This window comes from Priestia sp. RMT2NF4 (genome assembly GCF_047872835.1).
Lineage (GTDB): Bacteria > Bacillota > Bacilli > Bacillales > Bacillaceae_H > Priestia > Priestia zanthoxyli.
The window spans coordinates 1-57,671 of the sequence record NZ_JBLQZO010000009.1; the positions used below are offsets into that span (position 1 = coordinate 1).

General features: G+C 33.1%; 50 protein-coding genes and 2 pseudogenes (1 of these 52 running past the window's edge). 30 read left to right on the plus strand and 22 right to left on the minus strand.

Annotated features, from left to right (window positions below; genetic code table 11):
- From ACMX9J_RS24195 to ACMX9J_RS24210, 4 genes and pseudogenes are all read left to right on the plus strand, one after another.
- Window positions 1-308 (plus strand): OsmC family protein (locus ACMX9J_RS24195; protein ID WP_416226281.1); only part of this gene is annotated, 308 nt, incomplete at its 5' end.
- 149 nt (window positions 309-457) lie between these two features.
- The gene (locus ACMX9J_RS24200) at window positions 458-1,663 is read left to right on the plus strand and encodes an MFS transporter (RefSeq protein ID WP_146274230.1); all 1,206 of its coding nucleotides are present in this window, start codon (window positions 458-460) and stop codon (window positions 1,661-1,663) included.
- Between the two features lie 132 nt (window positions 1,664-1,795).
- Window positions 1,796-2,045 (plus strand): annotated as a pseudogene (locus ACMX9J_RS24205) (MFS transporter); the annotation flags it as partial.
- 39 nt (window positions 2,046-2,084) lie between these two features.
- Window positions 2,085-2,546 carry a GreA/GreB family elongation factor gene (locus ACMX9J_RS24210; protein ID WP_053487153.1) on the plus strand — a complete coding sequence of 154 codons (462 nt, stop codon included), beginning with the start codon at window positions 2,085-2,087 and terminating at the stop codon, window positions 2,544-2,546.
- Between the two features lie 81 nt (window positions 2,547-2,627).
- Here the strand turns inward: ACMX9J_RS24210 and ACMX9J_RS24215 are convergent, their stop codons facing one another.
- Window positions 2,628-3,521 carry a DMT family transporter gene (locus ACMX9J_RS24215; RefSeq protein ID WP_146274228.1) on the minus strand — a complete coding sequence of 298 codons (894 nt, stop codon included), beginning with the start codon at window positions 3,519-3,521 and terminating at the stop codon, window positions 2,628-2,630.
- A 266-nt stretch (window positions 3,522-3,787) separates the two neighbouring features.
- Between ACMX9J_RS24215 and ACMX9J_RS24220 the strand changes: the two genes are divergently transcribed.
- The gene (locus ACMX9J_RS24220) at window positions 3,788-4,255 is read left to right on the plus strand and encodes a MarR family winged helix-turn-helix transcriptional regulator (RefSeq protein ID WP_377534200.1); all 468 of its coding nucleotides are present in this window, start codon (window positions 3,788-3,790) and stop codon (window positions 4,253-4,255) included.
- 517 nt (window positions 4,256-4,772) lie between these two features.
- Window positions 4,773-5,528: a GTP cyclohydrolase II gene (locus ACMX9J_RS24225; RefSeq protein WP_416226282.1), complete on the plus strand. Its 756-nt coding sequence runs from the start codon at window positions 4,773-4,775 to the stop codon at window positions 5,526-5,528.
- Window positions 5,529-5,657: 129 nt separating this feature from the next.
- On the opposite strand, the gene ACMX9J_RS24230 is transcribed toward ACMX9J_RS24225, so the two are convergent.
- Together ACMX9J_RS24230 and ACMX9J_RS24235 are read right to left on the minus strand one after the other, a co-directional pair.
- Entirely contained in the window at window positions 5,658-5,798 is a 141-nt protein-coding gene (locus ACMX9J_RS24230; RefSeq protein WP_179879539.1) for a hypothetical protein, read from the minus strand.
- A 412-nt stretch (window positions 5,799-6,210) separates the two neighbouring features.
- Window positions 6,211-6,729: a hypothetical protein gene (locus ACMX9J_RS24235; protein ID WP_289522856.1), complete on the minus strand. Its 519-nt coding sequence runs from the start codon at window positions 6,727-6,729 to the stop codon at window positions 6,211-6,213.
- 920 nt (window positions 6,730-7,649) lie between these two features.
- On the opposite strand from ACMX9J_RS24235, the gene ACMX9J_RS24240 reads away from it, so the two are divergent.
- The 6 genes from ACMX9J_RS24240 to ACMX9J_RS24265 all read left to right on the plus strand — a co-directional run bounded on the left by ACMX9J_RS24240 (window position 7,650) and on the right by ACMX9J_RS24265 (window position 12,184).
- Entirely contained in the window at window positions 7,650-8,558 is a 909-nt protein-coding gene (locus tag ACMX9J_RS24240; protein ID WP_116078979.1) for a DMT family transporter, read from the plus strand.
- Between the two features lie 68 nt (window positions 8,559-8,626).
- Window positions 8,627-9,142: a hypothetical protein gene (locus ACMX9J_RS24245; RefSeq protein WP_416226283.1), complete on the plus strand. Its 516-nt coding sequence runs from the start codon at window positions 8,627-8,629 to the stop codon at window positions 9,140-9,142.
- Window positions 9,143-9,176: 34 nt separating this feature from the next.
- Entirely contained in the window at window positions 9,177-10,049 is an 873-nt protein-coding gene (locus tag ACMX9J_RS24250; RefSeq protein ID WP_416226284.1) for an N-acyl homoserine lactonase family protein, read from the plus strand.
- A 148-nt stretch (window positions 10,050-10,197) separates the two neighbouring features.
- The gene (locus tag ACMX9J_RS24255) at window positions 10,198-11,109 is read left to right on the plus strand and encodes an LLM class oxidoreductase (RefSeq protein ID WP_416226360.1); all 912 of its coding nucleotides are present in this window, start codon (window positions 10,198-10,200) and stop codon (window positions 11,107-11,109) included.
- A 223-nt stretch (window positions 11,110-11,332) separates the two neighbouring features.
- Complete coding sequence (locus ACMX9J_RS24260) at window positions 11,333-11,650, plus strand: metalloregulator ArsR/SmtB family transcription factor (RefSeq protein WP_328126668.1); 318 nt, start codon at window positions 11,333-11,335, stop codon at window positions 11,648-11,650.
- A 387-nt stretch (window positions 11,651-12,037) separates the two neighbouring features.
- Window positions 12,038-12,184 carry a hypothetical protein gene (locus ACMX9J_RS24265; protein WP_416226285.1) on the plus strand — a complete coding sequence of 49 codons (147 nt, stop codon included), beginning with the start codon at window positions 12,038-12,040 and terminating at the stop codon, window positions 12,182-12,184.
- Between the two features lie 188 nt (window positions 12,185-12,372).
- On the opposite strand, the gene ACMX9J_RS24270 is transcribed toward ACMX9J_RS24265, so the two are convergent.
- From ACMX9J_RS24270 to ACMX9J_RS24295, 6 genes are all read right to left on the minus strand, one after another.
- The gene (locus ACMX9J_RS24270) at window positions 12,373-13,215 is read right to left on the minus strand and encodes an alpha/beta fold hydrolase (protein ID WP_416226286.1); all 843 of its coding nucleotides are present in this window, start codon (window positions 13,213-13,215) and stop codon (window positions 12,373-12,375) included.
- A 21-nt stretch (window positions 13,216-13,236) separates the two neighbouring features.
- The gene (locus ACMX9J_RS24275) at window positions 13,237-14,238 is read right to left on the minus strand and encodes an NADP-dependent oxidoreductase (protein WP_416226287.1); all 1,002 of its coding nucleotides are present in this window, start codon (window positions 14,236-14,238) and stop codon (window positions 13,237-13,239) included.
- A 66-nt stretch (window positions 14,239-14,304) separates the two neighbouring features.
- The gene (locus ACMX9J_RS24280; RefSeq protein WP_209151915.1) at window positions 14,305-15,369 is read right to left on the minus strand and encodes an alkene reductase; all 1,065 of its coding nucleotides are present in this window, start codon (window positions 15,367-15,369) and stop codon (window positions 14,305-14,307) included.
- A 64-nt stretch (window positions 15,370-15,433) separates the two neighbouring features.
- A complete protein-coding gene (locus tag ACMX9J_RS24285; protein ID WP_252285425.1) occupies window positions 15,434-16,180 on the minus strand; it encodes an SDR family NAD(P)-dependent oxidoreductase in 747 nt (248 codons plus the stop codon).
- A 133-nt stretch (window positions 16,181-16,313) separates the two neighbouring features.
- Window positions 16,314-17,162, minus strand: a complete 849-nt coding sequence (locus ACMX9J_RS24290) for an alpha/beta fold hydrolase (RefSeq protein WP_416226288.1) — start codon at window positions 17,160-17,162, stop codon at window positions 16,314-16,316.
- Window positions 17,163-17,273: 111 nt separating this feature from the next.
- Complete coding sequence (locus ACMX9J_RS24295) at window positions 17,274-17,849, minus strand: TetR/AcrR family transcriptional regulator (protein WP_416226289.1); 576 nt, start codon at window positions 17,847-17,849, stop codon at window positions 17,274-17,276.
- A gap of 888 nt (window positions 17,850-18,737) precedes the next feature.
- Between ACMX9J_RS24295 and ACMX9J_RS24300 the strand changes: the two genes are divergently transcribed.
- Window positions 18,738-18,926: an IDEAL domain-containing protein gene (locus ACMX9J_RS24300; protein WP_028410110.1), complete on the plus strand. Its 189-nt coding sequence runs from the start codon at window positions 18,738-18,740 to the stop codon at window positions 18,924-18,926.
- Between the two features lie 185 nt (window positions 18,927-19,111).
- Here ACMX9J_RS24300 and ACMX9J_RS24305 read toward each other — a convergent pair whose 3' ends face one another.
- From ACMX9J_RS24305 to ACMX9J_RS24315, 3 genes are all read right to left on the minus strand, one after another.
- The gene (locus tag ACMX9J_RS24305; RefSeq protein WP_416226290.1) at window positions 19,112-19,411 is read right to left on the minus strand and encodes a DUF2653 family protein; all 300 of its coding nucleotides are present in this window, start codon (window positions 19,409-19,411) and stop codon (window positions 19,112-19,114) included.
- A gap of 13 nt (window positions 19,412-19,424) precedes the next feature.
- Complete coding sequence (locus ACMX9J_RS24310) at window positions 19,425-19,877, minus strand: hypothetical protein (protein WP_416226291.1); 453 nt, start codon at window positions 19,875-19,877, stop codon at window positions 19,425-19,427.
- A gap of 510 nt (window positions 19,878-20,387) precedes the next feature.
- Entirely contained in the window at window positions 20,388-21,821 is a 1,434-nt protein-coding gene (locus tag ACMX9J_RS24315; RefSeq protein ID WP_071277287.1) for an amino acid permease, read from the minus strand.
- A gap of 637 nt (window positions 21,822-22,458) precedes the next feature.
- Between ACMX9J_RS24315 and hutP the strand changes: the two genes are divergently transcribed.
- The 6 genes from hutP to ACMX9J_RS24345 all read left to right on the plus strand — a co-directional run bounded on the left by hutP (window position 22,459) and on the right by ACMX9J_RS24345 (window position 30,338).
- Window positions 22,459-22,923, plus strand: coding sequence for a hut operon transcriptional regulator HutP (gene hutP, locus ACMX9J_RS24320; protein WP_028408945.1), 465 nt, complete (start codon window positions 22,459-22,461; stop codon window positions 22,921-22,923).
- Window positions 22,924-23,236: 313 nt separating this feature from the next.
- On the plus strand, window positions 23,237-24,748 hold the full coding sequence (gene hutH / locus ACMX9J_RS24325; RefSeq protein WP_416226292.1) for a histidine ammonia-lyase: 1,512 nt from the start codon (window positions 23,237-23,239) through the stop codon (window positions 24,746-24,748).
- Between the two features lie 217 nt (window positions 24,749-24,965).
- Complete coding sequence (gene hutU, locus ACMX9J_RS24330) at window positions 24,966-26,624, plus strand: urocanate hydratase (protein WP_071277285.1); 1,659 nt, start codon at window positions 24,966-24,968, stop codon at window positions 26,622-26,624.
- 19 nt (window positions 26,625-26,643) lie between these two features.
- Window positions 26,644-27,939 (plus strand): imidazolonepropionase, encoded by a 1,296-nt coding sequence (gene hutI, locus ACMX9J_RS24335; RefSeq protein WP_269872006.1) that lies wholly within the window; start codon window positions 26,644-26,646, stop codon window positions 27,937-27,939.
- A complete protein-coding gene (locus ACMX9J_RS24340; RefSeq protein ID WP_416226293.1) occupies window positions 27,914-28,897 on the plus strand; it encodes an agmatinase family protein in 984 nt (327 codons plus the stop codon). Before hutI ends, ACMX9J_RS24340 begins: the two co-directional genes overlap by 26 nt.
- A 109-nt stretch (window positions 28,898-29,006) precedes the next feature.
- Window positions 29,007-30,338, plus strand: a complete 1,332-nt coding sequence (locus tag ACMX9J_RS24345) for an MFS transporter (RefSeq protein WP_416226294.1) — start codon at window positions 29,007-29,009, stop codon at window positions 30,336-30,338.
- Between the two features lie 695 nt (window positions 30,339-31,033).
- On the opposite strand, the gene ACMX9J_RS24350 is transcribed toward ACMX9J_RS24345, so the two are convergent.
- A complete protein-coding gene (locus ACMX9J_RS24350) occupies window positions 31,034-31,345 on the minus strand; it encodes a hypothetical protein (RefSeq protein ID WP_099331450.1) in 312 nt (103 codons plus the stop codon).
- A 327-nt stretch (window positions 31,346-31,672) separates the two neighbouring features.
- Between ACMX9J_RS24350 and ACMX9J_RS24355 the strand changes: the two genes are divergently transcribed.
- The 3 genes from ACMX9J_RS24355 (at window position 31,673) to ACMX9J_RS24365 (ending at window position 34,105) form a co-directional block, all read left to right on the plus strand.
- A complete protein-coding gene (locus ACMX9J_RS24355; protein WP_416226295.1) occupies window positions 31,673-32,767 on the plus strand; it encodes a YsnF/AvaK domain-containing protein in 1,095 nt (364 codons plus the stop codon).
- Window positions 32,768-33,098: 331 nt separating this feature from the next.
- Window positions 33,099-33,269, plus strand: coding sequence for a hypothetical protein (locus ACMX9J_RS24360; RefSeq protein ID WP_167387340.1), 171 nt, complete (start codon window positions 33,099-33,101; stop codon window positions 33,267-33,269).
- Between the two features lie 290 nt (window positions 33,270-33,559).
- Window positions 33,560-34,105, plus strand: a complete 546-nt coding sequence (locus ACMX9J_RS24365) for a hypothetical protein (protein WP_416226296.1) — start codon at window positions 33,560-33,562, stop codon at window positions 34,103-34,105.
- On the opposite strand, the pseudogene ACMX9J_RS24370 reads toward ACMX9J_RS24365, so the two are convergent.
- The 3 genes and pseudogenes from ACMX9J_RS24370 to dcm all read right to left on the minus strand — a co-directional run.
- Window positions 34,086-34,442: pseudogene (locus ACMX9J_RS24370) on the minus strand (DNA cytosine methyltransferase); the annotation flags it as partial. The gene ACMX9J_RS24365 and the pseudogene ACMX9J_RS24370 overlap by 20 nt on opposite strands.
- A gap of 239 nt (window positions 34,443-34,681) precedes the next feature.
- Window positions 34,682-36,130 (minus strand): Sau3AI family type II restriction endonuclease, encoded by a 1,449-nt coding sequence (locus ACMX9J_RS24375; protein WP_416226297.1) that lies wholly within the window; start codon window positions 36,128-36,130, stop codon window positions 34,682-34,684.
- 268 nt (window positions 36,131-36,398) lie between these two features.
- Window positions 36,399-37,658 carry a DNA (cytosine-5-)-methyltransferase gene (gene dcm / locus ACMX9J_RS24380; RefSeq protein ID WP_416226298.1) on the minus strand — a complete coding sequence of 420 codons (1,260 nt, stop codon included), beginning with the start codon at window positions 37,656-37,658 and terminating at the stop codon, window positions 36,399-36,401.
- A 993-nt stretch (window positions 37,659-38,651) separates the two neighbouring features.
- Between dcm and ACMX9J_RS24385 the strand changes: the two genes are divergently transcribed.
- Both ACMX9J_RS24385 and ACMX9J_RS24390 read left to right on the plus strand, forming a co-directional pair.
- Window positions 38,652-39,776, plus strand: a complete 1,125-nt coding sequence (locus ACMX9J_RS24385; RefSeq protein WP_416226299.1) for an FRG domain-containing protein — start codon at window positions 38,652-38,654, stop codon at window positions 39,774-39,776.
- Window positions 39,769-42,051 (plus strand): AIPR family protein, encoded by a 2,283-nt coding sequence (locus ACMX9J_RS24390; protein WP_416226300.1) that lies wholly within the window; start codon window positions 39,769-39,771, stop codon window positions 42,049-42,051. The genes ACMX9J_RS24385 and ACMX9J_RS24390 overlap by 8 nt, the downstream gene beginning before the upstream one ends.
- Before the next feature lie 451 nt (window positions 42,052-42,502).
- Here ACMX9J_RS24390 and ACMX9J_RS24395 read toward each other — a convergent pair whose 3' ends face one another.
- Window positions 42,503-44,344 carry a KAP family P-loop NTPase fold protein gene (locus ACMX9J_RS24395; protein WP_416226301.1) on the minus strand — a complete coding sequence of 614 codons (1,842 nt, stop codon included), beginning with the start codon at window positions 44,342-44,344 and terminating at the stop codon, window positions 42,503-42,505.
- 733 nt (window positions 44,345-45,077) lie between these two features.
- Here ACMX9J_RS24395 and ACMX9J_RS24400 point away from each other — a divergent pair.
- The 5 genes from ACMX9J_RS24400 to ACMX9J_RS24420 all read left to right on the plus strand — a co-directional run bounded on the left by ACMX9J_RS24400 (window position 45,078) and on the right by ACMX9J_RS24420 (window position 51,310).
- Window positions 45,078-46,445, plus strand: a complete 1,368-nt coding sequence (locus tag ACMX9J_RS24400) for a DUF6946 family protein (protein ID WP_416226302.1) — start codon at window positions 45,078-45,080, stop codon at window positions 46,443-46,445.
- A gap of 48 nt (window positions 46,446-46,493) precedes the next feature.
- Complete coding sequence (locus ACMX9J_RS24405) at window positions 46,494-47,345, plus strand: hypothetical protein (RefSeq protein ID WP_416226303.1); 852 nt, start codon at window positions 46,494-46,496, stop codon at window positions 47,343-47,345.
- On the plus strand, window positions 47,345-48,835 hold the full coding sequence (locus tag ACMX9J_RS24410; protein ID WP_416226304.1) for a hypothetical protein: 1,491 nt from the start codon (window positions 47,345-47,347) through the stop codon (window positions 48,833-48,835). Before ACMX9J_RS24405 ends, ACMX9J_RS24410 begins: the two co-directional genes overlap by 1 nt.
- Window positions 48,836-49,070: 235 nt before the next feature.
- Window positions 49,071-50,852: a zinc-ribbon domain-containing protein gene (locus tag ACMX9J_RS24415; RefSeq protein WP_416226305.1), complete on the plus strand. Its 1,782-nt coding sequence runs from the start codon at window positions 49,071-49,073 to the stop codon at window positions 50,850-50,852.
- 236 nt (window positions 50,853-51,088) lie between these two features.
- Window positions 51,089-51,310 (plus strand): hypothetical protein, encoded by a 222-nt coding sequence (locus tag ACMX9J_RS24420; protein WP_416226306.1) that lies wholly within the window; start codon window positions 51,089-51,091, stop codon window positions 51,308-51,310.
- A gap of 1,596 nt (window positions 51,311-52,906) precedes the next feature.
- On the opposite strand, the gene ACMX9J_RS24425 is transcribed toward ACMX9J_RS24420, so the two are convergent.
- The gene (locus tag ACMX9J_RS24425; protein WP_416226361.1) at window positions 52,907-53,209 is read right to left on the minus strand and encodes a VanZ family protein; all 303 of its coding nucleotides are present in this window, start codon (window positions 53,207-53,209) and stop codon (window positions 52,907-52,909) included.
- Between the two features lie 111 nt (window positions 53,210-53,320).
- Entirely contained in the window at window positions 53,321-54,469 is a 1,149-nt protein-coding gene (locus tag ACMX9J_RS24430; RefSeq protein ID WP_416226307.1) for a tyrosine-type recombinase/integrase, read from the minus strand.
- A 479-nt stretch (window positions 54,470-54,948) separates the two neighbouring features.
- On the opposite strand from ACMX9J_RS24430, the gene ACMX9J_RS24435 reads away from it, so the two are divergent.
- Window positions 54,949-55,920 (plus strand): helix-turn-helix domain-containing protein, encoded by a 972-nt coding sequence (locus ACMX9J_RS24435; RefSeq protein ID WP_416226308.1) that lies wholly within the window; start codon window positions 54,949-54,951, stop codon window positions 55,918-55,920.
- Window positions 55,921-56,189: 269 nt separating this feature from the next.
- Here ACMX9J_RS24435 and ACMX9J_RS24440 read toward each other — a convergent pair whose 3' ends face one another.
- The 3 genes in view from ACMX9J_RS24440 to ACMX9J_RS24450 are tightly spaced (at most 31 nt apart) and all read right to left on the minus strand, a layout consistent with a single transcriptional unit that may run on beyond the window.
- The gene (locus ACMX9J_RS24440) at window positions 56,190-56,456 is read right to left on the minus strand and encodes a hypothetical protein (RefSeq protein ID WP_416226309.1); all 267 of its coding nucleotides are present in this window, start codon (window positions 56,454-56,456) and stop codon (window positions 56,190-56,192) included.
- A gap of 31 nt (window positions 56,457-56,487) precedes the next feature.
- On the minus strand, window positions 56,488-57,231 hold the full coding sequence (locus tag ACMX9J_RS24445) for an ABC transporter permease (protein WP_328259390.1): 744 nt from the start codon (window positions 57,229-57,231) through the stop codon (window positions 56,488-56,490).
- A gap of 13 nt (window positions 57,232-57,244) precedes the next feature.
- Window positions 57,245-57,671, minus strand: the 3' portion of a protein-coding gene (locus ACMX9J_RS24450) for an ABC transporter permease (RefSeq protein WP_416226310.1). It continues 332 nt past the right edge of the window; the window shows 427 of its 759 coding nt (coding positions 333-759); the start codon falls outside the window, past its right edge; the stop codon is at window positions 57,245-57,247.

Consider the following 57,671-nt stretch of genomic DNA (forward strand, 5'->3'; position numbering starts at 1 on the left):
CTGAACTTTTATTAAGTGCATTGGGTGGTTGTTTATCACTTGCATTTGTTGCAACAGCTAGTTTAATGGGTATTAAGATCAATTCACTAGAAGTTAACGTTTCAGGACAATTAGATTTAAATGTAATGTTGGGCTTAAAAGAAGGAAATCCAGGTTTTAACGAAGTTGATGTTCAATTCACAGTAGATAGTGACGCAGACGATAAACAACTTGAAGAGTTAGTTTCAAAAGCAATGGAAATTTCGCCTGTGAAAAATTCACTAGAAAGAAATGTTCAAGTAAATTCAACTTTCAAACGTAATAAATAAAAGGCTTTATGACAGGTCCGATCTTACTTTACCTTGTATAACTAACTTTAAAAAGAACGTAGATATTACGCGACATGTTCCATGCGTAATATCTACGTTCTCATACGTTGCAGGTAGAATTGAAAACGCGAGAGGAGGAAAGAACCATTATGTCTGAAGTTAACACAACTATTAATAGATGGAGGGCTCTATTTTGGATTGCATTGGCTGAACTATTTGCCCTCAGTTTATGGTTTAGCGCTTCAGCCGTTCTTCCCCAATTAGAACGTCAATGGGGAATGAGTGCAACAGAAGGGTCATGGATGACCACATCCGTACAGGTTGGATTCATTATTGGAGCCATTTGTTTTGCTTTTTTAGGTTTGGCAGACCGTTATAACCCAAGAAAAATATTTGCTATTGCCTGTATATTCGGAGCTGTCATCAATAGTTTATTTACTTTAAGCACTGGAATGGTAATGGGATTAAGTTTACGTTTTCTAACAGGAATTACTATGGCAGGGGTTTATCCTACTGCCGTGAAACTACTCTCTACTTGGTTTCAAGATAGACGAGGATTTGGTATTGGAATTCTAATTGCAGCTCTGACATTAGGTTCTTCATTGCCACATCTTTTTAATTTATTTATTCCGAATGTCAGCTGGAAGATATTAATGCTGGTCAGCTCTTTATTAGCATTGGTCGCAGCTGGTATTATGCATTGGGGTCTTCCGGATGCTCCGGAGTCTAAAAAAGAAGTAGCTACTGTGTCGATGAATACACTCAAATATATCTTAAAAGATCGACCTGTAATGTTAGCTAACTATGGCTATTTCGGTCATATGTGGGAATTGTATGCTATGTGGACATGGCTTCCATATTTCTTAACAGCCAGCTTTAAAGCATCCTTAGAGGGCACAGCTTTACAAGAGGCCAGTACATTGTTCGCATTTTTAACAATTGGAATTTCGGGGGCTATAGGTTCGATAATAGGTGGATTATATGCTGATAAAATTGGAAAAGCACGACTTTCTATGATTGCCATGATTGTTAGTGCCGTATCTTCTATATGTATCGGACTTACCTTTGGTCTTTCTATATGGATTACCGTTATTGTAGCAATCATTTGGGGGATATCAGTTGTTGCAGATTCGGCACAATTTTCAGCAATGGTTGCAGATTTCGCAAAATCAGAATGTGTAGGAACTGCCTTGACATTTCAAATGGCTATAGGTTTTCTTATTACGGTCTTTTCTATTTATTTGATTCCGGTCTTTGAAGATATCGTAGGGTGGAAATGGGCATTCTCAATCCTTGCGATCGGTCCTGTTCTAGGAGTTTTGGCAATGATTTCACTTATCCGTTATAAACATTGAACGATGTACTCATTTTGTATTTTAAAATAGTAATGGCATGCATTTTTCGTTTTAAAGAGAACTTGACGGGTTCTCTTTTCTTTTTTAACCTGTTTAATCTTTGTTCTTTAATTAAAGCAATCCTTGAATCGAATAGGAACAGCTTTGCTTTCACCACTTATTTTTAACACCATTCTTGTTATTATTCCACTGCATAAGTGCAGAAGTTTCATGGGAATTATGGAGCTTGTAAATAAGGTCGAACCAGCTGTTGGACTAACAGTATCAGGCTTAATCTTAAAACTTTAACATGCAATAGATTTTCCGGATTTCACTACCGTTACTGATTATCGCATTAGTGTTTGGTGCATTCTTTATGCAAAATGTAACAGAACCAACAAAGCTGAGAAAAGTGGTTTCAGTAAAGGAGGGGGAATTATTGATGGACAAGAAATTACTTACGGAAGATGGTTATAATGCGTTGAAGAAAGAATTACTTTATTTAAAGGAAAAAAGATGGAAAGAAGTTAGTGAAAAAGTTCAAGAGAGCAGAAATTTTTGTGATTTTAATGAAGATCCTGAGTATCAGACTTCAGTAGATGAATTTGCTACACTTAAAAAGAAAATAAATGATTTGGAATACATTATAAAGCAAGCAAAAATAATTAAAAATGCAAATATACGAGAAGTAGGGATTGGATCTATTGTCACTGTTAAAGAAATGACAGAAAAATATGAAATGCATCTTAAACTTGTTAGTCCCGCAGAATCATATCTATCTGAAAACTATATATCCTATGAGTCTCCAATCGGCAAAAGTCTAATTGGTCACAAATTAAATGATAATGTAATAGTCATGACCCCTTCTGGGATGATGCATTTATTAATCACTGAAATACAATGATTATGGAGGTTGAAAACTAGAGAGTCAATAGCCTGTATGCTGTTGACTCTTTAGTTATTCTATTCTTCATAAAGAAACTTTTTATTTTGCTACTTGTTGTGATGCATCAGATGTTTTTTGTTTGGTATTAGATACTAAAAATATACTCATTAATATTACACCTAATCCTATATAAGTACTCAAAGTAGTTTGTTCATGTAAAAACAAAACGCCCCAGATTATACCGAATATTGGTACCAATAAGGTCACGCTAACGGTTTTAGTTGGCCCTATATTCTTTATGAGATAAAAATAGAGGAGATAAGCAACACTTGTAGAGAATATTGCTAGTCCCAAAACTGAAACAGTCACAGTTATACTTGGTAACTGGTTAGGAATATCAATTATTGCAAAAGGCAATAAAACAATACTTGCTCCCAATTGCTGTCCAATAGCTAAATCAAAAGACTTCATATTTTGAAAAGCAATTTTGCTATATATTCCCCCTATCCCATAAAATAAAGCTGCTAAAAAGATGGCTCCTATTGATAATATAGCCTTTACGTTTAAGTGAATAGGGCTCCAACCGACCAAAATCCCTACTCCTACACAACCAATAATAATACCGAAAAGACTACGCATATTTTTACCTTCTTTAAGCCATAAAATAGATATGATTACTGAAAACAAAGGAGTTGTAGAATTAATAATAGCAGCAAGTGAAGCAGATAGGTTTAATTCAGCGTAAGCAATTAAAACAAACGGAATGGCTGCATTAATTGCACCTAAAACAATTAACTCTTTCCATTTATGTTTGATTTCTATCTTTTGTTTTAGTAAGCGTGCAAAAATGATTAGTGAGATCGCTGCAATAAATACACGGCTTTCAATAAGAAATAAAGGACCTAATGAAGGTGAGGCTATTTTCATAAATAAAAATGATGCACCAAAAAGGCTAGCTAGCAATATTAAGATACTAAAGTGTTTGAGAGACATACCTTTACCTTATCCTTCCTAAATAAAAAATCAAACCCATAGTTTATGCATATAATTTTCTATTTTTTATTTTTGTAATTATCTTACAAATATTATCTAATCTATAGTTTAGCACCTAAACTATTATACGTCAATTTCAATATGTGTCCTTAAAATGACTCGATGTTAATGCGTAAAAATATTGATATGTTGTTCATGTTTAAATAAAAATAAATAGGTATGGTATACTGAGGAGTAAATAACTAAAGTGATATTGGGTGAAATGTATGAAGACAAGAGAAGAAGTTTTTAATGAACTAATAGAATCTATTTATGAAGTCTCTCGTAGTACGAGTGCATATGAAAGCATACCCAGAAAATATGGAACAGAAGATGAATTGTATATGGTTGAGGCACATACCATTAATTTAATTGGAGAAAAAAGTAAGGTTAGTCCTTCTTATCTTGCAAAGCTTACTAACAAAACTAAAGGTGCTATTTCTCAAATGGTGGATAAATTATTAAAAAAAGGTTTGGTTATAAAGTATAAAAATCCAACTAATAATCGAGAAGTCATCATAGAGTTATCGGATAAAGGAAAACAAGCTTATAAATATCACAAAGAACTTGATCAAATAGAATATGGAAGAATGTTGAGTAGACTCAATCAGTTTTCAACAGAAGATCTTATAAACTTTACGAAAATTGCTTCTGAAATAAACGACCATGTGAAAAACTTAATTCAAAATAAATAACTATTAAATATAGATGATTATCCCTTACAAATTGTATTAACTATAATAGGATATTTATTTGAAAGTAACTAAAAAGAACCCATTTTGAAAAAATCAAAATGGGTTCTTTATTCTTTTTTAAGCTCCGTTTAATATAATGTTTCGATTGCCTCACGTGTAAACGGAATTAATTCTTCTGTTCGTCCATCTCTGATTTTGTTTACCTAGTCAGGGTCAGCCAATAATGCGCGACCCACTGCTATCAAATCGAATTCTTCATTTTCTAATCTCTCCATTAAATCGCCCATCTTGTTGGCTTTGTCATTAGCCTCTTCCCCAGTAGCAAAGAAATCCATGAAATCAGCGCCATCAAGACCGACAGATCCAACATAAACTAAAGAGCCAATCGAACATTTTCGATTGGTTTAATCTGAAATTTTATATCTATGATACTCAATTAAAAAGAATGATACGTTTATCCAGTTTTAATAAAATACCTCTAATTAGACAAAATAAAAACAAAAGGAGGAATTTTAAGATGGCAGAGATTAAATTTGATTCCAAAGTTCTTTCTATCTTAGAAGATAAAATTCAACTAATTAAAACCATAGAGGGTGCTATTTATTTAGTTGGACCAATTCGGCTCCCTGTTAATTTGTATGGAGAAACCGTGGAATTTAAATGGTATTGCTGGCTAAATTGCGAAGAAGTAACAGAAGATTTTGAAAGAATTTTCAACAAATTATCCTCTGTTAATTTAGCTGAATTTCAACAATCCAGTGTCCTCGCCTATGGCGACTTTGAATATAACGATGATGCGATTATTCGCATGCATTCAATTTGCCATACAGGAGATATATTTGGGAGTAGAAGATGTGATTGTGGATTTCAACTAAAACAATCGATGAAAATGATTGTTGAACATGGCACCGGCGCTTTATTTTATTTAGCCAATCATGAAGGAAGAGGCATTGGTTTATTCAGTAAAGCCATGGCTTATATCCTTCAGGAGAATGGTTATGACACCGTTGAAGCAAATCAATCGCTTGGTTTTGTTGATGATTCAAGAAATTACAGTGATGCTATACATGTTTTAAAAGTATTAAGAAGTAAACCCGTTACACTAATTACCAACAACCCTAAAAAACTAGAAGCTTTAAACAACTCTGGTTTACCTGTATCAGGAAGAGAACCGTTATGGGGAGATGTATCAGAGTATAATGAAAAATACCTTAAGACAAAAATAAATCGTTCTGGGCACATCAGAGATGAGGGGACCTGTTGTAATGACTAACCATGAATTCTACATAGACTTAGCCTTTCAAAATACATAGGCAATGATCGGAATGAAGAAAAGTCGTTATTTATAGATGTTTTAGTAAAAAGAGAAGGTCAAAACCTTCTCTTTTTTATGTAGTTGTATCTACTCATTTGCAGGATCTGAAGTATACGATTTTTCATGATGCCACTGCTTCTTATCACGTTCTCCTTTAGACGTTGGGACACCTTTGGATCTCTCGTCCATTTCATGAAAAAGATAAGCCACTAGGCCAACCCCAAGCATATAAAAACCCAACACCTCTTGCAGTCCCACGGCTCTGCCAAGGGCCCTTTTTCCGGAGTATGCAGCTTTTTATACATTGTGGATTTATCAACGTTTTCTCAGTAGGTGGATGAGAAACTAATGTATAAGAAGTGCACCTTTTATACATATGCTATTCCCTTAAAATATAGTATTTTTGGTAAAAATATGTTATTATGAGTCTGCACATGCATTTTATAGTAAAAAGCCACCTGTCCTGCAAATACTGGGTGGCTTTTTATTTTGTTAACGATAATAATTAATTTAACATCTTGTAATAGTTTTGAATATATCATCCGTAAAAGTATACATTTTTAGTTAACATAAAACATTTTCTCGGTAGAAGCATGATAAAAAGTCCTAAAAAAGGACTTTACATACTAATTACACTCTGTTAGAAATTACACCAGTATACAGTATCCATTGATGATGAGATATCCTTTACCTCATGAAATTCAATTAACATATCTTTCAACCTACTCCCAGTACGTGAGTTACTATCAACATCGTAAAATTGATAAACGTTTACTTGATATATTCCATTTTGAATCGAAATACGATAATTTGAACAATTTTGATCAGGAACCTTTCTATGATTAAATTGAGCAGCCATTGTTAAACAGTCATAATCCACTAAATACAATTCTTTATTAGTTACACGTATATAGCCTTGTGCTTTTCGATAACTCCCCTTTACTTTGTTCTCTTGGTTTACAGTAACCTTAACTTTCCAAGAATGTTCTATTCCATTTACAGACATTTGAAACACCATAATATTCGCATTCTTTGTTTCTTCTCCAAAATGTTTTAGTAGTTGGTTAAGCGACCAATCCTCATCTACAAATGACATATATGTATCTGCATTGGCGATACCGATAAAAGTTGTATCTCCAGATTTCATTTTATATTTCATACTCTATCTTTCCCTTCTCCATTAAAACCCTCTTTTATTAACCGTTATTCTTAGCAATTAAACCTTTTATTTTCTATTTTTGCAATTGCAGGTACTGTTTGTAAAGTACTCTACCAATAATTCATTCTATTCCTTTTATGATTTTAATTTAAAGAAGAGTAGTTGTAGAAAAAGCATGATTCTTGGTGATTTCCTCTGTTTTAGAATGCATATCGTATACGAAATTAGTTAACATAATCACTCTTTCCGGAACCAAGCAAGCAAAAGAACCCTTGCGGCAGTAGGGTTCAGCTAAGGATTCTTTTGCTTGAGTATGCATCTTTTTATACATCGTTGATATGACTACGTTCTTTGGGTAGTTGAAAGAAACGAGAATGTATAAAAAGAGCTCCTTTTATACATATGCCATAACCTCTGCAAAATAGTATCAAATAAATTGAAAGAGAAGTATATAAAAAACTGTACATTCGTTATTCAACAATATAATGAAATGTAACTCTAATGATTTAGCTACTGTCATTACAATCTTTAATAAAAATGTATTGACATTAGATATAGTCCAAGGTATCATATCGTTAATCGACGAAATAACGATATGTAAATGTGATGCGTTATTTTTAACGATAGCATATCTACATTTTGTTTCATTGGAGGGAGGATGCACTTATAGACAGAAGTAAATATGGTTTTCTTATTAAGAATAGTTTTAAAAAATGTATTGACATTGTGCATTGTTCGGTATAATATATCGTTAATTAACGATTTTACAATCTTTTATTTTTTTGAATCTATATATCGCTTTTTAGCGAAATAACGATATCTATATTTTTTTACACCTATATATCGTTAATTAACTATATAACGATATATTATACCTTATTTCAAAATAAATAAGTTACACAGAGAAAGAGAGTGATTTAGTGAACATCAAAGATTTACTTGTAGGAATACTATTTACAGTTTTATATGCATCAGGAGCTGTTGTAATGAAATTTGGTATTCATTCAGCTCCGCCATTAACACTATCAACTATTCGTTTTATCATTGCGGGGCTCTTATTGCTTCTTTACCTTTACGGATTCCAAAAAGGCAAATATCGAATGCCCAATAGAAAAGAATTTAAGGTTTTATTTTGGTTAGGTTTATTAAACACCTCCATATTTCTAGGATTCGGGTTAGTGGCTCTTAGAACGGTATCATCAGGAATATTTAATCTTTTCATACCTATAAATCCATTTCTCTTTGCATTACTTGCTCTAGTATTCATGGGGCAATCTATTCGTCTTAGAGAATGGGGAGGAATGGTTGTATCATTTATCGGTCTAATCGTAGCTACTTATCCATCCTTGGCAGGAAGTCATTCGTCGATAGGCGGTATCTTATTAATTATTTTTGCAATGATTGCGATGGCTGTAGGGAGTCTTATTTACAAAAAAGTAGATCTACAGCTGCCTACCATAGTAGTTAACACCTGGCAAGTGATGATTGGGGGAGTAATCTTACTTATCCCAACGCTCATTTTAGATTCTGGAGAGCCTATCACTATCGATTTTCATTTTATAGGCTACTTACTTTGGTCTGTCTTTGCTCTTTCAATTTTCAATGTAAACCTTTGGTTTTATTTACTAAAAAAAGATGCGCTCAAAGCAAACAATTGGTTACTTCTTAACCCTGTCGCTGGCTATATTCTGGCTGCAATCTTTTTAGGAGAACCAATTACGCTTTATGCAGTGATTGGGACAGTCGTTGTGCTATTAGGATTATATATTTCAGGAAGTTTTCGTGCAAAACCATCTACAAATGTTACTGCAAACATAAAAGAAACATAACTCACAGGTAGTATGTGCAGTAAATCAAATTTTAATTGAAAATGATCCCTTTGAAAGGAGGTGACAACGTGAAATTGGAAAATGAAGTTGAAACTCTCTATCAAAAGATGGTTTCAGGCCAACCTTTAGATATTAACCATAAAATGATTCAACTGGTCGATAAAGAGAAGTCAGCAATCTATTTTGCTTCTCTTCAACAGGATTTTAATGATATTAAACGTGTGATTCAAGCAGTAAGTGGAAGCTTACTTCTTATGCAATTAGGTGTTAAACAAGATGTAAGTATGACCTTATCATCAGCCAAAGAGTCGTTAGTCCAAACTACTGATCGAATTAAAGATTTAGTCGTTCCTCATGGACTAAAAATACACTTTGATCACTTGATGTATAGCGTTCAGGCCCTTAATAAAATGTTTGCTAAGCATTCTTTAGGTGAAGACATTTATTTTATGAATGACAAACAATTAGAAGACATTCAGCGTACGTTAGACTTAGCAAATTCATATTTGAAAAAATCATCTACTTTCTCAATGGGATTAGGGATGATATCTCTAGAAACAAGTTGTTTCTGTGGTTTACATTAATCAACAATAACATTTAAAGGAGTTTAAATTAAACATGAAAAATTATTCTATCTGGGTATTAGAGTATTCTCGCGTAGTTGACTATCATAAAAGTGGTGTAGTTTATGGAGCACACAATGAAGGATATGTAAGACTACCTTACAGTTATGTAGTTATAAAAGGAAATGGCCATAATATTATGGTTGATGTGGGATATAACCATAAAGAGTATGGAAAGGTTCTAGGAGAGAGATTTAACGTAGTTGATTGGCAAAGCCCTTCAGTAGTTTTAAAAGAAGTTGGCCTAACACCTGAAGATATTGATACAGTTATTATCACTCACGCTCACTTTGACCACTTTGGTAACGTAGAAGATTTCCCAAATGCAACTTTTTATATGCAAGAAAAAGAGTTGTCTAAATTTATCTGGGCAATGTCATTACCACATCAATTCCAGTTCTTGATGTCAGGAGTCGATCCTTCAGATCTTCTACGAGGCGTACAACTTGCAAAAGAAGGACGCATGAAACTTTTAGATGGGGACGTTGAAGAATTCCTACCAGGAATCGATATATTTGCTGCTTTTGATACTCACACTTACGGTTCTCAGTTTGTTCGAGTAAAACAAGGTGGTTCCGAGGAAGATAGTTGGGTTCTAGCTGGAGATAATGCTTACCAATTTGAAAATATTGAAGGGAAAAACCAAGATGGTGTTCTTCTTCCTGTTGGATTGGCTACAGGAAGTCAAACAGAAATGATATTCTCACTAGATAAAATGCTGAAGTTGGTAGGGCGAGATTCAAAACGCGTTATTCCAATTCATGAACAAGGAATCACGGAAAGATTCCCATCTCGTACTTCTGACAAAGATCTATTTATTGTAGAAGTTGATTTAGCAGATGGTGAAGTATCAAAAGTACAAAAGTAAAATAACTTCATAACATTTATTCAAATGGAACCATGGGATTTATTGATCGTAAGAACATCCCATGGTTTTACTTTTATTCTTTTATATATTGGAGTTGATACAATTGTCTATAAATAACCAATTCAAACAACACCGTGGTTATAATCAAATGTTTAAGGAAAATGAATTAACACTCGGTCTTTTATTCCCCTTAGAATCTTATCAAGGTGATATCCCACAAATGGATATAGCCGAACAGATGAATTTAGCTAAAAAGGCAGAGCATTTTAAGTTTTCCTCCCTGTTCGTTAGAGATGTACCTTTTCATGATCGCTGGTTTGGAGATGTAGGCCAAATGTATGATCCATTTGTTTTTCTAGGTTATTTAGCAGCTCATACGGAAAAGATAGCATTAGGTACATCAAGTATATTATTGACATTACGTCATCCTTTACACGTTGCAAAGGCAGCAGCTTCTGTTGATAAGTTATCAGGAGAACGCCTTGTGCTTGGAATAGCGACAGGGGATAGATCCATTGAGTTTCCAGCGTTTAAAGTAGATCCTCTTGAGAAAGCAGAACGCTTCCAAGAGTCTGTTATGATTATGAGAAAAGTTTGGAGAGAACAGTTTCCTCGTATTGATTCACCAAGGGTCCATATGACTGAAGGAGATTTGCTTCCTAAACCTACATTTAATAATATTCCCTTATTAGTAACTGGACACTCTTCTCAGTCAGTTGAATGGATTGCAGAACATGGTGATGGATGGATTTATTACCCTAGAAGCGTAAATCAACAATTAGATCGAATACAGACATGGCGTTCTTCCACGAATGAATTTAAACCATTCGTACAATCTTTGTACGTTGATTTAACCGAAGATCCTAACCAAGAGCCTACTCCTATACATTTAGGATTTCGTATTGGACGTAATAGACTTATTGAATATATTCATCATTTAAAACTTACTGGTGTTAACCATATTATTATCGTTCTAAAAAATTCGAGAAGACCAGCTTCTGAAGTTATTCAAGAGTTAGGTGAAGAAGTCGTTCCCTTTTTTCCTTCGTTAACCATGTAATTGACTTAACCTATAAAGGGGTTTACCAAAATCTAAATAGAAATCCTCTGTCTATTTGTACTATATGCTAATGATCCTTATTAAGATATAGAAGAAATATAGAGAGTTTATGTTGAATCAATGCCTTTTCCATTTATAAATTAGAGCCTCCTAAAACACTATCACACAATAGATTAGAGTTATCTCATGAAGGCTGTTTGACATTTCGTGAAAGGACGATATAATGAACAGTATGAAACCAGTTGAAATTTTTAAAGCATTAGGTAGTGAAACCAGACTGCAAATATTAGATTGGTTAAAAGAACCTGAGAAACATTTTACGCCGCAACCCGCAGAAGTGAGTGACTTTCAAAAATCAGGGGTGTGTGTAACGCAGTTCCATAAGAAACTAGATGTGACACAATCCACGGCTTCTCAGCATCTTTCCATTCTACATCGTGCTGGACTTGTGACAGCAAAACGTCACGGGAGATGGACATATTATAAAAGAAATGAAGAAGCTTTCCAACAGCTAAAAGAGATGATTGGAAAGGACATATAGAAATATGCTGAACCTCCTGTTTATTTTTAAGGAGTTCAGTTTTGTTTCACTAGAATTATGGCAATAACAAATGAAAGCAGCATTCCATGTTATATTGTGGAGCGCTGCTTTTTTAACGTTAAAAGAGCTATTGATTAAACAAGATTAAAATAATTTAAAGAAAAACCTTGACTTTATTCCTTTAACGTTTTGAAACAGAATCAAATACACCGTCCGTAAAAGTATACATTTTTAGATAGGCTGCCGTAGCAGTATCAGCACTAAATTTAGAATGTAATAAATGATCTTTTTCTTCAAATAATGATTCTAACAAACACTCTAAACTATTCGTTAATCGGTAAGATTCACGTATTATCAGCTCTTTGAGTTGTTGTGGAGGAAAATATAATGAATAAACAAGAATTTGAATTGGCCATTAAACAACTCCCCAATATAAGATATGAATATTTTATCAAAAAGTTGCTGACCATGAAGAAATTTGGGGTTTATATAACTATCGTTGAAAAGCACAGGGTATCCATGGTAATATTTTGATTCCTTTCTTTCCAAAAAAATTTCAGCAAAAAATATGAATGTATATTTGCTAAAATAATTCAATATTTTTTGCCAGGATCGTTGTTTTAATTATGGAGATGGATGCTCATCCTCCACTTTGAGTTATAATTGATAAACGAAGACTAATATTCATGCTTTCAAAAGGATAGTCTGTATTTTAATGTTCATTAACTTAAAAATGTTAGTACAATTTCGACAAACTCTTTTGGATATTGAAATAAAGAACCATGTCCTGCATGATTAAATATTATTATCTTACTATTAGGAATTCTATTTGATAAGTCATATGAATTTTCTGTTGGAACCATGCGATCATTATCTCCGTTTATTATTAATGTTGGCTGAACAATTTTGGATAGATCTGCAGGCTTCTCTTTACCCCATTTAGTGATTGCATCTAATTGTTTTCTATAAGCTTTTAAACTAATTGTTTTATCTCGATGTTTTTTCCTTTTTTTTATTTGAGTTAGAAATTCCTTAGCCTTTTTCTTACCATTATCTGTGGTTGGAAAAAACAGATAGGTCTTGATGTCTTTAAAAGTCAAGGCAGCACGGACAAGGTCAAGATTAGTAATACGGCTGACATTAGAAATCCCTTTTCCTCCTCGAGGTCCCGTACCAACTAATACCACCTTTCTTACCAAGTTTGGTTCTTTTGAAATTAATTCTTGCGCAATCATTCCGCCCATAGACAAAGCAATCAAATCAACCTTTAAAAACCCTAATAGTTTTATAAATGTGATAGCATCATCTGCCATTTGAGGGATGTTGTTTGGTACTTGACCATTGGATAGTCCGACCCCTATGTTATCAAATGCGATGACCCAATGACTTTTAGCAAGACCATCGATAACCCTTGGATCCCAATTATCAAGATTAGCTGATAAATGTGTCAATAAAATAATAGGGGTTCCTTTTTTTTCTCCTAATTCTCTATACGCATACCTTTTACCATTCTGTTGCTGAATGAATAAGTTAGGTGCGTCAATATAAGAATAATAAATCGACATTGCTAATCCTCCTACTTACCTTCAAAATTTAATAACCACTTTTCCTTTTGGATGACCATTTGCAACTAAGTTTAGTGCTTCGTTAATGTTATCAATTGTAAAATTAGTAGGATCGATAGCTGGAACAATATTGTTTTCTTCAATAATGTTCGTAATTTTTTCTAACTGCTTTCCATCAGCTCTTACGAAAAGAAATCGATATTGAACAGCCTGTTTTTTTGCTTTCCTATCAAATTTAGCACCAACTAGTCCAAAAAGGATTTGTTTCCATTTGGGAAAACCTCGATCTATTGCAAACTGCTTATTTGGTCCTGTACGAAGACTTAGTAAGCGACCACCTGATTTGATAATGGACAATTCTCTGTCAAATTCATCTGCACCGAGTGTATCAATAACAAAATCAACTTTGTCTAGTATTTCCCAATAATTTTCCTTCGTGTAATCGATATATTGATCCGCACCAGCATTCAACGTCCTCTCTTTAGCAGAAGGACTCCCAGAAACAATGACCTTCAATCCCATTTCTTTAGCAATTGGAACAGCCATTTGGCCAAAGCTTCCGGATCCTCCTGGAATGAACACTGTTTGATCTTTTTTCGCTTCTAACTCTTCTGTTAACCCTTGAAATGCCGTCAAACCAGTTAGAGGTGCAGCAGCTCCAGTGACATAATCTAAATTTTTCGGCAAATGCCAGATGGCTGCTGCATCAACTGCAACATACTCTGCAAATGCTCCAATCTTCTCGATAGGGAGTCTCGTATAAATAGAATCTCCTACCTTGAATTCATGTACATTTTCACCAACTTTTTCAACTATTCCAGTTAGTTCATTTCCTAATGTAAGAGGCATTTCATAATCTTGAATTAGTTTTACGCTTCCTGTAATATTTAATATTTCAAGTGGATTTATGGCAGCAACTTTTACCTTTACTAATACTTCGTTATCTTTAATACTCGGTATAGGAATATCAACGACTTGTGCTTCAATTTTTTTTGAGTATTTTTGTATTTGAGCAGCTTTCATACTCTTCCTCTCCTTTTTAAAAAGAAACCACCAACTCTTACATTGATGGTTTCAATTTTTATTATTTCATTCATTCATTGTAGGATAGTCTGTGTACCCTTCTTCACCCTTATTAATATAAAATGTTTGTGGATTTGGATCATTTAATGGCATATTGTTTTTTAGTTTTTCTACTAAATCAGGATTAGCTAATGCTAACACTCCTACTGAGGATAAATCAGCTAAACCATTATCAATGTCCAAGCTAATTTGATCTACTGGTCTTGATGGTCTATTAACAATTAAAGTATTTCCCCATATTCCTCTAATGTCTTTTAATAAATGTTCTCTATTAACGTGCATAATATGGAGGTAAGCCAAATTTAGTTTATTTAACTCCCCTACTAAATATCGATATAATTCTTCTCCTTGTTGTCCTTCGTTTACTCCACCAAGAAGATTCATCGGCGAAATTCTAAATCCTGTTTTATCAGCACCAATCTCATCAACTACTGCTTTTGCCACTTCTATTGCGAATCTGGCACGTTTTTTTATGGATCCACCAAATTCATCTGAACGAACATTGGAATTTTCACCTAAGAATTGGTGAATCAAATATCCATTAGCTCCGTGAATTTCAACTCCATCCGCACCAGCTTCGATAGCATTTAATGCAGCTTTTCTAAAGGCATTGATTGTTTCCATAATTTCTATTTCTGTTAACTCCCTTGGCTCTGGTACCTCTTGCATCCCTGTAGCAGTAAAGATATCTTCACCTGGTGCAATTGCAGAAGGTGCTACTGCTTGATAATGAGTTGGTAAATTATCAGGATGAGATATCCTTCCAACATGCATTAACTGAAGAAAAATTCGTCCATTTGCATCGTGAACAGCATCTATTACCTTTTTCCATCCATCGACTTGTTCTTTTGTGCTAATTCCAGGAGTATTCATATACCCTTGCCCTTCTGGAGAAGGAAATACACCTTCACTAATCAATAATCCCATGGAAGCACGTTGTGAATAATATTTTGGAGTTAATTCTCCAGGTACCCCATTCTCCGTAGCGCGACTTCTAGTCATTGGAGCCATTACCAGTCTATTCTTTAATTTCAATCCTTTTAGTTGATATTGATCAAATAATTTATTCATACTAGTCCTCCATAGTAATAAATAATGTATATTAGAATGATTATTCTAATTATAATATAAAAAATTATAATCCTCTTAGTATAGGGTAAATACCATCAAGCAAATTAAATTCATATTTTTCATTAACAATTCCAATGACTTTATCACTTTCGTACAAGGTTATCATAAATTCTGCCATTTCTTTAGCACTATGGTAGTTACTTACCCCTGCTTTGTAATCAAATTCTGTCACATTAAGAGATTTATTAATAAATTCTGTTTCTGTTACTGCTGGAGCTAAAACTTTCACACTAATTTTATTATTTATCAATTCATTAGCTAGCCCTTCAGTAAACGCACTAACATAATACTTGGTAGCTGAATAAACAACACTCCCTAAAGCAACCATATAACCCATTGCAGAGGAAACATTAATTAATTGAGCTCCCTCATAGTCAGCATAATCTTTAGCATACAAAGTAGATAAGATAGTTAACGATTCAATATTAACTTTTAACATATTTTCTATTTTATCCAAATTTTCTTGAATTACTTGTGAAGAGTCACCTAAACCAGCATTATTAATCCATGTTTCAATCTCATAGGACTTTAAGCTATTATACAAATCGTAAGCTTGTTTTGGATTAGATAAGTCGCTTACTGTTAGCACCACATCTAAATCTTTATATAATTCGTTTATTAAAGATTTTAGACTTTCTAATCTGTCTTTTCTTCTAGCAACTAAAATAAGATTTTTCCCTTTTTTTGCAAAAGCAAGTGCTGATTCGTACCCTATACCTGAACTTGCACCAGTAATAACCGTATATTTCATACTCTTACATCTCCATTTTTTTATTTAATAATAAAACTTATTTTCTTAGTGTAATCTGTTGTTTTTATCCATGTTTTAAAATGGTTCTTATAATTTGCTCATATAACTTCTCTTATTAATCGTTATATTATTTTTATAAAGATGTTGAACTCAGGAATGAGTTAACATTTTCGGCGAATAATTCAGGAAATTGAAATAGGTGTCCGTGACCAGAATCAGGATAGATAATGAGTTGTGCTTTTGGTAAGTGTTCAGTTAGTATATAACTATTTTTGGTCGGAACCATAACATCATTAATACCATTCGTTACAAGTACAGGATGTTTGATGTTTTGTAACCATTCATAATCATGATCAGATTTTTGTTCAGCCCATTTTGCAATGGCTTGTAATTGTGCCTCTTTTACTTGTTCTGAACTGTTTATTTTTTTCTGTTTAAAAATTCTTTGTAGTGAAGCCATTCCTGCAGATTTACTTGTTTCGGTTTTTTCGTAGAAAAAGAACATAAAATCATTTATTCCATCTTCTTCTGTTCCACCGTGACGATTCATTCTTTCAAAAATCTCTGGATTTGGATTAATACCAGATTTAGGAGAAGTACCTGCCAAAATAATTTTTCTTACTAAATTACCTTCTTGTAAAGCTAGCTCTTGTGCAACCATGCCACCAATGGAAAAACCAAGAATGTCGACTTGAGTTAATCCTAGTGCTTTAATAAATGTTCCTGCATCCTGTGCCATTTCAGCTATCGTAGTAGGTGTTTGCCCATCGGTCTCACCAACCCCTTTATTGTCAAATAAGATTACTGGGCGTGTATTTGCAATTGGTTCAATCATATTTGGATCCCAGTTTTCCATCGTTCCTCTAAAGTGAACAAGAAATACTACTGGTATACCATCTTGTGTACCAAATTTTCTGTATGCGTAACGAGTTCCACCTGCTTCAATAAATTCTGATTCTGTTGGTATTTTAAAGTTTGTCATTTTTGTGTTCCTCCTTAGAAATTAAAAATACGGTTTTATAAGTATGCATTATGATGGTTTGTTTTACATTTATTTTAGAATGAACGTTCTAAAAAAGATAAAAAAAGAAAGCTAGTCTAACACCGCAAGTGCTAGAGCAATAATGCCTTCTAATTCTTTTTTATTGTAATTAGTTTTTATTAGTACTCTTATACCTACCAAGTTGTTGTGTAAGAAACGAGATGTGTTATCAGAATCGATTTCTTTTGATAATTCTCCACTAGCTTGGCCCCGTTTTATTAGGTTATTAAACATATCTTCAGTACGGTTAAACATTTTTGTAACTATGCATCCAATTTCTTTGTCCAACAAAGATAATTCAACGGCTGCATTTACTGATAGACAACCTTTTGGGTATTGTTCAATGGCATTCAGTATGAAAATAAAAACATCACGTATCGCCTGTTTAGTGGATGAAGTGCTGCTAATTATGCTTTCCATCTCCTTGACGATGAGCTCTTCATAGTGATTAAGGGAAGCTAAAAACAATGAACGCTTGTCACCAAATGTGTCATATATACTCCTGCGGTGTATCCCCATATGATCCACCAAATCTTGCATGGATGTTTTTTCATAACCCTGTTCCCAGAAAAGCTCCATTGCTTTTCTTAATACTGCTTTTTCGTCAAACTCTTTACTTCTAGCCATTTTATTTCTCCTTTAAAAAATCCATGAACCAATACTAACAAAAACAAACGTCATAATCTATTATAGAATGAACGTTCTAAAATAAACACATGAATTTCAAACCATGATTAAATAATACCTTTTTTAGAACGATTAGTAAAGAATTATAATTAACCAATAATTTCCAAAAAGTCTGCTACATATCACTATGTTATCCATTAACTTTCACTTAGTGTTACCACTAAACATTTCTTCTATTCGTTTAGTTTCTTCAGGATTGTTTTCTTCCACTGTTTCAATTAATGGATCAAAATCTTCTACAGATGCACTCAGACCAAATAAACAAGAAACAGCAAGTAGAAAAAATCATCTGAGCCCTTACTCAATCAAACCGCCCCTTTAGTTGTATAAGAACCTGAAAGAAGAAGAGAAAAATTAAGACAAGAAGAATTAAAAGGAAAACCTTGACTTTATTCCTTTAACGTTTTGAAACAGAATCAAATACATCGTCCGTAAAAGTATACGTTTACGGACTTTTGTTTTAGATATAAAATCTATCGCTTCCATTGTTCAAGTAAGTTTGAAAATAAATGATGAACGTCTTTTAAAAACTATACACTTTTACGAACGTTTCTGATAGGAAAATAGATTAAGCTAACGGTTTGCCGTTGTTAAACATGACTGTTAGAACCTATATTCTTAAAAGTTAGTTTGTAGATCTCCTTCAACAAATAAATAAAACAGTTTTTGTGCTCCCTTTAGGGTTTATAAGTATGAAATAACAAGAAGGTCATCAATACATGGAGTAAATATATTAATTATTTCACTTTATCTATCAATCTCGTATAAACAACGTCAAAAAGGAGAATAATGTTTAAGGAGGAGAAAAGATAAAGGGGTTGATTTTTAATGGAAAATAATGTGCTGAACGAAAATGATCCAAGTTTACGTGATGAAATGCTGGCTGAATTGTTTTTGGATCAAACGATGAACGACTTCAAAAGAAGTAAGATCCTTAAGGAAATAGACCAGTCTTTAAAGAATAAGGATAAACAAGCTTTTTTACGTTTAACAGAAGAACTTAAATCTGTATCTTAATAAAAACGATGTAATGATGTAATATAGAAGAAATTCATTAAAAAGAAGCCTTCTTTTTTAAAGACTGAGGCTTCTTTTTATTTCACATTTATATATATCTTTTTATAATAAATTAAATTTATAATGAGAGAACTTATTGGTTCCAGTACGAAAATACTCGGAAGTCTCATGTCAAAAATTAATTACTAATTGCTTAATACTTGAATAGATGCAGTAAATCCATCCTTTTCTGAAAAAGATAAATTAACTTGTAGATGATTCGCGACGAATTGGTGATAGTCCTGTAAATATATTGCAACAGCATCAATGACGTCTTGTTCATACAATCGCGCTGTACGTCCTAATGCTAAGGTAGAAGCAGTAATCCCACGGGAAGGATGAAGCTCCAAATCTACTTCTACCTGTTCAGGTTCAATTCTTTCTTTTAGAGCAATATAAATACAAACGCTATCCACAATATCTTGTTCGTTAAATAGGACTTCCATTCTAAATTTCTCCTTAATATCTTCTTCTTGTAAAGATGTTTTTAACTACCCAAATGATGACTAGAATCACAAGTATATCTACAAGAATTCCTAAAAAGGAAAATCCATTTGAAGGATTATTTCCATATGAACCGTTATAATTCCCACCAAATGGATGAAGCATATGCCCTAAAAACGCACCTGTTCCAAAAGCTGCAGCATGAGTCAGTATACTTTTTGCTCGTGAAGGCGAGGTCTGGTTATATGTCGTGTGAGACCTAGTATATGATGGTGTTCTTGTAACGTTGCTTGACGGAGACTTATATCCAGAATGATAAGTGCCACTTGAATATGTGTCCCTACCTGAATGAGAACTAAACGAAGAACTGTGACTGAAAGAACTATGACCACTAAATCCTTTTGCCTGAGCAACATTTGGTAAAGCTATTGCAAATATTAATACAAATATTAAGGTCAATTTTTTCATTACAATTACTCCTGTCTTTATTAATCTAATATAGCTAATTTATAATAAAGTTTCTTTCTTCGAGAGCTTATGTAGCTGTTACTATACCACTAAATTTATAAATTTCTACTATTTTCATCTATTTTTAATGTAATTTTAAGATGAATTTTAGAGTGATTATCATGATTAGAAAAAGCATAAGGAGTTTCAATATCTAATTGATATGTGAAATTAACATAAAAGACGGTGATATAATTTATAAGAATTAGAAAAGAGAGAAAAATAAATGTAGAGTATGATAAAGGTCTTTTGAAAAATATAGAGGTAACCCATTTTCAGATGGCAGAGTCTAATCACATGTTTTATAAAAAGGGTTGATGGATTAATTCGTGTATAATGTCTGTGAGTGTAATTAAAAAGCAGATCTTATCCAAGGATAAAATCTGCTGAAAAATCAAAGAGAGGTAACGAAAACATAGTGATTTACTCAATGATTCATTAATTAAAGGAAGAATGTAATTCCCACTAGGTCTATTCCCCAGAACTTCTCTTTAATATTATTGTATCTTCTTCCTTATCTATTTTCTTATGAATACGTAAGTAATAGTAGGCATAGCACCCAATTGCAAATGGGATACCGCAATATAAAGCAGCCCTGAGGGAATCAACAAAAGCCATACTAACAATGACTACTAAACAGAGTACAAAGCAGGTAATTGGAACAATAGGATACAGAGGTGTACGAAAGTTTAATTGATTAATATCATTTCCTTCCGCAATATAAGCTTTACGGAAATTTAATTGAGATAAGGCAGTTAACATCCAAACAGTGATGCCAGCTAGGCCAGCAATCGATACTAAAATTAGAAAAACAGTATTTGCAGCAATGAAACTTGTTAAAAGGGATAGACAAGCTACTAAAAAAGTTACACTTAATGCACGTAATGGCACTCCCTTTTGGCTTAATTTTGAAAAAGATTTCCCAGCAAATCCTTCGCGGCTCATAGCCCATAGCATTCGTGTGGATGCATATAACCCTGAATTCGCAACCGATAAAACCGCAGTGAGAATAACAAAATTCATCACATCTGCTGCATACGGTATCCCAACATTGTCGAAAACATAGACAAATGGGCTATCCACTGATCCTGCTTTTTTCCAGGAGACTAAACTAACAAGGATAAGCATGGAAATTACATAAAAAAATACTGTTCGCCAAACTGTATTTTTAATAGCTCTAGGGATTTCCCTATGTGGATTTTCAGATTCTCCAGCTGCAATACCAATCAATTCGGTTCCCTGAAAAGAAAAAACAACTCCAATCATGGCAAAGAAAACACTACTAAATCCATTTGGAAAAAGTCCTCCATTATTCATTATGGTAGAAACACTTTGAACTGGATTTTTTGTCCCATGAGTATCAAGAAATCCAAAAATTATACCTGCCCCAATTATAATAAATAATAAAATGGTTACGATTTTAATACTTGAAAACCAAAATTCTGTTTCTGCAAAACTGCGAGTAGACAGAGAGTTAATGATAAACAAAGAAGTTCCAAAGATAGCACACCAAACCCAAACAGGAATATCAGGAAACCAGCGCTGCATTAATAATCCAGATGCTGTGAATTCAACACTTACCGTAACTGCCCAATTTAACCAGTACATCCACCCCACAGTAAAACCTGTTCCAGGTCCTATATATTTTGTTGCGTAGGCTTGAAATGACCCTGTCACCGGCATAGATACGGTCAATTCACCAAGACAAAGCATAACTAAGTACATTAAGAAACCCACAACGAGGTAAGCTAATATAGCCCCACCAGGACCAGCTTCATTGATAATATGACCCGAATTTAGAAAAAGGCCTGTTCCAATTACTCCACCGATTGAAATCATAAATAAATGTCTGCTTTTCATATTTCTTTGAAGCTCATTGGATACTTCTGTTTTTTTACTATGCATGTATAACCCTCTTCCTAATAGTATGATTTAATTATTTTTATGTTATAAGCAGGGTTCTCCTTTAAACTAAAAATTTAAATGAGCAGATCGGTCGGAGATAATTTAAAATATGTTTTGAATGAATATAGTTTTTTTATGATTTTTAAAATAGCTATTAAAATCTCAAAAAAATATAATCTAGCTTTCCTTTCCAAGTTACTATAAGTCTTTCCAATACAAAAAAACTTCGCAAAAATAATAATTTCCTTTTTGCCAAGTTCCATTCTATAAACTAATAACTAAATTGGAGTCTTGTCTTATTTACTTAACTACACCTAAATAAACTTATATAAGTAATACTTTTAAGTTTAATAGGTATCTGATCTACTCTCTTGGAGAAAACCCTATTCTAAAAAATAACATCATACCTGATTTTTATATTTCCATCTTTTTGTTAAGATCCTCCATTAACTAAAATTTAATTCATCCACTAAAGGCTATATTATCTAGAATTTTCAGAATTATATTCAGTATATCTACCGAATAAATAGTTGTCAACGCAGAAATGTATGCGCTACCAAAAGCTAGGTTGACACCTAATATACCCTTCAGTATATACTAATCTAGTAGTAAGGGAAGCACAAAGGGGGAACATCTTATGAGCAATCAGGTTAAACAAAAGAATAATTTTTCAATGGGTAAGTTAACTTCTTTATTGGTTCTCTTGCATAATACTGAACTGGTGAAAGAAGTTGAACAAGAGCTGGACTCAAGGGGTTATAACTATACAGTTGGAAAAGTTGGAGCTATGGAGCTATCAAAAGTAGTTGCTGCTGTTGAAACAAGTGCTAAAAATAACCATATTATAAATGCTAATTCGTATAGAGAAGTCCATGCTCTTTATCATGCCATATTGGAAGCAATTCAGGGAGTAAGTAGGGGGACTTTACAGTTAGGAGATATTTTACGTACAGTTGGTTTAACTTTTTCAATTGTCAGAGGAAATATTGACTCCTCTGGATATGGTGGAGAATGGATTAGTGTATGTGTCTATGGAACTATAGGCGCCCCAAAAAAAGGGTTTGAACATGATGCATTAGGTTTTGGGTTTAACCATATCTAAAAAAAATCTATTCAAAAGTAGTTTAAATAAATAATTTTAAATTTTTCAAAAAGTAATTGACAAAGTATTCAGATAAAGAGATACTAGTTTCAGATACATTAGTTGCTTTAAGCTTCAGACCTTAAAGTATAGATTCATTTAGCATTGTTAGTTATGTTTGTTTTAGATATTTAAAATTGTATTTAAAGCCCATAGTTTATTCAGTTTAGTTTATAGGGGGCTATATCAAAAAAGATTTATTTCTTTTTTGATATAGCCCCTTTTTATGTTCAAAAAACAATAAGACTTTTTAATTTAAAAAGGAGTGATTAGAATGTTTGTTCAAATAGACGGTAACTCATTAACGTATGAACAAATTCAGCAAGTTATTTATGAAGGTTATTCTGTTAAAATTAGTGACCACGCGCTAGAAAATATCAAAAGAAGTAGAGCTTTAGTGGAGGATAGCATTACCAATAACAAGGTAATTTACGGTGTGAACACAGGATTTGGGAAATTCAGTGACACAGTTATTTCAAAGGATGATTTAGCTGACTTACAAATCAATTTAATTCGAAGCCATGCTTGTGGGCTTGGGGAGCCATTTCCTATAGAAGTAAGCCAGGTTATGTTACTTCTAAGAGCTAATGCATTAGCGAAAGGCTATTCAGGAATTCGCCTAGAAACACTGCAGTTATTAATAGATTGTTTAAATCAAAATATCGTTCCAGTTATTCCTAGTCAAGGATCGCTAGGAGCAAGTGGTGACCTAGCTCCTCTATCGCACTTAGCCCTATTATTAGTTGGAGAAGGAGAAGCAGTCTTTAATGGTGAACAAATGTCAGGTGCAGAAGCATTGACATTAGCAGGCCTTCAACCAATCAAACTGCAAGCTAAGGAAGGGCTTGCTTTAATCAATGGAACCCAAGCTATGACTGCTGTAGGTGTGGTTGCTTATATGGAGGCTCAAAAGTTAGCTGACCTTTCAGATGGAATTGCTTCCCTAACATTAGAAGGTTTACAAGGGATTGTTGACGCTTTCACACCAGAATCTCATTCTGTAAGACCTTACCCTGAACAGAAACAAGTAGCTGAACGAATTCTTTCTTACCTTGACGGTAGTCAACTAACCACTACTCAAGGACAAATTCGAGTTCAAGATGCGTATTCATTACGATGCATCCCACAAGTACATGGTGCTATTCAACAAGTTTTAAATTATGTAAAAGAGAAACTATCGATTGAGATAAACTCAGCAACAGATAATCCACTAATCTTCTCGGACAGTGGAAATGTTATTTCCGGTGGAAACTTTCATGGACAACCTATCGCTTTTGCGATGGACTTTCTTGGAATTGCAATGTCTGAAGTAGGAAATATTTCTGAAAGACGTATCGAACGATTGGTGAATCCCCAACTAAGTGATTTACCGGCATTTTTAAGTCCGGACCCTGGTCTTCAATCAGGCTTAATGATTACTCAATATGCTGCTGCTTCATTAGTTTCGGAAAATAAGACATTAGCTCATCCTTCTAGTGTAGACTCTATTCCATCTTCTGCCAATCAAGAAGATCATGTGAGTATGGGAACAACTGCTGCTCGCCATGCTTATCAAATTATTCAAAATAGTAGAAGGGTTCTTGCCATCGAAGCTATCTGTGCTGCTCAGGCTGCTGATATTAGAGGTGTAAGTAAGTTAGCTCCAGAAACAACGAAACTTTATTCGAGAATTAGAAAATCTGTTCCAACAATTACAAAAGATCGAATCTTCTCACGTGATATTGAAAAATTGGCTGCTGATTTAAAAGGAGTTGTAAAAGAAGTTAATTACGAAATGGTACGTTAATGAACGTGTGAAGTTGTTTTGATTATAAAACTCTAGCATAAACTTATTAAAATATTAGGGTATCAATCTTTCTTTTTCTCAATTATAAAGATTTATGAGATTTCCTGCGTAAAGTAAACCAGTATGAAATATGGCCAGATTATAAGTAATTAGCTATAAGAACAAATTTTAAAAAACAGTTTAAAATCATTTAAATTTATTTACAGGGGGAAGAAATATGACTACTGAACAAAAAGTAATTAAGGCGCCTCATGGAAAAGAATTAAATACAAAAGGTTGGGTACAAGAGGCCGTTCTTCGTATGTTAATGAACAATTTAGATCCAGAAGTGGCAGAACATCCTGAGAAATTAGTTGTATACGGGGGAATAGGAAAGGCAGCTCGAAATTGGGATGCATTCGATCGTATCGTAGCCACTTTAAAAGATCTAGAAGAGGATGAAACACTATTAGTACAGTCTGGAAAACCAGTAGCTGTTTTTAAAACTCATAAAGACGCACCACGTGTACTCTTAGCTAACTCCAATATTGTTCCGGCCTTTGCAAATTGGGAAAAATTCCATGAACTCGATAAAAAAGGATTAATGATGTATGGGCAAATGACAGCCGGTAGCTGGATTTATATTGGGAGTCAAGGAATTGTACAAGGTACGTATGAAACATTTGCTGAATGTGCGAAACAACATTTTAATGGTAGTCTCGAAGGTACCATTACCGTAACAGCTGGATTAGGAGGCATGGGAGGGGCTCAGCCATTAGCCGTTACAATGGCAGGAGGCGTAGTCATTGGAATTGATGTTGACCGAACACGTATTGAAAAACGAATTGAAACACGCTATTGTGACGTTGTGTTAGAAAGCCTAGATGATGCCATTGCTTTAGCACAAGAAGCAAAAGACTCAGGAAAAGCGCTCTCAATTGGTTTGGTTGGAAACGCAGCTGAAGTGCTTCCTCAAATGATTAAACGTGGATTTATTCCAGATATTGTAACGGACCAGACATCCGCACATGATCCATTAAATGGATATCTTCCAGTAGGCTTTACCTTAGAGCAAGGGGAAGTATTACGTACTGAAAATCCTGAAGAATATGTAAGAAAATCTAAGGCAAGTATGGCTGTTCATGTTCAGGCTATGTTAGATATGCAGAAAGAAGGAGCCATTGCTTTCGACTACGGAAATAATATTCGTCAAGTAGCGTTAGATGAAGGCGTAAAAGACGCGTTCAACTTTCCAGGTTTTGTACCTGCTTATATCCGTCCTCAATTCTGTGAAGGAAAAGGACCTTTCCGTTGGGTAGCTTTATCAGGTGATCCAGAAGATATTTACAAAACAGACGAAGTTATTTTACGTGAATTCTCATATAATACCCATCTTTGTAACTGGATTAAAATGGCGAGAGAAAAAATTGAATTTCAAGGATTACCGGCACGTATCTGTTGGTTAGGATATGGAGAACGTGCACGATTTGGAAAAATTATTAATGAAATGGTTGCATCTGGAGAACTTTCAGCACCTATTGTTATTGGTAGAGATCATTTAGACGCGGGATCTGTTGCTTCACCAAACCGCGAAACAGAAGCGATGAGAGACGGCAGTGATGCTGTAGCAGATTGGCCTATTTTAAATGCACTAGTTAACACAGCAGCAGGGGCAAGTTGGGTATCTGTTCACCATGGTGGTGGCGTAGGCATGGGATATTCTCTTCACGCAGGTATGGTCGTAGTAGCAGACGGTACGAAAGATGCGGCTAAACGTCTTGAACGCGTATTAACAACAGATCCTGGTATGGGCGTAGTTCGTCATTTAGATGCAGGCTATGAATTAGCCATTCAAACTGCCAAAGAAAAGGGCATGAACATTCCAACATTAGACTAAAAGAAAGGGAGTGAGCATTATGTCATGTATTACGTATATTAAATGTGCCTCACAACTGATTACAGTTAGAGGCGGAACTAAAGAACCAAAACGCGCTCAAGATATGTCCGATATCGGTGTTATCGAACATGGCAGTGTTGTAGTAGAAAATGGGTTGATTACATTTGTTGGATCAGATGTTGAAGCAGAACGCTATGTTCATACTTTGAATGGACATATAAATACGATTGATGCTTCAGGAAAGATTGTTACTCCAGGTCTAATTGATGCTCATACTCACATTGTGTTTGGGGGAAGTCGTGAAAAGGAACTAGAGATGCGATTAAAAGGAGCTAAATACATTGATATCCTAAAAGCAGGCGGAGGAATTCTCCAAACAACAACAAGTACAAGAGAAGCTACAGAAGAACAACTGATCCAAGAAACCTCTAAACGCCTGAATCGTTTTCTACAATATGGAGTTACGACGGTTGAAGCGAAAAGTGGATATGGTTTGACACTGGAAGATGAATTGAAACAGCTACGAGCAGCAAAAAAGCTAAACGAAAAACACCCTGTTGATTTAGTTTCTACCTTCATGGGAGCGCATGCTGTTCCAGTTGAATATAAAGAAAACCCAGACGAATTTGTTCGTTTAGTAATAGAGGAAATGATTCCAAGAGTTGCAGAAGAAAATTTAGCTGAGTTTTGCGATGTTTTTTGTGAAGAAGGAGTCTTTACAGTTGAACAGTCGGAGCAAATTCTTGAGGCAGGAAAAGTCTATGGATTAAAGCCAAAAATACATGCAGATGAAATTGTTCAATTTGGCGGTGCAGAACTTGCAGCAAAAGTAGGGGCTGTTTCAGCCGACCATTTATTACAGGCATCCGATGAAGGTATTAAACAAATGGCTAAAAGTGGTGTTATTGCAGTCTTGTTGCCAGGTACAGCGTTCTTTTTAATGGAGAAGCCTGCGAATGCAAGAAAGATGATTGAAGCTGGAGTTCCGGTTGCCCTTTCAACTGATCGTAATCCAGGATCATCACCTACTGAATCATTACCTTTTATTATGAATCTAGCATGTCTTACGATGAAGATGACGCCGGCGGAAGTCCTAACAGCATGTACAATTAATGCAGCTCATGCCATTGGAAGAGCTGATGAAGTTGGGAGTATTGAAGTAGGAAAGAAAGGGGATCTTGTTTTATTTGATGCACCGAATTATCAAACGTTGCAATATAACTATGCAGTGAACCTTGTAGATACTGTGATTAAAAAAGGACAAGTGATTGTGGAAGGTGGGGTTTTACGTGACGTACCCGTACCCACAACTTAATCGTCCCTCTTTTCATTGGGAAAGACAGCGTTCAACTGAACCTAAGGTAAGTGATTGGATCGAGACTTTTGAAGTGCAAGATGAAATGGATTTTCAAGCTATAGATGTAACCGTCTTGGGAGTCCCTCTTTCGAGATCTTCTATTAGTGCCTCAGGGGCCAGTGAAACACCCCTTGCCATGAGGCAACTATGGAAATCGTTTAATCCGTATCACATTGAATATGATACGGATTTGACCTCCTTATCGGTTTTAGATTTAGGCGATGTCAAACAGCATGTAACAGATATTTCACTTTCTCATCAGTATATTAAAGAAGCGATGATTTCAATGCGGAAATATCACCCCCATACACTGCCTATCATGTTAGGGGGAGATCATTCGATTACGGCTATGTTAGTAAAAGGCTGGAAAGAGTCGCATCCAGAACAACGTATAGGGATTCTTCAATTCGATACACATTTCGATTTACGCAGTTTAGAAGATAACGGACCATCAAATGGAACACCCATTCGAAACCTAATTGAGAGTGGTACGGTTGAAGGCAAAAACGTTTGGAATATTGGTCTGCATGGATTTTATAACTCTAAATCTCTCAAAGAGTATGCAGATACCCACAAGGTTAATTACGTGACCTTACTTCAAGCTAGAAAAACAGGAATCTCTAATACAGTTGAAAAAGCCTTAGACGATTTAGCTAAGAAAGTGGATGCCATTTATCTTACAGTAGATATGGATGTTCTTGATATCGCTTATGCCCCTGGTGTACCAGCAGGAACTACAGGAGGAATGAGAACTGATGAATTGTTCGAAGCAATATATATTGCTGGTTCACACCTATTAGTCCAAGCGATGGATATTGTATGTTTAGATCCCTTACGTGATAAATCAGGAATTACTATTAAAGCAGGAGTTCATGTATTCTTAAACTTTTTAACAGGCTTTGCAAGTAGGAAATAAAATATTGACCTCCTTATTCTTTTGAAAGTGCCAAATTTCTAGACATTTATTATGAAACTTTCTATCTCAGTAAGAAGAGTGATCATATGAGAGAGGAGGGAAATAATTAATGAAAAATAATTATCGCTACTTTATTATTTTTATGATTGTTATTATAACCATCATAAATTACATAGATAGAGGAGCACTTTCATACGCTCAGGCTGAAATTATTCAAGAATTCAACTTAAATCCAGTAAGCTGGGGAGCGATTTTGGGTTATTTTGGCTATGGCTATATTTTCGGAGCACTATTTGGAGGAGCATTAGCAGATAAGAAAGGCCCTAAGTTTATGTGGATTCTTGCTGGAACTACATGGTCAATATTTGAAATTGGCACTATATTTGCTGGTCACATAGGTGCAGCGTTTTTTGGTGGTTCTGCATTAGCAGGTTTTGCGGTATTTCGTGTTTTATTTGGTCTGGCTGAAGGGCCTACTTTATCTACAATGAACCGAACAATGGCAAATTGGGTGTCTCCAAAAGAAAAAGGTTTTTCTGTAGCACTTGGCTTAGTTGGAACTCCAATTGGAGCATTGGTCACGGCACCTATCGTAGTGGGTCTTCTCACATTCACTAATTGGAAGGTAACATTTATTATTCTTGGCCTATTAGGTTTTATTTGGGTATTAATATGGAGAAAGATATTTACAAATTTACCTGAAGATCATCCGAGGGTTTCAAAAATTGAACTTCAAAAAATTCGAAGCACAGATAATTTAATAAGAGGTGAATTACAATTAGATAAAACAAATCCTCAAAATTTTCCTTGGTATTATTTTTTTAAAAACCCTACATTAGTAATGAACGCTATTGGGTACTTTGCATTTTTGTATGTCAATATCCTATTACTAACTTGGACTCCAAAATATCTGCAAGATGAATTTAATTATCCTTTAGTATCTCTTTCGTATATAGGTATGATTCCATGGGTAGGGGCTATTGTTACAGGATTAGTAGGAGGGAAAATTTCGGATAAATTACGTGAGAAAACTGGGAATTTGCGTATAGCTAGATCCTGGTTCACAGTAGTCTGCTTATTTTTTACAGCTATTTGTTTTATGCTAATCCCAACGGTTGGAAGCGCGGCCTCAGTGCTTTTATTAATGTGTATAGGTAATGCCTTTAATTACCTACCCAATTCGATTTATTGGACAGTTGTTCTTGATACAGAGCCCAATAAAGCAGGAACTTTTGGGGGAGTAACTCATTTTATTGCAAACCTGGCTACTATTATTGCGCCTACGCTAACAGGAAGTCTTGTTGCGACACATGGGTATAATGCTATGTTTACTGCTGCTGCCATTGCCGTAATAATTGGAATGGTATCTATGATATTTGTGAAACCAGGACAACGAAGTCATATATCGGATATGCATAATGAGGAAAACATTATATTGTAAGAACTATTATTCTTCTATAGGATAAAAAGCTTCTAAAGAAAAAAGATGGTTAATCTGAGAATTCAAAGATATAAAATTATGAAAATTTATAGTTGTTAACAGTTTATATGCTTTCTTAAAAAAGATATTTTGTTAAGTTACAAAATGATAAAAATAATTATGATCACGCTAAAGAGCACCCCTGTTATTAAAATACAGGGGTGCTCTTCTACAATGAAATTTGTATGACAACCTTTCAATTGATATGTTATAATTACTAGTAGACCTAACCTTTCTTATACTTTCGCAAAGTATAACTCAAAATCAAAAAAAGTCACCTCACTCTCCAATGCCAATAGAATGAGGTGCTTTTTATTTTATAGTGTCGTTTAATCTTCTTCCGGAATTTTAATTAAAATAGTGATGGCTACTGTTGTAAGGAATATAACCCCTAAAGTTATCAATAGATTTGTACTCATATCTCTCCCATCTACCCTAATCCCTATAATTTCATTGTAACAAAGAAAATAAGTGAATAGAACAAAAATGAAAGCGTTTTATTTATATTTTTATCATGTTAAAATACTTGAATTGTTTTAACCCAATTAACGTATGTAATTTTTTCTTGGATCGAGCAAGCTCCCTCTTTCTTCTTCGTTCTCATGTGAAAAATAATTTCAAATCTGTATAGCAGAAAGGAATTTATAGAAAAGCTGTTAGGATTTATTTCCTTTAAATATGATCTTTCTTTTCTCCTGTTTAATCCGTTTTAACCGTAATTCTATCTTTTTATCTAACGCTCTATACAGTATTTCGCTAGTTGCACATATTAAAAATAAGATTAGAGTAATAATTGCAGCCTTTGGTACATGAAAATAGAAACAAAGTACGACTACAAGTAGTGACATAGCGTAAACAGAGTTGGTTACCCATCTTCTACTTCTATGAGCTTCTAGGTTTCTCTCAAGTAATTCTTTTTGCCCTTCTTCTTTTTTTGTATCTTTTAAATGATGGTATGTAGAACTCATCGCTTTTTCTCCCCCATGAAAACTAATTGTAAATTATCTCTGTATTAAATACCCTATATGTTTCAATTAAGGAAAAAATATGAGGTTTTTCCTTTTTCATATTATATACGAACAAATGTTCTTTTTCAATAAAAACTCTAAAGTTTTCCCGAATATGGATATCGCCTCTACTTCATCTTTCTAAATTTTATAATTTAGGGGTCATTTACATAGTCATCCGTATCAAGTTTTAAATAGAAACCCACTGGGTACATGATATACACAATAAGGATGGAATTAAATGTGAAAAGAAGTTTTCGTTTAATTAAAATTTAAGGGGATGGGAAAATGGGAACGAAAAAACGAGTTGCAGGGATTTTTCATTCGGAGCAAGAAGCGATACATGCAATTAAGGGGTTAAAACATCAGGGGTATCGTGAAACAGACATATTAGTAGTAGCAAAGGATAGCACTAATACTTTACAGTTAGGGGCTGAAACGAATGTAATGATAGAAGCTGGAACACCAGCTGTAAGTTCGTTGGCAGGTGTGATGATGGACAGCTTTCTTACCATGATGACAGGTGGAATGATTTCTACTACCCAAGCTGGTGGCCTAACTTCAAAACTTGTTAGAATGGGGATTCAAAACTTTACTGCAAAACAGTGTGAAATGGATGTAAAGGAAGGGAAACTCCTTGTTCTAATTGATGTGGATGAAACTCAAACAATTCCTTCATATACTACTACGGTTAGGGAGTCGCCATACGAGACGGAGGAGCATAGGTCAGTGCAACTTCGTGAAGAGCAACTTAATGTAAGGAAAGAGCGAGTTCAGACTGGGGAAATACAGCTTCGTAAGGAAATTGTAGAAGAACTACGAACTATCCAGGTTCCAGTTATGCGTGAGGAAGTCTACGTAGAACGTCGCCCGGTCATAGACGGTCAGTATGATGGTAGCCCATTGACAGAGAACGAGATCATTCGTATTCCTCTTATGGAGGAGCGAGTTGAAATAACCAAGAGGCCTGTAGTTGTGGAAGAAGTCATCATTGGTAAGCGTAAAATTCAAGAGGTTAAAGAGATGAAGGATATTGTTCTAAAGGAAGAAGCAAAAATTGAACAGTCAGAACTTCCCGCGATTCCTGAACTTGCTGACTCTGAAATCTATCAAAACATGGATAATCACGTAGATCAAAGTTACCAAGAAGTTGCTGCCGCAATTGCCTCTGATGCTCCAAAAGAGGAAAAAGTTAAACTTTCACCCAACAAGAAACAAGAAGCTCAACTTAAAGGGACAACTTCTCCTGTTATTAAAGAGATTGAAGAGGTTACAACCTCAGTAAACAATCAGCAACCAGAAAGTCAAATTAAAGACACGGATATTACGACTTCTGAAAAAGGAAAAAACAATGAGAAATCAACAAACAACCAAAAGAAATAAGTATATTTCCTCTATAGTTTATAGTAGAGAGAATAATTAGGAATATTTAAGGAAGGGCTGCCTAACTGTATTGGCAGCTTTTTTTATTTCTCTTTAAATTAACATAAGTAATGTTTCTAAAATCAAAAAAGAATTAAAATAACTCATTAAAATGAGCATAAACAGGTAATAAAATAAAAGAAATGACTTTCATTACTGGGGGTCATTTCTTTTATTCCTAAAAGTCCTGGAGATTATATCAAATTCAAACAGGTATTCTCACTAAATTCTAGAAATATTACTTATCAAAAACTTAAAAATATTTCCAAATTTGATAAAAGAAGGTGATTGAATGGAACGAAAGAAATTTATTGAATACATTGATAAGTTACTAGAACAGTCTAATGCGTGGAGAAAGGATGCGGAGAAAAGAGAAGACTGGAACAGTGCGTGTTTTTACCAAGGTGAAGTCAAAGCTTATGAGAGAGTAAAGAGATTGGTTAATCAGCAGTTACATGTATAAATAAAAATTACAAACCTAACTCAGAAATGAGTAGGTTTTGCCTTATTTCTTTTTCTAGTTTACATAAGATACATTATAGGAACCAATCAATTTAAAAGAAGGTAAGATTATAACATGTTCAAGTACAATATATGTTTACTGTAAAATTAGGGAATTATGGTGTTCTCTAAAGGGGTTAAAAGTACCCTATTTTGTTTTCTTCTTTTCCATTTAATATTATACAGTTTAATCAATAAGATTTGAGGTAGAAAGTTGTATACGGGTATATTAAAGGATGTGAAAAGAGAAAAGTGAAGAAGCTTGCTCCTGGTACTAAAATTTCTGGAACTAATTATTCAGTTATAGACTTTTGGTCATGGGGATTCTCAGATTTACTCATGAACTCATTAAGAGGAATATTTGCTGAATTTCTCGTAGGAAGTGCTTTGGGTATTTTACAAAATCCAAGAATTGAATGGGATGCCTACGATCTAGTTTATAACAATAAAAAAATTGAGGTAAAATCAGCAGCCTATATACAGAGCTGGCACAAAGGAAAATACTCTACCATTAGCTTTGATATTGGAGCTAAAAAAACATATAGTTATGAAACTAATATGTATAGTGAAGATGCTGTGAGAAGTGCTGAAATTTATGTTTTTTGTCTTTTAAAAGAAAAAGATGAAAGTATAATTGATGTTTTAAACACTGAGCAGTGGAGTTTTTATATTGTACCAACTGAAATTTTAGATAACTTGTACTCTTGTCAAAAAAGAATCTCTTTAAAGTCTCTAGAGAAAATCAGCAAAGTAGTTTCCTACTCAAACTTAAAGAAAACTATAAATAAAATATGTTAAGTTTTCTTCTTGTATACGAAAGGCATCTAATATCAAAATTAGATGCCTTTTGTATATAATTTTTTGGAGATTTCTTGAATTTCCATAGCATATATCTCTTTGGTTTTTTGCCCATCTTCTCTACTAAACCTACTACTAAGGCGTTCCCCATGCAGAAATATCTGACCTTATTGGTTAATTGCTCGGTCCAATTTGGAGGGAAATCATTTAACAATTCACATTCTATTGGTGTTAATGCTCTCAAACGCTTAGTATCAGGATTTTCAACGACATGAGTACTGCGATCTTTTGTAGCTTTACTCGTAAGCATAGTTCGTCCAGGACTATCCAAATGTTCCACCTTCAGTATAAGTATAAACGGTAGTTAACGTGGGAGATTATCCATTGCAGAGGATTCAAAATAAAAAAGCCCGTGAACTCTGTGGTTCATGAGCTTTTTTATTTAAACAATACAAGTTTCGTTTTCTTAACTTAATCTTGAACAAACTTGGTTTAAAAATAGCACTCGAAAATGTAGTGCTGAATACGAGTATTTGAAACTAAATTCTAAATTATTGATAGGACGCTCTGAGATATTTAGTTAGAATCCAACAAGTCTTCTATCTGATTGTAAATATATACTTTGTTTAACCACCAGGCCTGTTTAGTCATGTAGTAGTCAGAGAACAAATCTATTTTATCATCTGGGCGATTAATCCATTTAATTTTAGCGAGTAATTTGTCAGCGTACGGACTGCCTTCATAATATGCGGTTTGGCTCGCTGATAGTTTACTGAACAACTTATGTTGCAACGAAGAATTGATAAAGTTTGTCGTTCTCTTGTTTGGGGTCCATTTAATCTCTACGCCTGTTTTAATCTTATGAATTGTATCTTCCCAAACTAATCGAGCTGAAGTTTCAATATCTTCCTCAGGCATTTCCCAAAATTTCGCACCTTTAAGAGTTAAATCGTCTCCATCTTTTTCAAAAACAACAATCAAAAATTTAGTATCTCGTAGAAACTCTCTTAATTCAGATTCTTTCCATGTTTCTTCGATAACTTCTTTAAATTTATATTCTAAAATTTTGAATTCTTCTTTAAGTTCCTTCTTTCCCTTATTTATAACTACGGTCTTAGGTTTAATATTAGCTTTCGTAATTTCTTGTCCAAAATCATCTTCTTTTATTCCTTTAATACCCAGCATATGCTTTAAAATCTCTGGGTTAGTTGATTTAGTATTATCTTTGACATTAAATTTACTTGCTAAATCAGTACGTTTACTACCTATAAAAGGTTTTATCTTATCAAGAATGATATCTAATAACGTTTTATTCTGCAAGACTAATGGATTAGTGATAATAGCTTGAGAAGGCTCTCCCCCCAATACATAAGTTCTGTATAAATAGGTCATATATCCAGCTTTTAAAGAATATGCTCTTTGTTTTGCAGGAAGAGGAGAAAAAGGTTGTTCTCGAAAAGAGTCCGCGGCAGTTTTTCCTTTTGTACACGGAGATAGATACGTAGTGAGACGCTCAGACAATTCATGTGCTCGTCCTTGCTTAATATAATTGTTGATGATATGCCAATCTTGTTTAATGATGGCGAAATCAACAGGATTTTTCATCATTTCATACATAGCTACATTTGTAATAACGAAGTCATCCTTTTTTGTTCCAGGTTCCCATCTATAAAAAGCAAGTTCAATAGTGTTGTTTTTGCGTAAGAAGTGACTTGTTTCGAATGGTTCTTTTACCACTTCCATGTAGTTTATAATATTTAAAACTAATCGCTCTTTTGCACTTAACGTACCATTCTTATTTTCTTTGACTGGTGTGGCTTTTAATTCAACACCAGCAGTACGCATATCTGGTTCTCTATTACTATCTTTTTCTTTACCAAACCAAGTTTCCCAAGCATCACCGGCACCGGATTTATGCGCCCCAGTAAGAGATTGATTATTATTAATCTCTCTTAGGCTCTTTCCGATAGCTTTTAGCCCATGATTGTGGACTTCAGCTTTAGTTTTATATAGTTCATCTGTCATTTTTTCATCCCCTGATTTAAAAGTTAACATAACTCTTCATAAAAACCTCTCTTTTTTTATTTTTAGTAAGATCTTCCTAGTTATAAATATATATTACTATAAAATTTTTAAGCTTGCTTACTAAATTTAACTAAAAAAGTTCAGCACTCAAGATTTTTTTCTTTATTGAACTTCATCGTATCTGACTTAATATACAACATGTCAGCAGAAGAAATGAAATTCAAAAGAAAAGCAGCTAATATTAATTAGCTGCTTTGTTTGTAAATATTCACCTTGAAATCTCCTGAGTTTCCATAGCATATATCTCGTTGATTTTTTTGCCCATTTTCTCTACTAAACCTACTACTAGGGCGTTCCCCATACAGAAATATCTGACTCTATCCGTTAATTGCTCGGTCCAATTCGGAGGAAAATCATTTAGCAATTCACATTCTACTGGAGTTAATACTCGCAAACGCTTAGTATCAAGATCTTCAACCACATGAGTACTGCGATTTTTTGTAGCTTCACTTGTAAGTATAGTTCTTCCAGGGCTATCTAAATCATCAGGGAATTTCATTCCACCTTCAGCATAAATATAAACATGACCTGTACTTGAAGTTCGCTCAATACGTTTTGGTCCTTTAAGATAAGTAAAGTGTTCTAAAGTTGTTTTGCCATTCTTACCTACTGTATAGCTATCAACGTAATATTTTTCATCAATTACTTGATAATCTTTAGCTTTAATTAATATGTCCCTTAATGTAATGGATGGAATTGTGTGAGGAATAACTTCCTCCGTGTAAAATTCTCCATTTCTCATTATACCTGCATTTCTAAAAGTTGCTGTGAAAGTGTCTGATACTTCCACAATATCTTCAGGTAACACATCGTTTAATACAGAATGTTTTAAAGAAGTTTCAGCTATTGGAAACTCACTAGCAAAAAAGCCATTTTTGTGTATACTCTCTTGTAGGGAGTAATCTAACTGTTTTTTAGCATAATTAGTATTATTTTTGGATGCAAAAATAAAAATTCTTCGTCTTCTTTGGGCAAATCCGTAATCAGCAGCGTTAATAACTCTCCATTCTACAGAATATCCTGCATCACTAAAGCTTGCCAGCATAACAGCGAAATCTCTTCCACGTAACTTAGAAGGTGATTTTAATAATCGATCAACGTTTTCTAGCAATACAAATTTAGGTTTATGATGATTTACTATGCGCATGATTTCCCAGAATAGTACACCTTTTTTCCCTTGTATGCCAGATTCTCCACTTAATGAACGTGCGACAGAGTAATCTTGACAAGGAAAGCCCCCTACCAGTAAATCATGTTTAGGTATATCTTTTGTCTCATCTACTTTAGAGATGTCTTCATTACTATGGATTCCCTTACCTTCGAATTTTTTACTATAAACATCAAAAGCATGCTGTACTTTTTTTGAAGGTTCCCACTGATTACCCCAAACTATATTAAAATCGCCTTGGCGTTCTAAACCGACTCTAAATCCGCCAACTCCAGCGAATAATTCTACTACATCTATCATAAATCCGAACATCCTTTCCTATTGACACGTGTTTTCATTATAAATGACTTTCAATGAATAATGAACAAAGAAGTATCTTCCAAAATTATCAGCAATTATCAGCTACATGTCACTAAAAAAGAAATCACTACAAAAAACACAGCTTGTTTAAGTTGTAATCTTTATTCTTTTTAACAATGTACTAAAAGGTATTAAAAATGCTCTTGCTACTCTCTCAGGTGGAAATGGAGATTTTTAGATATGTACATATTCTTCAGAAGAAGGTACTGTACATACAATCCAAGGCCCTTTCAGACAAGAAATGGTAATCTTAAGTGATGTCGACCTTCCGGATTTTGATTTTCTTCCACCGGGATATACTATACTTATAAAAGTGACTGTACCCAAATCATTTATTCAAATTTTGCCAGGTAGGGTTGCACGTGCTACAGATTTAAATACATTGAGATTATGGTTAAATGAGTATTATTGGTCGAGCAATATGGCTCTACTTTAGAATAAATGCGCAACTTAATGATGGAGCATCTTACTCCTCCTTCAATATTAAATAAGAATAAACCGAGTGATCCATACAATTTTAAAACAGAAAAAAATGTTGATAAAAAATTAAGGCAGGTCAACCGGATCCATGGTCCTCGTGTTTAAATTTCATACAATTCATTTAGCAATGAAATAATATGTGTAATTCATTTTCAATTAAGTAAATATAATAAATAAAAGGAAAAAATTCAGAAATTTGCTATGCAAAAAAAACTCTTAAGATTATATCTTTAGAGTTTTTTTTGTTTACATCATATATTTCTTTCCTACTACATACTAATTGCACGTGAAAAATTTGAATTTACTGGATACCAAACCTTTGAATATTCTATTTAAATGATTCTCCTTTCAGTTCTTTTGCTATACTAGAATAGAAAAAAATGTTATTATTGTAATTATATTTATTTATAATTAAGTTATTATAAATAATTACATAATAAAGGAATGAAAAATGTGGAACTTAGTTTAAATAAAGAAGATATAAGAGACTCAGTGATATCAGCATATATTTCTAAAATATATGAGTTGAAATCAAATATGGATGAAACAGGAATATTAGTTTATAGAGGAGAAGCTCAGAACTTTAAAAATTCTGCTTGTCAGCCAAATATATTTAGGAAGTTTAACCTAGATGTAGAAAAAAATGTTGAAATCAACATTTTAAATACAATGTTATCTAACAAATATGCAATAGATTCTTCTTATTTTGAAACAGCTATAGAGGCCCAGCACGGGGGATTTCCTAGTAGATTACTAGATGTGACTTACAATGCATTGATAGCATTGTTTTTTGCTGCGACACCTCATTATACAGAAAAAGAAGATTCTTATGATGAGGAGTCAAGTGTTGTATACCTGTTTGATATCCCTAAAATGTATTCTCCGGCATCATCGGACGTCCGTAGTTTGTATGATAATTTATTAAAGGATGATTCGCCACTGAGAACTGAAAACCTATTTTCAAATACATATAAATTGTTAGACCACTCTTCTCAAAATGATAGAATTATTGCTCAGCAAGGAGCACTTATTCTTTTTTATGGAAATAAACCTTTTTCCTTACCTAAACGCATTCAATCTAAACTTACAATTTGTGCAACTTTAAAAAAGCAAATAAGAGAAGAACTTTCAAGCTTATTCAATATAAATATGGGGACTATGTACCCAGAAATGACCAATAATGTAACTAACATTTTAAGCAAAATAAAAAATATAAATGCTATGCCATTTTCATACATAAACGAGATAAAGCTATTAATTATTGAGTTAAAGATTGAGTGTGAACATCGAAAAGAGGTGTTCAAAAATTATCAGGCTTCTAGCAGCATAGAGAAAGTCAAAATTTTTGATGGAATTTTTGATCCTATAAACATATTCAAAAACGCTTTAATATTAGCACTAAAAAATCCAAAATTTAAAATTGAACGTAAAGAGCTAAATTCTCTTCTTAAGGACTATAATCTCTATGTTAGTAATCTACATACCTATCTAGACAATCGCTTTGAAATTCAAGCTCCTTCAATTCATAACCTTTTAATTGATATAGAAAAACATGCGGAGGCTACAGAAAATGACTGAATACACAAACTCTATTGAAGAATATATTAATCTCTACCTAGATGCTAAAGAATATCAAAGTGTAGAATACAATGAAAAGAAAAATTTTTATTATGAGAGAGATTCTAAAAACCTTTTTATCTACGATGTTTTTGAAGCTGAAAATATTGAGGGATTTGGGAGTTTTATAGAACATCAGAGTTTAACCGAATTAAATGGAATTGAATTTGATTCCATTGAATTTTTAATTCTAGTAAAAAGTGTGAAGGAAAAGTATTCAATTCGGGATAACCCAATGTTTAAGAAGAAATTGTCTTTTATAAAAAGCACAATTGCTAGATATTTGGTTAATAAAACAGCACGTAACATTGAAGTCAACTACGAATTTATAGAAGACTCATCACATAGAGTTAATTCAAATGAAATTAGAATTAAAGAACGTTATCGAGCGACAGAAGCAAACCCATTATCCAATCCAGAAACAAACGGAATAGCATTTACAGCTAATTTATTCGATATTGTAAACTTATATAATAAAATAGGCCATTCTCTATTTAGTGAAAATTTACGAATAGGATTAGGAAAAAAAGATGACTTATTAGATGTAACTTCAGAAATATTAGAAACCCTTAATAAAAATCCAGAAGAATTCTGGTTTTTAAACAATGGAATTACAATAATTGCTGAAGAAAATACATTAAATTTGAATTCCAACAATGTTTTACAATTTCAAAATCTATATAGCGATATAGATAAAAAATGGAACATTTCGGTAATTAATGGAGCTCAAACTATCAGTGCAGCAAGTAAATTTTTCTTCGAAAATTATGAAGAAAAGGATAAAAAAATATTAGACGACCTATTAAAGACTCCTGATAAATTAACTAAATTCGTAAAAGATTTTGTTGATGAATACCCAACACAATTAGAGGGTATTAGTGAAGATTTAAGGCGCACTTTAACATCAGCTTTAAAATCAAACAAGAAAAATAGTATTGAAAATCTCACTGCAGATTTTAAAGTATGTCTTAACAACCATTTGGAAACTACTCTTGAAAAAGATGATATGGAATTAATCGCAAAAAGGTTTTCAGAGAAAATACTTCCAAATCAGATGCGTGTCCAAAAAGCAGAGGACAAAGCAGACGTATTATTACGTATCATATATTATAAATCAACCAGCAAAAGTCAGGTTTCTGAAATTACTAGTAAAATCACTGTGGCATTAAATCGTCAAAAACCAATGAGAGTGGAGGACATTGCACTAGCGTCGCAGTTTGTACAGAATATAAATGACTACTATGCATTAGAAATGAAAGATCGATTCTTAATTATTAGACGTGGAGAAATTGAATCAATAGATTTTAAACGTTATTCTTTAGAGAGTGTAATGAGAATGTTAATTATTATTTCTAACAAAAACCCTGGGAAATTGGGTAATACTTCACTTTCTAATTTATTAAAGGAAACTGCAAAGGAAGATTCCTTGATTGTCTTTAAAGACACTAAATTATTTAAAGATGTTTTTAATAATAAGACGATTCTAAACAAAGATATTGATACAGAAAGCGATGATAACCCAATTTATTGTCCTCAAAAAGTTGAGAAGTGCTTTAATGAAAACTACTCTTTCATAAACAGTGCAATCAAAATGAACTATATCATCAATAGCCATCTGAAAATTATAAAAAAACAAGCGTTAAATACTGCTGTAATAACTCAATTTATAAACTATCACAATTCACTAGGTAATAACTTTTGCGTAGACGATGAGCTTGATAAAATTGACTTGAAATCTTTAAAAGCAATAGTTACTTATGGTAGTGATTACATATTAGCATGCTGGTTCTATCAATGTTGGAAATATACACTAAGCGATGAACAAGACATTACTAATTTTGCTAATTCTATTATCAAGAGTGACATTAATTTCAGCGAAATTGATTACTCAAATTCTATATTTAAAGGTGAGTTTATGGTACATGAAAACGAAAGTACCGAAGAGAAAGAGGCAAACTACAAACAGTTATTTTGTAAATTTTTGATTAGACTCTCTAATAGATGGGGTAAAAGTTTAAAGATAGAAAAATCAAAAGATAAATACAGTAAAAATGGCTTTAAGGATGGTAACTCAGATCAATTTATAAACGAGTTTTTAGAAAATGATTTACTAATTAACCCCACAATCTCACATTTGCTAAACGAATCGACGAAACCAAAAGAACTTGTAGGTGTTTCTGGAGGATCTAGCGAGTCTTTCAATGGTTCTTTTGATAAACTACTATTTCCATCGTAAAAAATACTTATTAATAATAACATGAAAAGCATCTCCATTATTAGTAAAGACCAATAATGGAGATGCTTTTTTGTTTTTAACTTTATCAACTACTATAAACAGAAGCTTTTGGTAATTTTGTTCTACAAGTGTTTAAAATATGAAATTAGCCATTACTTTCATCTCTTACCTTATTTAAATAATTAATGCTACCTCTCTAAATCAATTATAAAGTGTATATGAATCAATTCTCTTTTAAAATACGCCCAATAACTTTTCTAAAAATCATTTTATTTCCCAAAATAAAATCGTCAATGATAAGCAGACTTAGCTTTCTGTTTATATCTGACGGATTATAAATAAACGGACAACAGGCAGGAACCCTTTAAAGTTTTTAAATTTCTGAACAAAAATAAATTAATTAATATTCAGATAAAAAAACTTATGCTTTTCATTTATTTAAGCTTTTGTTTTATACTCCCTGTTTATTAGAAATAATATTGTGCTTCCAATTCTCAAAATCGTCATACATATCACTATACCATTCACTACATGCAATATATTTTTTATTATTTATTTTAAAAGTACTTTTTGTCCAATATCTATTTTTACTGCTTCCCCCATGCCTTGCTAAATCTCTAATAGAACTTTTCTCATCAACCTCTTTTAAAAAAGGATAACCTAAACCAAAAGTTTTCTTCGAATATTCTTTATTCAATAGATTTTTAACCATATAATCTTCAATTAGATTTTCATTAATTAAATCTAAAAGAGTTTGTCTCACATGCATTCCAATTCTTAAGCCTGTATCTACTTTTTTCGAGTTGACGTTGGAAACATCTGTGAGTGCTGTCATTGAAAGCATGCGCTTCATGAACCTTGCTAAATCTTCGTTATCGGGAACTTCTCTAAGCATCATATTAAAAATATCTGTTATTTGTTGAACCTTTGTGCTTAAAGAAATTTCATCACATATTATGTTCAATATTTCTTCCCAATGAAGAGTATCTTCAACATCTAATTCGTCTCTTTCTGTAGGATAATTTACTCTCTTCCCTAAGAAACTTAATACAGTATCTTCATTCCACCCAGTAAAATAAGGGTTATTGTTTAACAGTTCATACACCTGAGGATAGGCAGTTTGAATACAAATTAATGCAAAATGTACAACTTCTTCGCTTTCAGAATTCATATCTTTTCCAATTCCATTGTTAATAATCTTTAACAATGAAAGTGAGTTAATTAACCTTTTTAAGCTTCTGGGGTTTGTCCCAACTGATAATTTTACTATTCGAGCTGCTTTTTTCTTGAAACTCTTTAAATCAATTTTATTATCTTCAAATTCTTGAAAATAATATATGCCCTCTAAATGATCAGCTAAAAAATCATTAATTTGATAACTATTTACTGGCATAGTGAATGGAACTTGAATAATTTTATCGAAAAATGAGCGAAACTCCTTCTCATTGCTGTTGTCTTTTTCTCCAAATTTTGATTTTAGTCCTTTCACTACAACATCATAGTCTATTGCTAATAAGAATACACATCTATCAATCGTGAATACGTTTTTTAGTACTTCTAAAATACCTACAGCAACTGTAGGCTCTAATCTATCTAAATCATCTATGAAGAATATAAACCCTTGCTTATCTTTATTAACTTTTAATAAATCAGAAATAACACTCTCTAAGCTCATTTTAAGTTCCATGATGTTTTCACTAATACGCTGTTGCTCTTCATCCTGAATGTAATTCTCCTGTTCGTAGGTGGTCTGTGAGAAATTACTGATAATTTGATTCATCATTTCTTGTGTTGACGTGTCTCCACTTATTAAATGTCCTATAACTAACTTAGTTAACTCTGGAATCATTGGTGAGAGGTTCCTTGAGAAATCTTTAATCTTTATTAGCTTTGCTTTAATCGATTTTATCTTTTGACTTTCTGCTTCTCTTATATCTGTATCTACTTGTTCTAAGCTTGCTTCTATAGTTTTAACAGTTGCATTTAACATATGAGAAACGACAGTCAATAAGGTGTCTTTATCTTGTATAAGTACGGAGTATTCCCAGGTGTTTATCCATATGCTTTCAAATTCTTTCTTCTCCCCACAAAGCTCATGATGTACATGACTCATTAAAGAAGTTTTTCCACTTCCCCACTCACCTTGTATAGCAATAGTAATGGGAGTTTCTGAGTACTTAATAAATTTTGCCAAACCCTCGGAATATCTATCGATTCCAAAATAATCATGCATACTTTTATTAATTCTAGGTGTGTCTACTATACTAGTTCTTCTGTAATTGATATTAACCATCTCCATCCATTTTTTAGATAAAACAATATATATTATACACCAACATATAGGATTAAAGGTTCTGTTTTAAGAAAATAATGACAATTGATATTAATCTATGAACTTTTGCAATACTGGTACTAGCACTTTAAATAAGGAGAATAATTGGTTTGACAACGTTAGAATAGGATAATCAATTTTATAAAGGGCGAGTTAATTTGATATTAAGACTGAAATCATTTCTTACAGCTACTTTCATATTGAGTGATATAAAAGTCCCGTATATGACTAAGAAAAAGAAAATTCATCAAGGGATGAAGTATGTCCAAAAAAAGGAATTTATCCACCAATTATACGAATTAGGTTCATAAATAAGCAATTTAAAGTTAATACACAATCTATTTTTTAGCGTGTAGTTTTTGCACTAGTCCCCTTTTTATCTATATAGAACATTATGTGAATTATATTATTCTTTTAACCTAGCCGTTCTTACTTCTTTACAATTAACTTAATTTTTCATCCCATTATTTAATATCCTTCTCAAATATAGTTCTTTTTACATAATCACACAATTAAATATATGAATAATATTCCATTTGAAGTAAAATATCTTTGAAAACTGTTTTATTATAACGAAAAAATAATCATTAATAGTTATTTTTAACCAATAATATTGATTTTCTTTACTTTTATATAGATTTAAATTACTTCATTGAGAATAAAAGACATTCATAAATACTTCAGGAGGGAATATATGAAAAAACCAAAAATATTTGGTACTTTCTATAAAATGAATGACAAAATAATGAGAACTCAAACTTATCTTCAGTGGGGAATATCTGAAAAGTCCATAGGTGCTGTCATTATGTCGAATCCTGGATCAGCACAATTAAAATCAACTCAAGAATGGAACTCTTTCTTAACTTCTAACCAGGATAAAATTGTGGGAGAACTGTCTGTTGATCCAACAATGAAACAACTTAATTGTGTGATTAATGGTATTTATATAAATAAAGAAAATTTTGAAGGGCGTTTATATATCTACAATTTGTTCCCTTTAAGAAACCCTAATATAAATTTTTCCAGAAAAGAATTTAGTTTAATTGAGGATAAAATACTGAAAGAAAATGAGTTGATAATAGAAGAATGTTTTTCTCAAGGTCACCCATGGTTTCTCCTAGCATGGGGATGCAATCACCCCCAACAATTGAAGTCCTCTATGAAACAGTGGAACAAAGCATTAACAAAGTATAATGCCGTTACATTTGGAAAACGAGGAAAGACAGAATGGGATTATTATCATCCTTCTCCACCTCTACAACAAGCTAAAGATGTATATTGTGAAGACATTCAATTAATATACCAGTCCATGTTTAAACAAAGTAACGAAACAAAAGACAAGCTAAAAGTCTCTAAAACTTTTTATATACCTAGTAAAGGTCCAGAAGATTGGAAGGGACTATTAGTAAATGGGGAAAAGCAGTTTAAAACAGGATATTCAGCAAAAACACTAGCATATTGCTGGGGCAAACAAAATGATTTTCCTCCTGATGTAAAATCTTGTTTTAATACTTCGGATGTACCCCTATTTCAGCAGGTGGAATTACTTTTAGGGTTACCAGAATATAAAGTTAGTTTACCTGGGGGAAATGCAGCCTCTCAAAACGATATATTTGTTCTAGCAAAAGGAATCTCACAAGAAAATAAAGAAGAATTAATTTCCGTTGCTGTTGAAGGAAAAGTCAATGAAGATTTTGGTAGCAAGATTGGGAAAAGATTAGAGAATGAACCAAGTAAGGGGTTAAGGGAAAGAGTTCAATTTCTACTCGAAACACTTAGATTAGAACAATTATGTAAAACGGACATTTGTGAGCTTAGATATCAGCTGTTACACAGGACAGGTTCTGCTATTCTTCTTGCTAAAAAGTTTACTGCTCCCAATGCCCTGATGTTAATACACTCTTTTAGTCAAGAGGACAAAGGTTTTCATGACTACAGTAAATTTGTATCTTTTTTTAAGCTACGAGCTATAAAAAATCGTATTGTAGGGCCAGTTACTATTAATGGAATCAATTTGTATTTTGGGTGGATAAAAGGAAATCCAAAGTTTTTAAGTTGCTAGCTCTAAAACTAAGTAATTCTTATAACATTTTAAAAGGGGATATTTTTCATGTTAAATAATGAATTAAAAAAAGAAGCTATAGAGAAATTAGAACAAGCTGTTAATGAGTATGAGAAAACATCAAATAATTTGCAAAATAATGCTATTAAATTACACAACACACGTGCTTATAGTGTTGATATTATTCAAAAAGTAGAAGCATATATAAACACATTAGCAAATACTCCAAAAGAGTTTGAAAAAAGCTTTGAGCAAGTTCTTCTTAATGTGAAAAGTTTTAAGGTTCTTAGTGAAATTTCTTATGATGAAAAAGAAATGCTTAAATTGGCTGGTGGGGGTACGGCCGTGGGTGTTGCAGCAGGTGTAGCTACTGCTGCCTTTGCCCCTACTGCAGCTATGGCTATAGCTACTACCTTTGGTACCGCATCAACAGGCGCTGCTATTTCTACTCTGTCGGGAGCTGCAGCAACTAATGCAGCTTTAGCTTGGTTAGGAGGAGGAACTATACTAGCTGGTGGTGGTGGTATGGCAGGAGGAAGTGCTTTCCTAGCACTAGCAGGCCCTATTGGATGGGGAATTGGTGCAGCTAGTTTGGCTGCAGGTGGCTTTTTTATAAGTAAAAAGAATAAAAAAACGGCAATTAAAGTAGACGAAGAACGCGTAGAAATTGTGAAATCAATAAGAATTCTCCAAGCAACATCTATCAAAATTAACAATTTAAAATCTTTGACTCAATCCCTAGCTAATAACTTGGAACAAGACCTAATTTTATTTATTAGTAATACAAAGCATGTAAAATCTTTTACTGAGTTTTCAGAGGATGAACGTAACAAGTTAAGGGCAATTATTAATAATACAGAAAGTTTGTCTGCGTTGTTTATGAAAGAAGTCGGCCAATAATGCCAACAAATGTGTGGAGTGATCAAGTATGGGCGGCTGGAATAGACGGGTTTAACTTTTGGAAAAGTGAGTCTATCGCAAAACAATTAGACCAAATTGTACAGGATGCGCTCATGGCTCAAAATCAGCAAAATGTAAATTTCGAAAACGCACTAAGTCATATGATGAAAATGCGACAGTTTCTTTCAAACCCAAATAACATTCTAGGTTCAAACCACACTAAGCATGGTGAAGTAGCAGAACATTTAGAAGTAAACGTACGTAATGCTTGGGCAGCTTTAAATGGGCAGAAAGAAGTTGCTACTTTTGATGGGGTAGCTCGTACTGCACCTGAAGATTTTATTTTAGACCACGTTAAATATCAATCAAAGTTTATAAATGGGACTAATAATACCTTAAAACACGTTCTGGAACATTTTGAGAAATATCAAGATACGTCTATGAGTTATTCTATCCCAAAAGATCAGTATAAGGTAATTGAAGATATAAAATCGGGTAATCCTCCGAGTTATTTAAACAGTAAATCAGTTCGTGCTATCCTCCAGAAGGTAGAGAAGATAGAACTTGAGACCGGTCAAAGTTTTCAAAGTGTAGTAAAACCTTCAATATCCAAGTATAGTGAAGCTCAGCTAGGAAAAGTTGGAGAAACGGTTTCCAAACACCAGGATTACCTTGTTGATCAAAATGAAAGAATACAAGGAGAAATTGAACAAAAGGCAAGGGGAAGAATAAAATTTACTGAATTAAAAAAAGGCCCCTCAGTCAGTGAAGGCAGTAAAGTAACTGTAACAGCAGCTACAATAGCTGCTTCATTGAATACAATAACAATCATTTATAGAAAAATGAAAGATGGTAAGAGACTTCAAGACTTTGAAGAAAATGACTGGAAAGAAGTCGGTTTAAGCTCTGTTAAGGCTGGCGTGAAAGGTGGGGTTACTGCAAGTAGTATTTACGCTTTAACAAATTTAACCTCTCTATCAGCACCTTTTGCAGGAGCAATGGCTAGTGCTGCTATGGGCCTAACATCTTTAATGACCGATTTGAATAAAAATCAAATCACCATGGATGACTTTGTTACACAAGGGCAGATTCTTTGTTTGGAAGCAGGAATAGCTGCTACAGGAGGAGCTATTGGCCAAATGTTAATACCTATTCCTGTTCTAGGATCTATTATTGGTACAGTAACTGCAAATTTTATTTGGTCGTATGCTAAAGACAAATTAGGTGAGAGAGAACACGAACTAAAAAACATATTGAATACCTATTCACAGTCTGTTGTAACAAAGCTAGACGTTGCTTATCAGGACATTATTTTAAAGATTAATACAACATATGATCATTATGATTCTCTTATAGATGCAGCTTTCACTGTTCGTGCAAACTCTTCCGTTTTAGCGTCTGCCTCTGTGAATCTGGCCTTAGAATTAGGAGTGCATGAATGTAGAATCTTAAAAGATGATAATGATTTAGAAGAATTTTTCCTAGGATAGAATATTGAGCACGTATAAAAAATTGTACATCCTAGCTCCTAAACATAAGTAAATAAAGTAAAATAAAAAAGAGAAGGATAAGCCCTTCTCTTTTCTCTATATGATCCTCTATACTTAGATACCCTTTTTCATGCTGAATTGGCGACATTCATGATCAATTTTATATAGGGGAGGAAAATTTGTATGTGTCTATCCCCTTTATCTTGAGGTTATAATATTAGAGAGGAAAATGAACATGGCAAAAAGAATTACGTTAGCTGAAGATAGACCTGATTTAGTGAAAGAATGGCACCCTACTAAAAACGGTGATTTAAAACCTTCTGATGTTACAAAAAGTGCACCGGAGCGAGTTTGGTGGCTATGCTCTAAAGGACACGAATGGCCGGCCTATATAAATAATCGCAATAAAAAAGATAGAAAGGATGGTTGTCCTTATTGCAGTGGTCGCTATCCTACATATGAAACATCATTAGCTTACTTAAAGCCTGAGCTTGCAAAAGAATGGGACTATGAAAAAAATACTCTTACCCCACAATTAGTTAAACCAGGTACAAATTCGAAAGTTTGGTGGATCTGTTCTGTTGATAACAGGCATAGATGGCCAGCGACTATAAATTCTAGAGCATCAAAGAAGAATGGCTGTCCCTGCTGTAGCGGGAAAAAAGCATGGGAAGAAAATAATCTATTAGTTGATAACCCATTACTAGCAAGTGAATGGAATTATGATTTAAATGAGCTACGGCCTGAACAAGTGACACCTCGTTCAAATAAAAAATATTGGTGGACATGCAGTGAATGTGGAGAAGTATGGGAAGCAGCTTTAAACAATCGCCAAAGATATAGTTCAAGAGGTTGTAAGCGATGCAATTCCGGCCAGCAAACATCTTTCCCTGAGCGGGCAATTTTTTATTATGCAAAAAAAATGTTTCCTACTTTAACAATTGACAATAACGCTCCACTTTATTTTGATAATTATCAAATGACTGGTGATATTTATTTTCCGGAAGAGAACTTGCTGATCGAGTATGATGGTGAATACGCACATAAAAACAAGTCAGATAGAGATAAAAGAAAAAATGAATTATGCGCTCAAAAAGGAATAAAACTAATTCGTATAGTTGAACCAAGAGTAGACATACATGAGGATGGCGCAACTATTTATATTAAACGAGAAAAATCTAGTGGGTTTAAATCACTTAAGAAAGTGATATTTCAGCTCTTCGAATTATTTATTCAACATTTTAATGTTGATATTTCTCCTCAAAAACTTGAAGAATTTTTAAATTTGGAAAATGATTTTATAGATATTGAGGAAACTATTAAAAGACTGCAAAAAGAAAAATCAATTGTAACTACACATCCTGAAATCCTTAAGGAGTGGGACTATGATAAAAACAAAGAATTAAAGCCTTCGTTTTTCACTTATGGTAGCGGTACGAAGGTCTGGTGGATTTGTGAAAAGGATCATTCGTATCCAATGAAGGTGCATGATAAAGCAAAGGGTAATGGGTGTTCGTATTGTGGTAAAAAGAAGTTAGCACCAGAAGACTCCCTTCTTTTAAAATTTCCTGAATTAGCAAAAGAATGGCACCCTACTAAGAATGGTGAACTTACTCCAGATAAAGTTTTTGCTAGCTCTCCAACAAAAGTTTGGTGGCAATGTAGTAGAAACCCTGAACATGAATGGGAAACTACACCAAACCATAGAACTTCCGGAAAGAGAAAAACTGGCTGTCCTGGTTGTAAAGGGAAAAAAGTCTTCCCTTCTAACTCATTAGCTGTTGTAAATCCTAAATTAGCAAAAGAATGGCACCCCACTAAAAATGGTGAACTTACACCTTCTGAAGTTACGAAGGGTTCCAATAAGAAAGTATGGTGGTTGTGTAATTCGTGTGGAAATGAATGGGAAGCCCATATATATCATCGTAGTAACGGTACAGGCTGCAACACTAAAGAATGTAAAGGTAAACGTATAAGTGAAAAAATGAAAGCATTTTATTCAAAAAAAACTAGTTAATAGTTTAATTATTTGATGATATCACTACCCCCTCTTTGTGCATCGGAAAGGAAATAGGTTGGACAAATTCACTGTAAGAATGCAGACTCATCACTTAATCAATGATGTATAATAAAAAAGGTAAGGCGTGATGCCCTTACCTTTTTTCTATATGAGGAAATTAATAGAAGAAACCCCTATTAAAGGAGGATACATATGAAAGCCTTGACAATGAAGAACGTTGGAAAACGCTCGAATTGATGTATGTTGTTCCTTCACAAGAGTCTTTAAAAGAAAATAAATATGAAGGATCAGGTTTTGGCCTTCTACTGCAAGAGTTTAAAAAGACACTTAGCGATATCCAAGAACTCAAAAAAGAAAGTAAAGACTTAAATTCCAATAATAAATTCTTTACTGAGAAATTTTCTAAAATGGAATTGAAGCTTAACCGACTAGAAAAAGAGAAAGATGTGGGTTAAGTATAACGTATCATTTTCCGTACATACTAATAGCAGCAAAGTACAGATTACAAACTACTTAAGACTTTCCTCTACACATGTTACATTTACTTTTATAGAGTTTGTATTTTGCTCAAAAGTCTAGTTTTACGTCTCCCAATTACGTAACTAGGTTTTTTTTATAATGAATTTTAAAATCGTAGTATATTTCTCAAACATATAGATACACTTTTTTAAGGAAGACAATAGGAAGTCATTGCATATTGTATCAATCTAACCTCCACAGTTAGAATAATCGTAACTACTATTGATAATGTATTTCACAAGCAAGACTCCTGGTATATGTAACTATCGGGAGTTTTGCTTTTTTTGGCTAACTTCCCACTCCCCTTCATCTCATAAATATTCCTTTACTTGTTAACAATTGAAAGTAATATGCTCTAGCGAAAAAACAAACAATATTTAACAGTTAATATCTCTTTATTTGGGAAAGTTCTTATATAATATAACTATATGCTTACAAAAACAAAGTATAAGAATTGATTATTTAAGAAGAGTTACTGAAAAGTCTGCTTTTCAACAGGAGATGGAGTCTTATCCTAATAACACATTTACTAAAAAGATTGGTGCTCTGGAAAGAGATAAAAAAGAAGTTAAACATGTTAAGATAAAACCGAAAAAAATAAATCGAAAATTTTTTCTAAATCAATAAACACAAAAATTTTTGTAAGTATATCAATATAAAAACCGGCAATAATAAATTTAACGAGATCCATCTATTTCTCGTTATCGCTACTTCTTTTAATTCAATACTTATCTACGAAGGATCTTGGCAATGAAGGCATTGTCAAGGGTTTTTATTTTATAAAAAATATGTTTTTTTACTTTTTTATGTTTTTCTGCTTTTTTGTTTTTTATTTTATAAAAATGTTTTTTATATGTTTTTTGTTTTTTTACCTTTTATGTATGTCCGCCATTTATGTTTTTATATGTTTTTTTATTTTTTTATGTTATAATGAGCAATATAATAACAAAGACGAGATGATAGTAACATCTCGTCAATGTAGTGCAACTATCGTTTAGATGAGTGGTTGCGCCTTATGAATTTTCGTTTCGAAGACTTCCGACTAGTCCGGCCAGACTTTTTTCGGGAGTTCTTCTCTTTGTACACATTAATTGGGATTAATGCTAATAAGAAACCAACAATTGTAGGAGATATTTCTATTAAAATATCGTGAAGAAGTTTCATTAACGGTCACCTCCCTTCTCTATATAGTGGAGAAAGGTAAAACAGGGCAACCGCCCATCTAAAAATTAATGGTACATACTGCAAGTATACCACAATTTGGTGAAAAGGTGTTCTCTTTTTGTTCGATTTTGCATATTTAAATTTAAAATTGTCTAGGATTGGTATAAAGAACTTAGTTCACTTTGCAACTCCTTATACCAATCCTTTGTAATACCTATATAAAAACCCCTGGACTCTTTCTAAAACTGTCAAGGGGTTTTATCTTTTAATTTATATTTATAAAACAGTTTTCTTTTTATTAAATCTATTGCTATGATATCAATGAATGTGAGAGATACGTGATGGAACAAGAAGACAGACTGAAAAACCTATAAGTACATTGTCTTAAATTTTGTTAGCTTAGGAAATAGAGTTGGAATAAAAAATGCCAAAGGAAACAACAGAATAAGATTTCCACCTAGTTGATGAATCATTGAAATAATAAAATTCCCATCTATCGCTCCAATAATAGATTTTAAAGGAATCAAATTATTTACTTCATTATCTCCACTACTAGTTCGGTATTGTATTAAATTATCGTCTACAGGTATAGGAAATAATGTTATAGATATTAAACCTACTAAATAAAAGATTGATAATAATAACAGAAATACCTTTTCTAATTTATATATTTTTTTAAGACTATACGATTAAATAAAAGAATGAATATAACAATACCTAAAACCCACAAACCATAAATGAAAGGAAACATTTCTGTAAGCATTCTATTTTAACATCTACCTTTAAAAATCTTGTTCCTTCCACAACAATCCAATTTCTTGTTCACGCTGTAAAACCTTCTCCAGATAACGTTCGGTGGTCTTACGATCACTGTGACCTAGTTCTTTTTGAATTAAAAAGATATCGGCTCCCTGCTGCCGACTATAAATGGCATAAAAATGACGAAAATAATGAGGCGTAATCCTGTCATTCCGTTCTTTTACAAAAGGTAATTCTGTTCGTTCAATGATACGCACAATATAATTACTTAAGTTTTTATATTGATAATAGTCTCCATCTTTAGTTGGAAATAATGGACTATGATCACTTGAATTTAATGCTTTACTGACATGACGTCGTTCTCGAAAAGCAAGAATACGTTCATATAGCGATGGATGAAGTAGCTTATCAAATTTCTTTCCACCCTTCCCTACTCCTCTTAATCGATAATGGCCACTTAAACTGTCTAGATATACATCTCCCCACGAAGCTTTAGCTATTTCTTGTACACGTAACCCTGTCATGGCCAACATCGTTAACAATCCATAATTAATAGGATGATCCTTGTAATAGTCCAGAAGCTGTTTCACTTCATGGTAATACAAATCTCGATTTGGAATCTCTTGTTCTGATAGTGATGTACTCAAAATTTCTTTATGCAAAGGATGGTGAATATATTTCGTTTCATGTAACCATTTCATAAAACTTTTTAAAATCGTCATTTTAGCGTCTAAAGTTGCAGGTGAATAAGGTTTTCCACCCTTCCCTAACAATGCGGTACTTAAATATGCCTGATAGTTTCTTATATGCCAAGGTCTTAGGTTTTTAAAAATAGTTTCTTCTATATAATGGTCTACATCTTGTCTTAAGAAGGACTTACTTTCTACCGCATACTGGTAAAACTGCAGCAGTATCCGTAAGTATTCGGTTTTTGTGTTTTCTTTTCGTTCTCGATCTTTTCGAATATGTTTTCGTTGATTGACATAGTAGTACATCATTTCTACATCTGTAAAATCACTAAACATTTCTTCGTTTTTTCGCTGGTGATGCTCATTTCTTTCTTCTAATGCATCATAATACGTACTATCTAGCATCAATGAAACAATTTTATTGAAATCGCCTTTTCTTTCTCTTACTTCTCTTTCCATATGTACTAATGAGAAATCTTGCATAAAACCTCTCCTTTCGTAAAACATGACATCTTATTTATAAATCTCCCTTGTATTAAGATATTTTTTTCTCTATGTGGGTGTTAAGTTTGTATTTATTTGTATACAGATGGTAAATAACCTTTAAAACGTATTAATAGTATTAATAACAATATTTAAACTTTTAATTATCTTAATTAAACATCTAATGTTTCTATAATTAAATATCTAATTAAAATTATTTGTTATATTTATTACTTGTTAATTGTAACTTATTTAAAAGTAAAAGTATAAACTTACTTTTTATAAATATAGTTTACTATTTATATAGTTTGTAGAAAAATCTCCTATTTGTCATCACTTAGAGTAAATAGTGAAACTTAATTTTATATAAGTCGGTTTTATTATTTACATATTAATTATAAAAACTTTTAGATTATAACTATATGTGTATATGATATACTTAATTATTAACTAAAAGAAAATAAAAAGGAGTGTATGTCATGATTGATAATCCAACTAAAATCATTACCATTGAAGATGTGATGGAGATGCTATCTATTTCATCAAAGAAAACGATTTATACATATATTCAACAAGGAAAATTGAATCCTATTAATAAAGATGACTGGCATATTGAAGGACGTTATGAATTTGATATCCAAGATGTCGTTCGTTTACAAGAAGAGTTAAAGAAGCCTGGGCTTACGACAAAAGAGGTAGCTCAGCAACTGGATATCTCAGTCACAACAGTCAATAAGTATATTAAACAAGAACTGTTACCAGCGTTCCAAGAAGAATATCGAGGAATCAATTGTTATTTTGTGAATGAGGAAGATCTAGACGCGTTTAAGCGTACACATGAAGTGGGGCGCAAACCAAGTAAACGTCATTTCTATCACGCTGAACAAAATATTGCGCTATTTCAGCTTTTTGTGAAGAAAAGCGAAGAAAAAGAGCAGTTTGCTCGTATTAACTCAGTAGAAGATCCCATTATGGCAGTGACAGAGCAACATGAAGAGATAACGGTAGAAGAATTACTTAATCGCGGTTATGAAGCAGCCTATGAGATTGAATCCAAAAAAACGATTACCAAAGAAGGCTATGCTACATTTGCTTTTAAGCAAACAGCCTATGCAAAATCACAGCTTTATAAACTCATGGATTTATTCTATCAGTACCTAAGCCCAACCAATATGAGAATTACACCACAAGAAGAGAAAGAACAATTTTTGGTTGAAATTAAACCTGTACTACTGACAGAATCAGCTCAAGAAATTGTGGAATTATTAGATTCGGTTCTTGTTTCAGGGAAAATCAATAAGCGTAGTAGAGGCATTTATATTGATAGCAATTTGGAAGTGGTACGTGTAAAGGTATCAAGTAATTTGAAGGAAGAGTTACAGCAAAAAGCTAAGGAATTAGGCAAAAAGAATGTGGAAGAATTGCTATTATACGCGGTACAAAAATTATAAGTTAGAACAAGAAGAGATGCCTAATAAAAGCGTCTCTTCTTATTTAAATATTAGTCTAGATTATCAAGTTTCCAATGTATATCAACAAATGGATCAATTTTACTTTCCATATATAAGTACATATTATTTAAATCTTTTGGTGATTTTTCCATCATAAATGACACATCAAAAGTTAAAGAATAACCAGCTGGAACAGTTTTAAATTTGTCTTCGTACATAGGCATAGATTGATTTTTATAAATTTTGCCTGTCTTCTCATCTGACTGTATTTATATAAATATAATACCCGCCCCAAATAAAAGAACTGAGGCAATTAAATAAATAATAAAGGATTTTTTCTCAAATATAAGTTTTTCAATTGAAATAATAATTAATGAAATAGCAATAGGATATATTATCACGCTTGAGAAACTTTCTTCTCTTACAAAACTCCATGCTATATAATATACTGCTAAAAGAAAAAAGAATACTGCAGCGCCTCTTGTCATTATTTTTAATTTCTTTTGATAACCTTCATTTTTTTCTGTAGGTTTCACTTTTATTTTTCTTTCCCTTCTATGAGTAAGATTAATTTTCTAGATCTGCTCTTTTGAAACGAAAAGATGTTATTGTTACAAAAATCAAGAAAGTTATAAATACTATACCTATAAATAGAGGGTACGATTGAATTGGACTCTCATCCGGTGTAGAAATAGCAAATGACGGTTGAGCCCAAGGATAAAGCATCCCCCACTTAGATGTATACGCTGCAAAAACTAGGAATGATAAGAAAATATTAATACCTAATGGTATTCCAAAGCTTTTAATTTTAAATGATAACCACAATTGAATTGAGGATAAAGAAAAAGTTCCTAGCCAGCTTAGAAGAATTGCAGATAGAATAAAAGTGACAGGAATAGGGTTATCAATATGAATTATAGTGCCTCCAATAAGGTAAAATAAAACCAAGAACAGTTGCATTAAAAGTATTAGTAATAATATTACAGTTAGTTTAGATAAATAAATAATGCCTTTAGAGATAGGTAAAGAAAATTGTAATTTCCACCCACCATTTAGATGATCAGTTCTACAAACCATAGCTGCATAAATACCTGAAGAGATAGGTAGAAATAACATACCATAAAATAAAGTAATTTGTGTCCAAGATTCTAACCAGCCATTATCCCCTTTTTCATCCATTAATACATCATAGTTTCCTAAAAAGCTCGCTAATCCCAGGATTACGCTTATAAAAGGAACTACCATTAATAATATCCATATTTTTTGTCTTTTTAATTTAAACCATTCAAACATAAGATAATCACGAAACATAAGATAGTCCCTCCTAGTCTACTTGTTGTTTATTGAACTTAATTAATCCTATGAGCAAAAATAATAGGCCGAAAATGATACTCAATGTTGTATATAGTGCCACCGCATCGTTAGTTACAATGTCCCCTAAAGAACCATTTGCAAGCAATAACTTAACTGGTGTCATCATAGCTGGATAAGCCCAGAATAGATATGACGTACTTGCATTCATTTGTAAGAAAAATGTAGAAATTGCTCCTAAAATACCAATACCAATTGGAAATGCTTGATTTTTAAATTGTATTGACATCCATAATTGAAAAGTAATGATAGGAAAAGATCCTAGATATGGTAAAAAAGCAGCTTTTAATAAAAGTAAATAAGGAATTCCGCCACTAAAACCTAAAGTTTTTCCAATTAGAATAAAACCTATAAAGATGATTAAGGCTGAAAAAAAACAT

Excerpts from the sequence above, each read along its gene's own strand:
- ACMX9J_RS24390 (WP_416226300.1), top strand. The coding sequence starts at position 39,769 with ATGACTGAATACACAAACTCTATTGAAGAATATATTAATCTCTACCTA.
- ACMX9J_RS24285 (WP_252285425.1), bottom strand. The coding sequence starts at position 16,180 with ATGAAATATACGGTTATTACTGGTGCAAGTTCAGGTATAGGGTACGAA.
- ACMX9J_RS24275 (WP_416226287.1), bottom strand. The coding sequence starts at position 14,238 with ATGAAAGCTGCTCAAATACAAAAATACTCAAAAAAAATTGAAGCACAA.
- ACMX9J_RS24415 (WP_416226305.1), top strand. The coding sequence starts at position 49,071 with ATGGCAAAAAGAATTACGTTAGCTGAAGATAGACCTGATTTAGTGAAA.
- ACMX9J_RS24315 (WP_071277287.1), bottom strand. The coding sequence starts at position 21,821 with ATGCATAGTAAAAAAACAGAAGTATCCAATGAGCTTCAAAGAAATATG.
- ACMX9J_RS24350 (WP_099331450.1), bottom strand. The coding sequence starts at position 31,345 with ATGAGTTCTACATACCATCATTTAAAAGATACAAAAAAAGAAGAAGGG.
- hutU (WP_071277285.1), top strand. The coding sequence starts at position 24,966 with ATGACTACTGAACAAAAAGTAATTAAGGCGCCTCATGGAAAAGAATTA.
- ACMX9J_RS24405 (WP_416226303.1), top strand. The coding sequence starts at position 46,494 with ATGTTAAATAATGAATTAAAAAAAGAAGCTATAGAGAAATTAGAACAA.
- dcm (WP_416226298.1), bottom strand. The coding sequence starts at position 37,658 with ATGATAGATGTAGTAGAATTATTCGCTGGAGTTGGCGGATTTAGAGTC.
- hutP (WP_028408945.1), top strand. The coding sequence starts at position 22,459 with ATGAGCAATCAGGTTAAACAAAAGAATAATTTTTCAATGGGTAAGTTA.
- ACMX9J_RS24255 (WP_416226360.1), top strand. The coding sequence starts at position 10,198 with ATGTTTAAGGAAAATGAATTAACACTCGGTCTTTTATTCCCCTTAGAA.
- ACMX9J_RS24265 (WP_416226285.1), top strand. The coding sequence starts at position 12,038 with ATGAATAAACAAGAATTTGAATTGGCCATTAAACAACTCCCCAATATA.
- ACMX9J_RS24360 (WP_167387340.1), top strand. The coding sequence starts at position 33,099 with ATGGAACGAAAGAAATTTATTGAATACATTGATAAGTTACTAGAACAG.
- hutI (WP_269872006.1), top strand. The coding sequence starts at position 26,644 with ATGTCATGTATTACGTATATTAAATGTGCCTCACAACTGATTACAGTT.
- ACMX9J_RS24295 (WP_416226289.1), bottom strand. The coding sequence starts at position 17,849 with ATGGCTAGAAGTAAAGAGTTTGACGAAAAAGCAGTATTAAGAAAAGCA.
- ACMX9J_RS24355 (WP_416226295.1), top strand. The coding sequence starts at position 31,673 with ATGGGAACGAAAAAACGAGTTGCAGGGATTTTTCATTCGGAGCAAGAA.
- ACMX9J_RS24260 (WP_328126668.1), top strand. The coding sequence starts at position 11,333 with ATGAACAGTATGAAACCAGTTGAAATTTTTAAAGCATTAGGTAGTGAA.
- ACMX9J_RS24445 (WP_328259390.1), bottom strand. The coding sequence starts at position 57,231 with ATGTTTCGTGATTATCTTATGTTTGAATGGTTTAAATTAAAAAGACAA.
- ACMX9J_RS24215 (WP_146274228.1), bottom strand. The coding sequence starts at position 3,521 with ATGTCTCTCAAACACTTTAGTATCTTAATATTGCTAGCTAGCCTTTTT.
- ACMX9J_RS24400 (WP_416226302.1), top strand. The coding sequence starts at position 45,078 with ATGAAAAAACCAAAAATATTTGGTACTTTCTATAAAATGAATGACAAA.
- ACMX9J_RS24210 (WP_053487153.1), top strand. The coding sequence starts at position 2,085 with ATGGACAAGAAATTACTTACGGAAGATGGTTATAATGCGTTGAAGAAA.
- ACMX9J_RS24250 (WP_416226284.1), top strand. The coding sequence starts at position 9,177 with ATGAAAAATTATTCTATCTGGGTATTAGAGTATTCTCGCGTAGTTGAC.
- ACMX9J_RS24235 (WP_289522856.1), bottom strand. The coding sequence starts at position 6,729 with ATGAAATATAAAATGAAATCTGGAGATACAACTTTTATCGGTATCGCC.
- ACMX9J_RS24345 (WP_416226294.1), top strand. The coding sequence starts at position 29,007 with ATGAAAAATAATTATCGCTACTTTATTATTTTTATGATTGTTATTATA.
- ACMX9J_RS24430 (WP_416226307.1), bottom strand. The coding sequence starts at position 54,469 with ATGCAAGATTTCTCATTAGTACATATGGAAAGAGAAGTAAGAGAAAGA.
- ACMX9J_RS24300 (WP_028410110.1), top strand. The coding sequence starts at position 18,738 with ATGGAAAATAATGTGCTGAACGAAAATGATCCAAGTTTACGTGATGAA.
- ACMX9J_RS24395 (WP_416226301.1), bottom strand. The coding sequence starts at position 44,344 with ATGGTTAATATCAATTACAGAAGAACTAGTATAGTAGACACACCTAGA.
- ACMX9J_RS24310 (WP_416226291.1), bottom strand. The coding sequence starts at position 19,877 with ATGAAAAAATTGACCTTAATATTTGTATTAATATTTGCAATAGCTTTA.
- ACMX9J_RS24290 (WP_416226288.1), bottom strand. The coding sequence starts at position 17,162 with ATGACAAACTTTAAAATACCAACAGAATCAGAATTTATTGAAGCAGGT.
- ACMX9J_RS24410 (WP_416226304.1), top strand. The coding sequence starts at position 47,345 with ATGCCAACAAATGTGTGGAGTGATCAAGTATGGGCGGCTGGAATAGAC.
- ACMX9J_RS24280 (WP_209151915.1), bottom strand. The coding sequence starts at position 15,369 with ATGAATAAATTATTTGATCAATATCAACTAAAAGGATTGAAATTAAAG.
- ACMX9J_RS24270 (WP_416226286.1), bottom strand. The coding sequence starts at position 13,215 with ATGTCGATTTATTATTCTTATATTGACGCACCTAACTTATTCATTCAG.
- ACMX9J_RS24435 (WP_416226308.1), top strand. The coding sequence starts at position 54,949 with ATGATTGATAATCCAACTAAAATCATTACCATTGAAGATGTGATGGAG.
- hutH (WP_416226292.1), top strand. The coding sequence starts at position 23,237 with ATGTTTGTTCAAATAGACGGTAACTCATTAACGTATGAACAAATTCAG.
- ACMX9J_RS24225 (WP_416226282.1), top strand. The coding sequence starts at position 4,773 with ATGGCAGAGATTAAATTTGATTCCAAAGTTCTTTCTATCTTAGAAGAT.
- ACMX9J_RS24375 (WP_416226297.1), bottom strand. The coding sequence starts at position 36,130 with ATGACAGATGAACTATATAAAACTAAAGCTGAAGTCCACAATCATGGG.
- ACMX9J_RS24200 (WP_146274230.1), top strand. The coding sequence starts at position 458 with ATGTCTGAAGTTAACACAACTATTAATAGATGGAGGGCTCTATTTTGG.
- ACMX9J_RS24220 (WP_377534200.1), top strand. The coding sequence starts at position 3,788 with ATGAAGACAAGAGAAGAAGTTTTTAATGAACTAATAGAATCTATTTAT.
- ACMX9J_RS24305 (WP_416226290.1), bottom strand. The coding sequence starts at position 19,411 with ATGGAAGTCCTATTTAACGAACAAGATATTGTGGATAGCGTTTGTATT.
- ACMX9J_RS24230 (WP_179879539.1), bottom strand. The coding sequence starts at position 5,798 with ATGCTTGGGGTTGGCCTAGTGGCTTATCTTTTTCATGAAATGGACGAG.